Annotated in this window: 49 protein-coding genes (1 of these 49 only partly in view); 23 read left to right on the top strand and 26 right to left on the bottom strand. The window is 65.5% G+C overall.

Going from position 1 to position 49,513, the window contains the following annotated elements; translation table 11 throughout:
- Window positions 1-298: 298 nt before the first annotated feature.
- Window positions 299-1,312 carry an aldo/keto reductase gene (locus tag ACUCV3_RS22990; protein WP_279731982.1) on the bottom strand — a complete coding sequence of 338 codons (1,014 nt, stop codon included), beginning with the start codon at window positions 1,310-1,312 and terminating at the stop codon, window positions 299-301.
- A 191-nt stretch (window positions 1,313-1,503) separates the two neighbouring features.
- Between ACUCV3_RS22990 and cysD (ACUCV3_RS22985) the strand changes: the two genes are divergently transcribed.
- From cysD (ACUCV3_RS22985) to ACUCV3_RS22975, 3 genes are read left to right on the top strand one after another with little or no spacing between them, the layout of a single operon-like run.
- Window positions 1,504-2,436, top strand: a complete 933-nt coding sequence (gene cysD / locus ACUCV3_RS22985; protein WP_482241176.1) for a sulfate adenylyltransferase subunit CysD — start codon at window positions 1,504-1,506, stop codon at window positions 2,434-2,436.
- On the top strand, window positions 2,436-4,394 hold the full coding sequence (gene cysN / locus ACUCV3_RS22980; protein ID WP_482241175.1) for a sulfate adenylyltransferase subunit CysN: 1,959 nt from the start codon (window positions 2,436-2,438) through the stop codon (window positions 4,392-4,394). The genes cysD (ACUCV3_RS22985) and cysN (ACUCV3_RS22980) overlap by 1 nt, the downstream gene beginning before the upstream one ends.
- 8 nt (window positions 4,395-4,402) lie before the next feature.
- Window positions 4,403-5,134 carry a 3'(2'),5'-bisphosphate nucleotidase CysQ gene (locus tag ACUCV3_RS22975; protein WP_482241174.1) on the top strand — a complete coding sequence of 244 codons (732 nt, stop codon included), beginning with the start codon at window positions 4,403-4,405 and terminating at the stop codon, window positions 5,132-5,134.
- On the opposite strand, the gene ACUCV3_RS22970 is transcribed toward ACUCV3_RS22975, so the two are convergent.
- Together ACUCV3_RS22970 and ACUCV3_RS22965 are read right to left on the bottom strand one after the other, a co-directional pair.
- Entirely contained in the window at window positions 5,131-6,582 is a 1,452-nt protein-coding gene (locus ACUCV3_RS22970; protein ID WP_279730736.1) for a carboxylesterase/lipase family protein, read from the bottom strand. The genes ACUCV3_RS22975 and ACUCV3_RS22970 overlap by 4 nt on opposite strands.
- A 97-nt stretch (window positions 6,583-6,679) precedes the next feature.
- Entirely contained in the window at window positions 6,680-7,240 is a 561-nt protein-coding gene (locus ACUCV3_RS22965; RefSeq protein WP_017501869.1) for a TetR/AcrR family transcriptional regulator, read from the bottom strand.
- Window positions 7,241-7,364: 124 nt separating this feature from the next.
- Between ACUCV3_RS22965 and ACUCV3_RS22960 the strand changes: the two genes are divergently transcribed.
- From ACUCV3_RS22960 to ACUCV3_RS22935, 6 genes are all read left to right on the top strand, one after another.
- Complete coding sequence (locus ACUCV3_RS22960) at window positions 7,365-7,877, top strand: nuclear transport factor 2 family protein (protein ID WP_279730734.1); 513 nt, start codon at window positions 7,365-7,367, stop codon at window positions 7,875-7,877.
- Between the two features lie 104 nt (window positions 7,878-7,981).
- Entirely contained in the window at window positions 7,982-8,803 is an 822-nt protein-coding gene (locus ACUCV3_RS22955) for a TauD/TfdA dioxygenase family protein (RefSeq protein ID WP_482241173.1), read from the top strand.
- Window positions 8,804-8,840: 37 nt separating this feature from the next.
- Window positions 8,841-9,593, top strand: coding sequence for an SDR family NAD(P)-dependent oxidoreductase (locus ACUCV3_RS22950; protein WP_159367351.1), 753 nt, complete (start codon window positions 8,841-8,843; stop codon window positions 9,591-9,593).
- Between the two features lie 67 nt (window positions 9,594-9,660).
- Window positions 9,661-10,245, top strand: coding sequence for a TetR/AcrR family transcriptional regulator (locus ACUCV3_RS22945; RefSeq protein WP_230588698.1), 585 nt, complete (start codon window positions 9,661-9,663; stop codon window positions 10,243-10,245).
- A gap of 73 nt (window positions 10,246-10,318) precedes the next feature.
- On the top strand, window positions 10,319-11,158 hold the full coding sequence (locus ACUCV3_RS22940) for a TauD/TfdA dioxygenase family protein (RefSeq protein WP_037512962.1): 840 nt from the start codon (window positions 10,319-10,321) through the stop codon (window positions 11,156-11,158).
- A gap of 78 nt (window positions 11,159-11,236) precedes the next feature.
- Window positions 11,237-12,244, top strand: coding sequence for an LLM class flavin-dependent oxidoreductase (locus ACUCV3_RS22935; RefSeq protein ID WP_279730732.1), 1,008 nt, complete (start codon window positions 11,237-11,239; stop codon window positions 12,242-12,244).
- 9 nt (window positions 12,245-12,253) lie between these two features.
- On the opposite strand, the gene ACUCV3_RS22930 is transcribed toward ACUCV3_RS22935, so the two are convergent.
- From ACUCV3_RS22930 to ACUCV3_RS22910, 5 genes are read right to left on the bottom strand one after another with little or no spacing between them, the layout of a single operon-like run.
- A complete protein-coding gene (locus tag ACUCV3_RS22930) occupies window positions 12,254-13,222 on the bottom strand; it encodes an alpha/beta hydrolase (protein ID WP_279730730.1) in 969 nt (322 codons plus the stop codon).
- 13 nt (window positions 13,223-13,235) lie between these two features.
- Window positions 13,236-13,982 carry a hypothetical protein gene (locus ACUCV3_RS22925; protein ID WP_313737661.1) on the bottom strand — a complete coding sequence of 249 codons (747 nt, stop codon included), beginning with the start codon at window positions 13,980-13,982 and terminating at the stop codon, window positions 13,236-13,238.
- Window positions 13,983-13,987: 5 nt separating this feature from the next.
- Entirely contained in the window at window positions 13,988-15,154 is a 1,167-nt protein-coding gene (locus ACUCV3_RS22920; protein WP_279730728.1) for a thiolase family protein, read from the bottom strand.
- A complete protein-coding gene (locus ACUCV3_RS22915) occupies window positions 15,151-15,555 on the bottom strand; it encodes a Zn-ribbon domain-containing OB-fold protein (RefSeq protein WP_069338567.1) in 405 nt (134 codons plus the stop codon). Before ACUCV3_RS22915 ends, ACUCV3_RS22920 begins: the two co-directional genes overlap by 4 nt.
- Window positions 15,555-16,808, bottom strand: coding sequence for a cytochrome P450 (locus ACUCV3_RS22910; RefSeq protein WP_279730726.1), 1,254 nt, complete (start codon window positions 16,806-16,808; stop codon window positions 15,555-15,557). The genes ACUCV3_RS22915 and ACUCV3_RS22910 overlap by 1 nt, the downstream gene beginning before the upstream one ends.
- A gap of 234 nt (window positions 16,809-17,042) precedes the next feature.
- On the opposite strand from ACUCV3_RS22910, the gene ACUCV3_RS22905 reads away from it, so the two are divergent.
- The 4 genes from ACUCV3_RS22905 to ACUCV3_RS22890 are packed head-to-tail and all read left to right on the top strand — an operon-like array spanning window position 17,043 to window position 21,162.
- Window positions 17,043-17,273 carry a ferredoxin gene (locus ACUCV3_RS22905; protein WP_313737659.1) on the top strand — a complete coding sequence of 77 codons (231 nt, stop codon included), beginning with the start codon at window positions 17,043-17,045 and terminating at the stop codon, window positions 17,271-17,273.
- A 22-nt stretch (window positions 17,274-17,295) separates the two neighbouring features.
- Complete coding sequence (locus tag ACUCV3_RS22900; protein WP_010336461.1) at window positions 17,296-18,129, top strand: coniferyl-alcohol dehydrogenase; 834 nt, start codon at window positions 17,296-17,298, stop codon at window positions 18,127-18,129.
- A gap of 5 nt (window positions 18,130-18,134) precedes the next feature.
- Window positions 18,135-20,345, top strand: coding sequence for an acyl-CoA dehydrogenase family protein (locus ACUCV3_RS22895; protein WP_279730723.1), 2,211 nt, complete (start codon window positions 18,135-18,137; stop codon window positions 20,343-20,345).
- A 10-nt stretch (window positions 20,346-20,355) separates the two neighbouring features.
- Window positions 20,356-21,162 carry an enoyl-CoA hydratase/isomerase family protein gene (locus tag ACUCV3_RS22890; protein ID WP_097384832.1) on the top strand — a complete coding sequence of 269 codons (807 nt, stop codon included), beginning with the start codon at window positions 20,356-20,358 and terminating at the stop codon, window positions 21,160-21,162.
- A 115-nt stretch (window positions 21,163-21,277) separates the two neighbouring features.
- On the opposite strand, the gene ACUCV3_RS22885 is transcribed toward ACUCV3_RS22890, so the two are convergent.
- The 4 genes from ACUCV3_RS22885 to ACUCV3_RS22870 form a co-directional block, all read right to left on the bottom strand.
- Window positions 21,278-22,012 (bottom strand): TetR/AcrR family transcriptional regulator, encoded by a 735-nt coding sequence (locus ACUCV3_RS22885; RefSeq protein ID WP_279730720.1) that lies wholly within the window; start codon window positions 22,010-22,012, stop codon window positions 21,278-21,280.
- A gap of 31 nt (window positions 22,013-22,043) precedes the next feature.
- Complete coding sequence (locus tag ACUCV3_RS22880; RefSeq protein WP_279730719.1) at window positions 22,044-23,513, bottom strand: aldehyde dehydrogenase family protein; 1,470 nt, start codon at window positions 23,511-23,513, stop codon at window positions 22,044-22,046.
- Between the two features lie 51 nt (window positions 23,514-23,564).
- Entirely contained in the window at window positions 23,565-24,302 is a 738-nt protein-coding gene (locus tag ACUCV3_RS22875; RefSeq protein WP_279730717.1) for an SDR family oxidoreductase, read from the bottom strand.
- Between the two features lie 100 nt (window positions 24,303-24,402).
- The gene (locus ACUCV3_RS22870; protein WP_279730715.1) at window positions 24,403-25,185 is read right to left on the bottom strand and encodes a hypothetical protein; all 783 of its coding nucleotides are present in this window, start codon (window positions 25,183-25,185) and stop codon (window positions 24,403-24,405) included.
- 185 nt (window positions 25,186-25,370) lie between these two features.
- Here ACUCV3_RS22870 and ACUCV3_RS22865 point away from each other — a divergent pair, with 185 nt between their 5' ends.
- Window positions 25,371-25,910: a cupin domain-containing protein gene (locus ACUCV3_RS22865; protein WP_279730714.1), complete on the top strand. Its 540-nt coding sequence runs from the start codon at window positions 25,371-25,373 to the stop codon at window positions 25,908-25,910.
- A gap of 6 nt (window positions 25,911-25,916) precedes the next feature.
- Here the strand turns inward: ACUCV3_RS22865 and ACUCV3_RS22860 are convergent, their stop codons facing one another.
- From ACUCV3_RS22860 to ACUCV3_RS22825, 8 genes are all read right to left on the bottom strand, one after another.
- Window positions 25,917-26,609, bottom strand: coding sequence for a CDP-alcohol phosphatidyltransferase family protein (locus ACUCV3_RS22860; RefSeq protein ID WP_279730712.1), 693 nt, complete (start codon window positions 26,607-26,609; stop codon window positions 25,917-25,919).
- Window positions 26,610-26,687: 78 nt separating this feature from the next.
- Window positions 26,688-27,110, bottom strand: coding sequence for a nuclear transport factor 2 family protein (locus ACUCV3_RS22855; protein WP_279730711.1), 423 nt, complete (start codon window positions 27,108-27,110; stop codon window positions 26,688-26,690).
- Window positions 27,110-27,871, bottom strand: a complete 762-nt coding sequence (locus tag ACUCV3_RS22850; protein WP_482241172.1) for an SDR family NAD(P)-dependent oxidoreductase — start codon at window positions 27,869-27,871, stop codon at window positions 27,110-27,112. The genes ACUCV3_RS22855 and ACUCV3_RS22850 overlap by 1 nt, the downstream gene beginning before the upstream one ends.
- Before the next feature lie 27 nt (window positions 27,872-27,898).
- Window positions 27,899-28,798, bottom strand: coding sequence for a sugar phosphate isomerase/epimerase family protein (locus ACUCV3_RS22845; protein WP_482241171.1), 900 nt, complete (start codon window positions 28,796-28,798; stop codon window positions 27,899-27,901).
- Window positions 28,795-30,471, bottom strand: a complete 1,677-nt coding sequence (locus ACUCV3_RS22840; RefSeq protein WP_279731459.1) for a class I adenylate-forming enzyme family protein — start codon at window positions 30,469-30,471, stop codon at window positions 28,795-28,797. The genes ACUCV3_RS22845 and ACUCV3_RS22840 overlap by 4 nt, the downstream gene beginning before the upstream one ends.
- Window positions 30,472-30,475: 4 nt before the next feature.
- Window positions 30,476-31,459 (bottom strand): acrylyl-CoA reductase (NADPH), encoded by a 984-nt coding sequence (acuI, locus tag ACUCV3_RS22835; RefSeq protein ID WP_279731458.1) that lies wholly within the window; start codon window positions 31,457-31,459, stop codon window positions 30,476-30,478.
- 42 nt (window positions 31,460-31,501) lie between these two features.
- Window positions 31,502-32,182, bottom strand: coding sequence for a TetR/AcrR family transcriptional regulator (locus ACUCV3_RS22830; protein ID WP_279731456.1), 681 nt, complete (start codon window positions 32,180-32,182; stop codon window positions 31,502-31,504).
- 210 nt (window positions 32,183-32,392) lie between these two features.
- Window positions 32,393-34,822, bottom strand: coding sequence for a TonB-dependent receptor (locus tag ACUCV3_RS22825; RefSeq protein ID WP_279731455.1), 2,430 nt, complete (start codon window positions 34,820-34,822; stop codon window positions 32,393-32,395).
- Window positions 34,823-35,080: 258 nt separating this feature from the next.
- On the opposite strand from ACUCV3_RS22825, the gene ACUCV3_RS22820 reads away from it, so the two are divergent.
- Window positions 35,081-35,881 (top strand): SDR family NAD(P)-dependent oxidoreductase, encoded by an 801-nt coding sequence (locus tag ACUCV3_RS22820; RefSeq protein ID WP_279731453.1) that lies wholly within the window; start codon window positions 35,081-35,083, stop codon window positions 35,879-35,881.
- Between the two features lies 1 nt (window position 35,882).
- Here ACUCV3_RS22820 and ACUCV3_RS22815 read toward each other — a convergent pair whose 3' ends face one another.
- The 4 genes from ACUCV3_RS22815 to ACUCV3_RS22800 form a co-directional block, all read right to left on the bottom strand.
- Window positions 35,883-36,266 (bottom strand): VOC family protein, encoded by a 384-nt coding sequence (locus ACUCV3_RS22815; protein WP_010336478.1) that lies wholly within the window; start codon window positions 36,264-36,266, stop codon window positions 35,883-35,885.
- Between the two features lie 13 nt (window positions 36,267-36,279).
- The gene (locus ACUCV3_RS22810; RefSeq protein WP_279731451.1) at window positions 36,280-36,747 is read right to left on the bottom strand and encodes a VOC family protein; all 468 of its coding nucleotides are present in this window, start codon (window positions 36,745-36,747) and stop codon (window positions 36,280-36,282) included.
- Between the two features lie 3 nt (window positions 36,748-36,750).
- The gene (locus ACUCV3_RS22805; RefSeq protein ID WP_279731450.1) at window positions 36,751-37,902 is read right to left on the bottom strand and encodes a sulfotransferase family protein; all 1,152 of its coding nucleotides are present in this window, start codon (window positions 37,900-37,902) and stop codon (window positions 36,751-36,753) included.
- Between the two features lie 127 nt (window positions 37,903-38,029).
- Entirely contained in the window at window positions 38,030-38,896 is an 867-nt protein-coding gene (locus ACUCV3_RS22800; RefSeq protein WP_279731449.1) for a helix-turn-helix domain-containing protein, read from the bottom strand.
- Between the two features lie 151 nt (window positions 38,897-39,047).
- Here ACUCV3_RS22800 and ACUCV3_RS22795 point away from each other — a divergent pair, with 151 nt between their 5' ends.
- Genes ACUCV3_RS22795 through ACUCV3_RS22760 form a run of 8 tightly spaced genes read left to right on the top strand, consistent with a single transcriptional unit; the run spans window position 39,048 to window position 47,401 of the window.
- Complete coding sequence (locus ACUCV3_RS22795) at window positions 39,048-39,869, top strand: SDR family NAD(P)-dependent oxidoreductase (RefSeq protein WP_279731448.1); 822 nt, start codon at window positions 39,048-39,050, stop codon at window positions 39,867-39,869.
- A gap of 21 nt (window positions 39,870-39,890) precedes the next feature.
- The gene (locus ACUCV3_RS22790; protein WP_482241170.1) at window positions 39,891-40,904 is read left to right on the top strand and encodes a zinc-dependent alcohol dehydrogenase; all 1,014 of its coding nucleotides are present in this window, start codon (window positions 39,891-39,893) and stop codon (window positions 40,902-40,904) included.
- Window positions 40,901-42,157 (top strand): alkyl sulfatase dimerization domain-containing protein, encoded by a 1,257-nt coding sequence (locus ACUCV3_RS22785; protein ID WP_279731445.1) that lies wholly within the window; start codon window positions 40,901-40,903, stop codon window positions 42,155-42,157. The genes ACUCV3_RS22790 and ACUCV3_RS22785 overlap by 4 nt, the downstream gene beginning before the upstream one ends.
- A 23-nt stretch (window positions 42,158-42,180) precedes the next feature.
- Window positions 42,181-43,086 carry a sulfate adenylyltransferase subunit CysD gene (cysD, locus tag ACUCV3_RS22780; protein WP_482241169.1) on the top strand — a complete coding sequence of 302 codons (906 nt, stop codon included), beginning with the start codon at window positions 42,181-42,183 and terminating at the stop codon, window positions 43,084-43,086.
- Window positions 43,086-45,044: a sulfate adenylyltransferase subunit CysN gene (gene cysN, locus ACUCV3_RS22775; protein ID WP_482241168.1), complete on the top strand. Its 1,959-nt coding sequence runs from the start codon at window positions 43,086-43,088 to the stop codon at window positions 45,042-45,044. The genes cysD (ACUCV3_RS22780) and cysN (ACUCV3_RS22775) overlap by 1 nt, the downstream gene beginning before the upstream one ends.
- Window positions 45,045-45,055: 11 nt before the next feature.
- On the top strand, window positions 45,056-45,805 hold the full coding sequence (locus tag ACUCV3_RS22770) for a 3'(2'),5'-bisphosphate nucleotidase CysQ (RefSeq protein WP_482241167.1): 750 nt from the start codon (window positions 45,056-45,058) through the stop codon (window positions 45,803-45,805).
- 20 nt (window positions 45,806-45,825) lie between these two features.
- On the top strand, window positions 45,826-46,989 hold the full coding sequence (locus tag ACUCV3_RS22765) for a sulfotransferase family protein (RefSeq protein WP_279728854.1): 1,164 nt from the start codon (window positions 45,826-45,828) through the stop codon (window positions 46,987-46,989).
- A gap of 4 nt (window positions 46,990-46,993) precedes the next feature.
- Entirely contained in the window at window positions 46,994-47,401 is a 408-nt protein-coding gene (locus ACUCV3_RS22760; RefSeq protein WP_482241166.1) for a nuclear transport factor 2 family protein, read from the top strand.
- Window positions 47,402-47,405: 4 nt separating this feature from the next.
- Here ACUCV3_RS22760 and ACUCV3_RS22755 read toward each other — a convergent pair whose 3' ends face one another.
- Window positions 47,406-48,323: an SDR family NAD(P)-dependent oxidoreductase gene (locus ACUCV3_RS22755; RefSeq protein ID WP_279728853.1), complete on the bottom strand. Its 918-nt coding sequence runs from the start codon at window positions 48,321-48,323 to the stop codon at window positions 47,406-47,408.
- Window positions 48,324-48,406: 83 nt separating this feature from the next.
- Window positions 48,407-49,513 carry the 3' portion of a CaiB/BaiF CoA transferase family protein gene (locus ACUCV3_RS22750; protein ID WP_279728852.1) on the bottom strand. Its footprint extends 111 nt past the window's final position, so only the last 1,107 of its 1,218 coding nucleotides appear in the window; its start codon lies off the right edge, out of view — the gene reads right to left on this strand; its stop codon occupies window positions 48,407-48,409.

The following is a 49,513-nucleotide window of genomic DNA, read 5'->3' as shown; positions in this document are numbered from 1 at the left end:
GGTCAGTCAAGCGCCTCAGCAGCGCCGCCCCGTCCGGTGAAAAGCCCTCTAGGCGGGGCATTTGATTCGGTCAACCGCGAAATTCCGCCCTTTTTGAATTTCCCCTCCGAAAGTTGAGAATGCGGCCCCTCCCGATCGCGTGAAAAGCCCGGTCTTTCGGGCATTTCGTAGATTTCACGCGCTTGTAATAAAAATGCGTTTCCGGAACCGGATTGGGCGCCGAGTTCCGCGCTTCTCCATCCGAATCCCGATCCTGTTGCGGCAAGAATCGGGAATCAGGGGAGAATCGGTACGAGAATCAGGCCAGCGGCTCGCCTTCCCACAATTCGGTATCGATCTGCGCCTGCGCATCGCGCGGGTAACGCGGACCCGACACCGCCCTGAAATCGAACAGACTGTCGACGCGGTCGAGCAGCGGACGCGGCAGATCGAGCCTGGCCGCCGCCAGATCTTCGTCGAGATGGGCCATGTTGGTCGTGCCGGGAATCGGCACGATGAAATCGCGACGGGACAGCAGCCAGGCCAGGCAGAGCTGCGCCATGGTGCAGCCCGCTTCGTCGGCGAGCCCCTTGAGCTTCGTTGCCAGATCCAGATTATGGGCAAGGTGGGGCGGCTGGAAACGCGGCATGGCGCCGCGAATATCCCCCTCGGGCACGCCCTGTGGCCCGACCCCGCCGGCGAGCAGGCCGCGGCCGACCGGCGAAAAGGCGACGAAGCCGATGTCGAGTTCCGCGCAGGCATCGAGCACGGCGACCTCCGGGTTGCGACTCCAGGGCGAATATTCGGTCTGCACTGCGGTGATCGGATGGACCGCATGGGCGCGGCGAATCGTCGCTGCCGACATTTCGGACAGGCCGATCGCGCCGATCTTGCCATCCTCCACGCCGCGCACCAGTGCGCCGACCGATTCCTCGATCGGCACCTTCGGGTCGAGGCGATGGAGATAATAGAGATCGATATGGTCGGTCCTGAGCCGGCGCAGCGAATCCTCCAGCACGCGGGTGATCGCCTGGGGCGAGCCGTCGAGGCCGCGCTTGCCGTCAATCTCCGCCAGCACGCATTTGCTGGCGAGGGTGAAGTCGGCGCGCCGGTCCATGATGGTGCGGCCAAGCAATTCCTCATTGGCGCCGAAGCCATAGAGGGCGGCGGTGTCGAAGAAGGTCACGCCGACATCGAGCGCATGGCGCAGCAGCCGTTCGGCCTCATCCGCCGACGGGCGCGGCAGATAGGCATGGGAGAGGTTCATGCAGCCAAGGCCGATGGCGGAAACGGTGAGCGCGCCCAGGCGGCGGGTGGGAAGAGCGGTCGTCATGGGGTGGGAAACATCCTGTCGGTTGGGGCCGTGCATGGCGCAAGAGATAGGTCCGCCTCTCCGCTCTGTCATGCCCTTGGTCATGCCTTCACCCAGCAGGACGAAAGAAGATGGGGTTTACCCGGCTTAATAAAGCCAATCTTGCCCGGCGGGCGCAGCGGGGTCATTTCGACGGCACATTATAGACCCTTATGCCGCCCTGCGGCGCGAGCGAGCCCATGACCCGGAACCTTACCCATCTTCAGCGCCTAGAGGCAGAGAGCATACATATATTGCGGGAGGTAGTGTCGGAGGCGGAGCGGCCTGTGATGCTGTACTCGGTGGGCAAGGACAGCGCGGTGATGCTGCATCTGGCGAAGAAGGCCTTCTATCCCTCGCCGCCGCCCTTCCCGCTGCTGCATGTCGACACCACCTGGAAGTTCCGCGCCATGTACGACCTGCGCGACAAGGCGGCGCGCGACGCGGGGATGGAACTGCTGGTCCATCATAATCCCGAGGCCCAGGCGCGCGGCATCAACCCGTTCGACCATGGCGCCCTCCACACCGACATGTGGAAGACGGAAGGGTTGAAGCAGGCGCTCGACAAGTTCGGCTTCGACGCGGCATTCGGCGGCGCGCGCCGCGACGAGGAGAAGAGCCGCGCCAAGGAGCGCATCTTCTCCTTCCGCACCGCCTCGCATGGCTGGGATCCCAAGAACCAGCGGCCCGAACTGTGGAACCTCTATAATGCCCGGAAGGCCAAGGGCGAGAGCATCCGCGTCTTCCCGATCAGCAACTGGACCGAGCTCGACATCTGGCAATATATCCAGCTGGAAGGCATCGAGATCGTGCCGCTCTATTTCGCCGCCCCCCGCCCCACCGTCGAGCGCGACGGCATGCTGCTGATGGTCGATGATGACCGCTTCCCGCTTGAACCGGGCGAAGTGCCGGTCGAGCGCTCGATCCGCTTCCGCACTTTGGGCTGCTATCCGCTCACCGGCGCGGTCGAGAGCGAGGCCAGCACCCTGTCGGAGGTGATCCAGGAGATGCTGCTCACCACCACATCCGAGCGCCAGGGTCGCGCCATCGACAAGGATGCCGGCGGCGCCGGCATGGAGAAGAAGAAGCAGGAGGGTTACTTCTGATGTCCGACGTGATCACACAGGACCCCGTCTACCAGACCGATGCCCTCATCGCGCAGGACATCGACGCCTATCTCGACGTCCATCAGCACAAGACCATGCTGCGCTTCATCACCTGCGGCTCGGTCGACGATGGCAAGTCCACCCTGATCGGGCGGCTGCTCTATGATTCGAAGATGATCTTCGAGGATCAGCTCGAAGCGCTGCAGGCGGATAGCAAGCGCGTCGGCACGCAAGGCGGCGAGATCGACTTCGCCCTGCTGGTCGATGGCCTCGCCGCAGAGCGCGAACAGGGCATCACCATCGACGTCGCCTATCGCTTCTTCGCTACCGAAAAGCGCAAGTTCATCGTCGCCGATACGCCCGGCCATGAACAATATACCCGCAACATGGTCACCGGTGCCTCCACCGCCGACCTGGCCGTCATCCTGATCGACGCGCGCAAGGGCATCCTCACCCAGACGCGGCGCCACAGCTATCTCGCCCACCTGATCGGCATCCGCAACATCGTGCTGGCCGTCAACAAGATGGACCTGGTCGGCTATGACCAGGCCGTGTTCGACAAGATCGTCGCCGATTATGCCGCGTTCGCGCAGAGCATCGGCATCAGCGCCTTCACGCCGATCCCCATCTCCGGCTTCAAGGGCGACAATATCACCGCCCGGTCGGAGAACACCCCCTGGTATCAGGGGCCCACGCTGATGGCCCATCTCGAAAGCGTCGAGGTCGATGCCACCACTGCGGCGGCCAAGCCGTTCCGCATGCCGGTCCAGTGGGTCAACCGTCCGAACCTCGACTTTCGCGGCTTTGCCGGCCTGATCGCCAGCGGATCGGTCAAGCCGGGCGACGCCGTGCGGGTGCTGCCTTCGGGCAAGACCAGCACCATCAGCCGTATCGTTACGATGCCGGGTGGAACCGGCCCGGCAAGCGGGACCGGTGGTGACGGCGACCTCGACGAAGCGATCGCCGGCCAGTCGGTCACGCTCTGCTTTGCCGACGAGATCGACTGTTCGCGCGGCGACGTCATCGCGGTGGCCGACAATCCGCCCGAGGTCTCCAGCCAGTTCGAGGCGACCATCGTGTGGATGGATGACGAGGCGATGCTGCCGGGCCGGCCCTATTGGCTCAAGATCGGCACGCAGAGCGTCTCGGCCACCGTCCAGGCGCCCAAATATGTCGTCAACGTCAACACGATGGAGCATCTGGCGGCCAAGACGCTGGACTTGAATGCCATTGGCGTTGCCGAACTGGCGACCGACAAGCCGATCACGTTCGAGCCCTATGCCGACAACCGGACCTTGGGCGGCTTCATCCTGATCGACAAGATCAGCAACCGCACCGTGGCGGCGGGCATGCTCCACTTCTCGCTGCGCCGGGCCCAGAATGTCCATTGGCAGGCGACCGACATCGGCCGCGAGGCTCATGCCGCGCTCAAGAACCAGGTTCCCCGCATCCTCTGGTTCACCGGTCTCTCCGGCTCGGGCAAGTCGACCATCGCCAATGAGGTGGAAAAGCGGCTCGCGCTGATGAACCGCCACACCTTCCTGCTCGATGGCGACAATATCCGCCATGGCCTCAACAAGGATCTGGGCTTTACCGAGGCCGACCGGATCGAGAATATCCGCCGGGTCGGCGAGGTCGCCAAGCTGATGGCGGATGCGGGCCTGATCGTGCTGACCGCCTTCATCTCCCCCTTCCGCGCCGAGCGCGAGATGGTGCGCGAGATGCTGCCGGACGGCGAGTTCATCGAGATCTTCGTCGATACGCCGCTGGAGGTTGCCGAGGCGCGCGACGTCAAGGGTCTCTACAAGAAGGCCCGATCGGGCAGCCTCAAGAACTTCACCGGCATCGACAGTCCCTATGAGGCGCCCACCAGCCCCGAGATACGGGTCAACACCGTCGAGATGACGCCACAGGAAGCCGCCGAGCATATCATCCGCAAGATCATGCCGCTCAAATGAGCAATGTCATGACAGACGCGGACCTCGCCGCCCATCTCGCCGACACCGCCGGCCGCCTGCTGCTGGAGGTCCGCGCCTCGGGCCTGTTCAGCGCCAAGGCGCTCGGCAAGGCCGGCGACCAGACCGCCAACCAGTTCCTCGTCCATGCGCTGCGCGAACAGCGGGCCGAGGATGGGTTGCTCTCCGAGGAGATGGCCTGTGACGGGGCGCGGCTCCAGCACAGCCGCGTGTGGATCGTCGATCCGGTCGACGGCACCCGCGAATATGGCGAGGAACGTGCCGACTGGGCCGTCCATGTCGGCCTCGCCATAAACGGCGTTGCCACCATCGGCGCGGTTGCGCTGCCGGGCCATGAAGACGGCATCGTCCTGCGCACCGACCAGCCGCGTGTAGTCCCGCCCGCGCCCGAGAAACTGCGCATGGTCGTATCCCGCACCCGGCCGGCACCCCAGGCGGTCGCGGTGGCAGAGGCGCTGGGCGCCGAACTCGTCCCCATGGGTTCAGCCGGCGCCAAGGCCATGGCGGTGATCCTGGGACAGGCCGACATCTATCTCCACGCCGGCGGCCAATATGAATGGGACAGCTGCGCACCCGCCGCCGTCGCTCTCGCCCACGGCCTCCACGCCTCCCGCATCGATGGATCGCCACTCATCTACAACCAAGAAGACACATACATGCCCGACCTCCTCATCTGCAGGCATGAGCATGCCGATGCAGTGCTGGGGGCACTGAAGGGCTAGGCGCGGGTCGCCAGTCCGGCACCGACATCGGCGCCCGCCCAGGCGCGCCAACGGTCACCGTCGGGGTCGATGTCCACCCGGTCGGTCAGGTCGAAAATCTTCACCGCCGGCCGATCCACCGTATAGGCGGGCCAGTCCGGCTCGGGCGCGCCATGGCGGACGAAATGGGCGATATGATCGGTCATCCGCCGGCCGAGCGCCGCGCGGCGCCCGCGCATCGGCCCGCCCCGCGCAAAGGCGGCACGCAGGCCGCGCATCGGCCAGGTCAGGGTCAGGTCCAGCCCATGGGCCGCGCCGGCGATCGGATGGCGATAGTCGAAGCGATAGAACCAGGTTGGCGCCTGCCCCGACTGGCGATCGGCGAAATGGCGCGTCGGCATCAGGAAGGTGAGATCGGTGGCGAGCGCGCGGCGCCCCGCCTTGTCGCGCGGATAGGTACCGAGGATGCGCGCGGCATGATCCGCCGGCAATTGGGCATGGAGCAAGGCGTCGAGTGCCGGCCAGTCGGTCGGCAGGATATCACCGGGCATCAGTTCGAACAGGCGGATTTCCTCATGCGTGGCACCGGCGAGCAACGGCACCGGTGCGGCCGGCTCGGCCACCGCATCCGCCAGCGAGGCGGGCAGCAGGTCGCCGTCGAACCAGGGGGCGGCAGGAATAGTGCCGGGATTGGCGGCACCGGCCGCGCCCTGCGCCTCGAACAGACGGATGAGGTCCATGCCGCGCAGCGCGGCGAGATCGGGGTTGCCGAGCGCCGCCATATAATCGCGCGCCACCTGTTCGCTGCGGTCGCGGCCATGGATCAGGCTGACCGCGCCGCTCTGCATGATCGCCCCGGCAAAGAGACCGCGCGCGGCCGGGGCGTGGAGCAATAGCGAGACCGACATGGAACCGGCCGACTGGCCGCCGACCGTCACCCGCGCCGGATCGCCGCCGAAGGCCGCAATATTGTCGCGCACCCAGGCGAGCGCCGCAATCTGGTCGCGCAGGCCGAGATTGGAGGGGATGCCCGGCACGACCGCGCCGAAATTGACGAAGCCGAGTACGCCCAGCCGATAGTTGATGCTGACGACGATGATGTCGCCATCGCGCGCCAGGTCGCTGCCGTCATAGCTATGGCCGCCACCCGCGACGAAGGCGCCGCCGTGAATCCAGACATAGACCGGCAGCGGGCCGGTCGCGCCATCGGGCACATGGATGTTGAGCGACAGGCAATCCTCGGCAAAGTCGGGCAAGGACAGCCGCGCTCGCTTCGCCTGATTGCCATACATTTGCGAGCATTGCGGACCTGGACGCGCAGCATCGCGCACATCATTCCAGGGCGTCGGCGCCTCCGGCGCGGCAAAGCGGTCGGCCCACGCATAGGGAATGCCGCGCCAGCATCGCACGCCGTTCGCCCGGATGCCGCGCACCGGCCCGGCCGTCGTCGCCACCGTCAATCCGTCCATGCCGCCCCTCCCGTCTTGCGGCAAAGATGCTAGGCGGCGCCGGATGAGGCGCCAACGCGCGGGGCGGAGATAGCGGCGGGGCGATGCCCCTATCCGATCAGGGCTGCATCGACGGGGTGACGACCAGCCGGTCGAGAATCTCCGCCATGCGATCGAGCGGATAGTCCGGTTCCTGCTGCAGCCACCAGGCGAGAATCTCGACCGTGGCGCTGACCGCGAAAACGATGCGCAGTTCGTCGGGCAGCCAACCGGCATCATGCGGCCTCTGCTGCGCCAACTGGCGCGCCTGGTCGGTAAATTCCTGCTTGAGCATGGTCGCCGCGCCGCCGGTCAGGAAGGCGGACCAGAGCGCGCGCCGTTCACCGACATAAGCGAACAGGGTCATGCAGGACTGGCGGGCATCATCGGCGAACAGGATCGGCAGCGCGCGCTGCAGCAGATCGGCGATCTGTCCGGCAGCGAGATCGTGCAGCAGCGCATCCTTGGACGGATAATGGCGGAAGAAGGTGGCGTAGCCGACCTCCGCCTCGCGCGCGACCTCGCGGATCGTCACCTGATCATAGGGGCGGGTTTCCAGCAGGTGGAGCATCGCGTCGAGCAGCTGGCGGCGGGAGCGCAGCTGGCGCGCGTCGGTCGGCAGATTATCCATCGGGGCCATGGCTTAGGGCCTTCGCACCCGCCTGAACAGAGGGGAGGATCGCCGGGCCGATGATCCGCCCCCGCCCCATTGCCCGGCGCCCCTGCCCGACTAGGGTCCGGCCCGACAGGAGAGGAAGCACGCCATGGACAACCGGATCGAGACGCTGATCGCCAGGGAAGAGATCAGGGAACTGGCCCAGCTCTATTCGCGCGGGGTCGACCGGCAGGATTTCGCGCTGATCCGGTCGCTCTATACCGCCGACGCGACCGACAGCCATGGCGCCTATTATGACGGGCCGGTCGACGGCTATGTCGCCTTTCTCGAAGCGTCGCTGCCGCACATGCATATCGGCAATCATTTCGTCTGCAACCATCTGGTCAATGTCGATGGCGATACCGGCGAGGGCGAGGTTTATGCCATTGCCTGGCACCTGATCCCCGACGGCAAGGGCGGGCTGCTGCATGATATCCAGGGGGTGCGCTATATCGACAGCTATCGCCGCGTCGATGGCCAGTGGCGCTTTGCCAAGCGGGTGGTGAGTTTCGACATGAAGCTGCTGCAACCCGCCGCCGACCATGGCGAGAAGCCGGTGCCGGTGAATGATCCCAGCTATGCGCTGCTGGCACCGCTGTTTGCGCGCGGGGCCGGCCGCTAGCCGCTTCGCCGCAGCGATGTCGCCGCCGCTTCCTTGACAGTCAAATCAACAATCCTGTTGATGATAGCCAAGAAGAGCGGCGCGACAGGCGCCCGCTGGAGCGGATGATGGCCTTTTCGACGATCGACCTGACCGCCCGCATCGGCACCGAGATCCGGACCGACGCGGCAACCCTGGTGTCGGGCAAGCATGCCGACACGATCCTGGCGCTGTTGCAGCAGCGCGGCGTGCTGATCGTGCGCGGGCTGTACATGAGTCGCGAGGATCAGCTGGCCTTTTCCCATACGCTGGGCCGGGTCCAGCCGCAGGGCGAAGGCGGCATTTTCAAGGTGACGATCGATCCCAAGGAAAATCCGGGCGCCGAATATATCAAGGGCGCCTTCTTCTGGCATATCGACGGGGCGAGCGACGACGTACCCAATTTCGCCGCGACATTGAACGCCAAGTCGCTGTCCAGGACCGGCGGCAGCACCTATTTCGCCAATACCTATGCCGCCTGGGACGACCTGCCCGACGAAGAGAAGGCGGCCTATGACGGGCTGCGCGTGGGCCACAGCTTCGAGACGTCGCAGCGCTATGTGAACCCCGAACCCACCGTGGCGGAACTGAATTTCTGGCAGATGCGCACGCCCAAGGTCCATCCTTTGGTCTGGACCCATGAGACCGGCCGCAAGTCGCTGGTGCTGGGGTCGACCGCCGACCATATCGAGGGGATGGACCCGGCGCAGGGCCGCGTGCTGCTGTCCAGGCTGCGCGAATGGGCGGTCCAGCCGCAATTCGTCTATCGCCATGACTGGACGGAGGGCGACCTGCTGATCTGGGACAATAGCGGCACGATGCACCGGGTCGATCCCTATCCGCTGGAAGAAAATCGGATGATGCACCGCACGACGATCGAGGCGATCGAACAATTGGTCGGCGCCTGAAAGCGACACCGAAATTGACACATAGGAAGGAATTGCGATGACGAGGTCTCTCAACGGCCGCACGGCCGTGGTCACGGGCGCGGGTTCGGGCATTGGCCGCGCGATCGCGCTGCGCCTGGCCGAGGATACGGCCAAGATCGCGGTGTGGGACATTAATGGCGACGGCGCGGCCGAAACCGTCAGGCTGATCGAGGCGGCCGGCGGCACCGCCATCGCCATCGCCGCCGACTGTTCGGACAAGGCGGCGATCCATGCGGCGGCGGAAGAGACGCGCGCCAAGCTGGGGCCGATCGCGATCCTGGTGAACAATGCCGGCATCGCCCCCTTCACCCCCTTCATGGACATCGACGACGACCTGTTCGACAAGGTGATCCACATCAACCTGCGCGGCCCCTATCTGCTGACCAAGGAAGTGCTGCCCGACATGCTGGCCGCCGGCTGGGGCCGGGTGATCAACATCACCTCCTCCTCGGTCCAGTCGGGTTCCTTCGCCCAGGGCCATTATGTCTCGTCCAAGGGCGGCCTGATGGGCATGACCAAGGCGCTGGCGCTGGAATTCGCGCCGAGCGGCGTGACCTTCAACATGGTGCCCCCCGGCTTCATCGACACGCCGATGCTGCGCGCCGCGCCGATCGACGCCGACGCCTTTGCCCAGACGCTGCCGATGAAGCGGATCGGCAAGCCCGAGGATATCGCCGCTGCCTGCGCCTATCTGGCGTCGGAAGAGGCCAGCTACATCACCGGCCAGACGATCAGCACCAATGGCGGTCGCTATATGGGGTCGCATTAACAGGACCGCATCTGGCGATGAGAGCCGGGACGCTTGCATGGGCGGCCCGGCCATTTATGCTCCAGCCATGGTCCAGAAACGTCGCGTCGGCGCCGAAAGCTCCGAAACCCGCGCCCGGATCGTGGAGGCCACCGAACAGGTGATCCGCGACGAAGGCTATGCCGCCGCCAGTTCGCGCCGGGTGGCGCTGCGCGCCGAGCTGCCGCCATCGCTGGTCCATTATTATTTTCCGACCACCGACGACCTGCTGCTGGCGGTGTTCCGCCGCGGCGCCGAACAGAGCGACGCGATGATCGAGGCGGCGCTGACCAGCGCCGATCCGGTGCGGGCACTGTGGCGCTTCTTCTCCGACCCCAGCCGCAACGCGCTGGCGATGGAATTTGTCGCCATGGCCAATCATCGCAAGGCGATCCGTGCCGAGATCGCCCGCCACAGCGAGGCGATGCGGGATCGCCAGGCGCAGTTGATGGAGCAGCTGCTGGGCGATCGACTCGCCGATCACAAGGTGACGGCGGCGGGCCTCAGCCTGTTGCTGGCCGCCGTCGGCCGCACCCTGGTGATGGAAGCCGACATGGGGGTCGCGAGCGGACATGCCGACGCGCGCGCTTCGGTCGAGGCGCTATTGGACGAATTGCTGCCGCCCGAAAAATGAGAGGCATTGACTTTTCCATGCAAGCATGTTGAACATGTGTTCAAACGCGCAGGGATGCATAGGAGAGCAAGGCATGTCCGCCACCACCATTACCCGTTTCGTGCATGAAGATATCAAGCCGAGCATCGGCAGCCGCATCCTCAACAGCAAGGAGGAACTGCTGGCCGGCGAACTGGCGCCGCAGATCCGCGAGCTGCTGGAGCAGCGCGGCGTGCTGGTCTTCCCGAAGATCGACTTCACCGACGAGGAACAGATCGCCTTCACCAAGACGCTGGGCGCCTTTGCCCCCGAGCATCGCGGTGGCGAGGAAATCCACAAGATCACCCTCGACGTGAAGGAAAATCCGCAGAGCGCCGAATATCTCAAGGGCTCGCTCTACTGGCATATCGACGGCACGATGAACGATGTGCCGATCCTCGCCTCCTTGCTGTCGTGCAAGGTGCCCGCGACCTGGGGCGGCAATACCGGCTTCTGCAACACCTATGCCGCCTATGAGGCGCTGACCGACGAGCAGAAGGCCGAATATGAGACGCTGCGCGTGATCCACTCGGTTTGGGCGACGGTCTTCTATTATGAACCCGAACCCAGCCTCGCCAAGCTGAAGGGCATGCGCCAGGTCGGCGAGAATGAGCTGCCGCTGGTGTGGAACCACAAGTCGGGCCGCAAGTCGCTGGTGCTGGGCTGTACCGCCCAGCGGGTCAAGGATCTCGATCCCTATGACAGCGCCGAAATCCTGGTTGGGCTGCGCGAATGGGCGACCCGCGAGGAATTCAGCTACAGCCATGAATGGAGCGTCGGCGACCTGGTCATCTGGGACAATACCGGCACCATGCACCGGGCCGAGAAATATGATCCCGACTGCAATCGCATGATGCACCGCACCAAGCTGCAGGGCGAAGAACCCTTCGAATAAGGATCGGCCCCACGGCCTTTCCACGCCCGCCGCCCAACCGGGTTGGCGGGCGTTTTGCCCTGCCCCCGGAGCATCGTCATGAGCAATCCGCTGACCTTCGGCTATCTTTATGATTTCCGGAACCCGCCCCAATGGGAAAAGCGCCCGGCCGATCTCTATGCCGAGATACTGGATTTCGTCGCCTGGAGCGAGACGGCGGGCTTTGCCGGTGCCTGGGTGCCCGAACATCATGGCGCGCAGGATGGCTATATGCCCGCGCCCAATGTCGCGCTGGCGGCGATCGCGGCGCGCACCAGCCGGATCAAATTGGGGTCGGCGATCGCGCTCGCCCCGCTCTATCATCCGGTCCGCTTTGCCGAGGAATGCACGGTGCTGGATATCCTGTCCGATGGCCGGCTGGAGATGGCGCTGGCGATCGGCTACCGCCGCCGCGAGACCCAGGCCTATGGCGTCGATTTCGGCAAGCGCGGCGCGCGCTTCGACGAGTTTCTGGAAATCGTCCAGCGGCTATGGGCGGGCGAGACGGTCAATTTTGCCGGGCAGCATTACAGCATCGCCGGCGCGTCCCTGCGCCCGGCCGCGCCGCGCGGCCGCATCCCCCTCTATATTGGCGGCTTTGCCGAGAAGGCGCTGGCGCGGGTGGCGAAATATGCCGACGGCTATTTCGGCAATGAGGAGGTGTGCGGCCTTTATGCCGACAAGCTGCACGCCGAGGGGAAAGACCCGGCCGCCGCGCGAATCCGCATCCAGAGCCTGTTCACCCTGGTCGCCGAAGACCCCGAGGCGGCAATGGCGGAGATGGCCCCCTATTTCCACCATGTGAACGAGACCTATGGCGCCTGGCTGGCCGAGGATCAGGCGTCCGGCATCGACAAGGTGGCGCTGAAACCCATGTCGCTCGACGCCTTCAAGCGCAGCGGCATCCTGCAGATCCTGACACCCGACGCCGCGATCGATCATTTCCGCGCAATGCAGCAGCGCATCAATGTCGAACATATCATGATGATGATGCCCCCCGGCCTGCCCCCGGCAAAATTCCAGCCCTATGCCCAGCTGTTCGCCGACAGGGTGATGCCCGCATTCTGAAGGGCGGCGTCAGTTCCCCTGCAAGGCGCGGCGCAGCGCCGCGAGGCGCAGCGCCTGGAGCGCCTGCATCTGCGGCGTATCGGCGCCGGCCAGGCCGAAGCCATGATAGGCGCCGGGCGTGACATGCAGCTCGACCGCGATGCCGAGGGCCAGCAGCCGCCGGGCGAAGTCGATATCCTCCTCCAGGAACAGGTCGAGCGCGCCGACGCTGATGAAGGCAGGCGGCAGGCCGGACAGGTCGGGGCAGCGGGCCGGCACGGCGTCGCTCGGGACATGGTCGGTGCCGGCTTCCTGCCCGAGCAGTGCCCCCCAGCCATAGCGGTTCTGCGCCGGGGTCCAGACGAACCGGCCGGTGACGGGGTGGAGCGGTGCGCTGCTGCCGGTGCGATCGTCCAGCATCGGCGCGTCGAGCAGCATGAAGCAGATCGGATAGACGCCAAGGTCGCGGGCATGGATCGCCAGCGCCACGGCATGGCCGCCGCCCGCGCTCTCACCGCCGATGGCGATGCGGGTCGGATCGATACCCAGCGCATGGGCCCGGTCATGCAGCCAGGCGAGCGCGACATAGCAATCGTCCCGCGCGCCAGGAAACGGCGTCTCGGGCGCCAGCCGATAATCGACCGACAGGACGACACAGCCCAGCTGCGCCGCCCACGCCCGGTTGGACAGATCGCTCATATCGGCCATGCCAAGCACGAAGCCCCCGCCATGGATATGGAGATAGGCCGACCGCCGCGCATCGCCTTCCCCCTCGGCCGGGCGATAGAGCAGGCAGCGCACATCGGGCGATCCGGGCGCGCCGGGCAGGAAGACTTCTTCCCGCTGCACGGCGGCCAGCGCTTCGGGCATCGGTTCGGCCGCGCGGGTGGCAAAAGGCTGGCGGAAGGCGGCGATAGTCTGATCGCTGAGATCGAGCGGCGGGAAGAGGTCGAGCGCCGCGCGCAATTCGGGGGCCACCAGTTGCCGCGCCTCGTCCATCGTCCCGTTTCCTCTATCTTGCGTCGCGCGGCCGGTCATAGGCGGCACCATCAAAATGGTCGAGCGGCACCAGGGGTTCGGCGGTGAAGTCGATCACCCGGCCGACGCGGATCGCATGGACCGCATTTTCCGGCTGGAAGGTGAAGCAGTTGGGCGGCACGCGGGTCGCGGTCGATTGCCGCTCCATCGGGATCAGCCGGCCATTGGCGAGGATCGTGCCCCATTGCAGCAGCCGGGCGGCCTCACGCCGGGGCTCATCTAGCGCGTCGATCCACGGGCGCAGCTTCATCAGCGACTGGCCGGCAATGTCGGCTGGCGCGGTCATGACATGGCTGCGATGCGCGACCTGTAGCAGCGGCATGCCATCGCGCCTGATTTCCGCCACGGCCTCGCCCTCTATCGGGTCGCAGGCGAGAATCTCATAGCGGGTCGGCGCCTCGTCACCGGCATGGGCCGCCGCCAGCACGGCCAGGTCGTGCAAATGGGTGCAGTTCGCCTTCTTCTCGCCGCGCGCCGCCGCCTCAGCCAGCGCGACACCGGTGAAGGTCGCCTGCAGCACCGTCGGCGCACCCGGACAGGTGGTCCAGGGCACCCGCTCCATGATCGCGTCGACGCCGCTGATGCGCGCGCCGTCATGATGCAGGATGACGGCCATGCTGTGATAATCATCCTCGACCGCGGCGGTCACCCGGCCGGGCAGCGGCGTCACCAGGAAACGACGGCGAAAGCCGGGCAGCATGTCCAGCATGCCGCTGTCCATCGCGATCAGTCCTTCGCCAGCAGCAGCGCCGCCGCCATGGGGCCGCCACCCGATGTCGCCACAGCCACCTTCGGGTCGCCGGCGATCTGTCTTTCGCCGCCCTCGCCGCGCAACTGCACCACCGATTCATAGGCGAATCCAAAGCCGTGCAGCCGTCCCCAGCCAAGCTGGCCGCCGCCGGTGTTCATCGGCAATTCGCCGTCGAGCGCGATGCGCTTGCCGCCTTCGAGGAACTGGCCGCCCTCGCCGACATCGCAGAAGCCCAGCCCTTCGAGCCAGGTGATCGGCTGGAAAGCGAAGCCGTCATAAAATTGGACGGTATCGACATCCTTGGCCGTGTAGTCCGTGTTCTTCCACAGGTCGCGCCCGGTCGGATAGGCGCTCGCCCATTCGGCTTGGTCCCAGCTGTAGCGTTCGACCGATCCGGCGCTGGCGGCGATGCGGATCGGGGTCGTCTTCACCTCGTCCAGCGCATCGCCCGCCGACACGATCAGCACGGTCGAGGCATCGGTGAAACGATCGCAATCATAGAGGCAGAAGGGCGAACTGATCATCCGCGCCGCCATATACTCGTCCATGGTCAGCGGTTTCTTGACGATCGCGCGCGGGTTGCGCGCGGCATTGGCATGATCGTTCAGCGCCACCTGGGCGAGCTGTTCGCGGGTCAGGCCATAGCGCTTCATGTGGCGCATCGCGAATTGCGCGGTCCAGTTGGCGGCCGAGAAGGCGCCGAAGGGCGAGACCCATTGCGAATTGCCCGACACATCCTTGCGCCGTTCCATCGGCGGAAATTCTTCGGGGCGGGCCAGCGCCGCCGCTTCATAGACGGTGCGGAAGCACAGGACATGGCGGGCAAGGCCGGCCTTCACCGCCATTGCCGCCTCGGCGATCGCGCCCAGTTGCGCCGTCGCCTCCGCCGCGCCGATATGCCAGCGTGTGTTGAGCCCCAATATCTCGATCACATCGTCCGAACTCACCGGCGAGAAGCCGAGGAAGGTCGACATCTTGCCGGGATAGGTGGCGACACCGTCAATCTGGTCGAGCGTCAGGCCGGCGTCGGCAATCGCCTCGCGCACGGCGTCCAGTGTCAGGCCCAGCGGCGACCGGGTCAACCGCACGCCGACCTCCGACATGCCGATGCCGGTGATATAGGCTTCGCGCGCCATGCTCATGCGACCTTCTCGAACAGGGGGAACCAGATGCCGTCCTGCTCCTCGAAGGTGACGCGGACGCGGTCATCCATGTCGACGGCATCGACCGGGCAGTTGACGATATTGGTGGTCAGATAGACGCCGGGTACGTCGTCGAGCCGGACACGGGCGATGACGAAGGGCACCTCCATATCCTTGGCCCAGGCCTGATAGTTGATCGTATAGGTATCGACCGCGCCGGTGCCGGCGACCGCATACGGGCCGACATTTTCCGACTGGCAATGGCGGCAGATCTCGCGCGGGGGATGGGTGAACTGGCCGCAATCGTCGCAGCGGGTGATGTTGAGCTTCCCCTCCGCCCCGCCGGTCCAGAAGGCGCGATTTTCCCGATCGAGGCGCGGGCGCGAACGTTGCCAGACCATCAGACGTCCCAGACCAGGTTCAGGCTTTCGATGCCGATCACATGGCCGCCATGGAACACCGTGGGCTTATCGGGATCGAGCCGGAATTCGGGCAAGCGCGCCAGCATCTCCTCATAAAGAACCTGCAACTCCACGCGCGCCAGGTGGGAACCCAGGCAGCGATGCGGGCCAACGCCAAAGGCGATGTGAACATTGTTCTCGCGGTCAAGATCATAGCTGTCGGGCTGCGGGAATTCCTTCGCATCGAGATCGGCAGCGGGCAGGAACAGCTTGAGCATGTCGCCGGGCATCAGCTTGGCCCCGGCCAGTTCGGCCGGCTTCTTGATGACCCGCATCGGCACGGTGAAGGTATAGCGGCGCAGCATTTCCTCGGCCGCTTCGGCCACCAGCTTGGGCTCGGCCCGTAACTTGGCCTGCAATGGCAGGTCGAGCGCCAGGCCGCGCATGGCAAGGCCCATGCCGTTCATCACCGTGTCGAGGCCCGCGATGAACAGCAGCACGCCATAATTTTCCATGTCGGCAAGCGTGCTCGGCTGGCCGTCCACCTCCAGCTTCCACAGCATGGAGATGATATCGTCCTTCGGATTATCCCTGCGCTCCAGCACGGTGTCGCGCATCGCTGCGGCAATGCGCTGCAAGCGGCGCATGGAGCCTTCGCGATCGGTATCGATCGCCTCCATATGCTCCTTCACGATCTGGCGATATTCCGGCAACCGTTCGAGCGGCAGGCCCAGCATCTTGAGGAAGACCTGCACCGGCAGCGGCTCGGCCACCGTGCTCATGAATTCGCACTGGCCATCGGCCTTGATCGCGTCGATCAGTTCGCCGGCCAGCTCGCGGATGCTGTCCTTCAGGGCCGCGATCGTCTTGGGCGAGAAGACCTTCTGCAGCGGCTGGCGATATTTGGTGTGCTCGGGCGGATCGAGCGTGATCGGGATCGGCTGCGGAATATGCGGCGCGCCCGGCGGCAGCGAGGCGAGCAGCGCCTTCATCTTGTCGGCCGGCACGAACTCGCTGGAGAAGGTCTCGGTATCGCGCGACGCCTCATAATTGGCGGCGTGGGTCAGCGCGACCCAGCCACCGCCATTGCGCGGCGTCCAGAAGACCGGCGGCGCCGTCTTCAGCAGGTTAAGGATGCGCGCATGCGGATCGGCCAGCAGGCCCGGATCGGCATGGACATCGAAATCATAGACGAGCGCGTCGGGCACATGGGCCGGCTGTGGCGCGGCGGGGCTCAAGGTGGCGTGGGCCATGATTCTCTCCGTCTTCCCTGCTGGGGCGGGCGCGTGCAGGCCGCGTCCCTTCTTGTCGGACCCGTTTTGCCCGGCGGCCCGGCAAAGGCAAAGGGGCTGGGTGCGGCGGCGCCAGATAACGCACCGACGATCCGCGTCGCGGCTCCGTATCGCGATGGCGATTGTGCCGGGGACCACGTTGATCGGGGCCGCAATCTCCTTTCTAAGGAAGGTCAGAATAGCCGGAGAGGGCAGATGAGAATCCGCATCGAAAAGTCAGGCTGCGTGGGCAATGCCCGCTGCGCCGCCGTGTCCGAGGACATGTATCCGCTGGACGAGGACGGCTATATCGCGACCGAGGGTTTCGACGTAGCGGACGGCGATCAGCAGACCGCCAAGCGCGGCGCGCGCGCCTGCCCCGAACGCATCATCGTCGTCGAGGAAGATGATGGCAGCATCAGTTGGCCGCCCAAGGCCAAGGGATAATCAGAGAATCCGGGAGAGCGAGATGAGCGACATTTTGGGCTATAAGGGCAAGCGCGTGATCGTGAGCGGCTGCTTCTCCGGCATGGGGGAGGCGACCGCCAAGCTGCTGCTGGAGCTGGGCGCCGAGGTTCATGGCCTGGACTTCAGGGACAGCAGCCTGCCGCTCGCCTCCTTCACCAATGTCGACCTGCGCGATCCGGCTTCGATCGAGGCGGCGGTCGCCGGCATCGGCGGCAAGGTGGATGCGCTGTTCAACTGCGCCGGCCTGCCCCAGTCCTTCCCACCGCTCGACGTCATGAAGGTGAACTTCATCGGCCTGCGCCACCTGACCGAACAGGTGCTGCCGCTGATGGGACCGGGTGGCGCGATCGCCAGCATCGCCTCCACCGGCGGCCTGGGCTGGAGCCGCCGCATCCCGACCAACATGGAGTTCGTCACCACCAAGGGTTATGACGCCGCCGTCGCCTGGTGCGAGGCGCATCTCGATGATGTGGTCAAGGAAGGCTACAGCTTCTCCAAGGAGAATGTGATCGTCTGGACCCAGTATATGGGCGCGCATCTCATCAAGAAGGGCATCCGCATCAACTGCACCCTGCCCTCGCCCACCCAGACGCCGATGATGGCAACGTTCGAGGCCGCGTCCGGCAAGGATGTGGTCGCCGCCGCCGCCGAACCGATGGGCCGTTACTCGACCCCGGCCGAACAGGCGGGCGGCATCGTGCTGCTGAACAGCGATCTGGCCGGCATCGTCAATGGCGTGGTCTTCCCGGTCGATGGCGGCTTCATGGGCGGCGTCGCCACCGGTCAGGTGGACCTCAGCGTCATGATGCGGCGTTCGGCGCCCGCCGAGGCCTGAACCCCATGAATTTCGACCTGACCGACGATCAGGACATGATGCGCGACATGTTCGCGCGCTTCCTGGACGAACATAGCAGCATGGCGCGGGTCCGCGCCGCCGCGCCGACCGGCTTCGACCCCGCTTTGTGGCAGGGGCTGGCGGAACTGGGCGCGCTGTCGATCCGCGTGCCCGAAGAGGCCGGCGGGCTTGGCCTTGGCCTGTTCGACGCGACCATCCTGATGGAGGAAGCGGGCCGGACACTGGCATCGGGGCCTCTGGCCGAAGCGCTGGTGGCGGCGCGCTTGCTGGCGCAACTGGGCGGCGAGGCGACGGCCGACCTGCTCGGCCGGGTGCTGGCGGGCGATGCGGTCGCCAGCTTCGCCTTCGAGGATGTCGCGGACACGCCCGTCCAGTGGATCGGCGGTGGCCTGGTGGCCGAAGCCGTGCTGGCCCGGTCGGGCGAAGACATCATCCTCGTCACCGTGCCCGCAGAGGCACGCAAGGCGGAGGACAATCTCGCCTCCACCCCGATCGCGCAGATCGACCTGTCGGCGCATCCGCGCACGGTGCTGGCATCGGGGGCCGAGGCGCTGGCGACCTTCGCCGCCGGCATCGAGGAATGGAAGCTGCTGATCGCCGCCGGTCTGGCCGGCATCGGTCGCGAGGCGCTCAAGCTCGCCGCTGCCTATGCCTGCGAGCGCAAGCAGTTCGACCAATATATCGGCCAGTTCCAGGCCATTTCCCATCCGCTTGCCGATATTCTCTGCGAGATCGACGGCGGCAAGTTCCTGGTGTGGAAGGCGATCCGCGACCTGGCCGATGGCGCACCCGAAGCCGGCGGCGCGATCTCGATCGCCGCCTGGTGGAACGCCAACAGCGCGGCCAAGGCAGTGGCGCAATCGCTCCACACCTTCGGCGGCTATGGCCTCACCACCGAATATGACATCTTCCTCTATAATCTTCGCGCCAAGGCCTGGCCGCTGATCGGCGGCGATCCGCAGCGCTGGCTCGACGAGGCCGGCCGCCGGCTCTACGCCGATGAGGCCGCCGCCCTGCCCGACGCCGGGCCGATGCCGGTCGATTTCGACCTGGGCGAAGCCGCGCAGACGATCAAGGACGAGATCAACGCCTTCTTCGCCGCCAATGTGACGCCGGAGATGCGGGCGACCTTCCACTATAGCTGGGAGGGCTATAACCCCACCCTCAACCGCAAGCTGGCGGCGCAGAATCTCCTCTATCTCGGCCTGCCCAAGGATGTCGGCGGGCGTGGCCTGTCCGCCTATGAAAAGACGGCGGCGATGGATGCATTCGAGGAGCAGGGATATAACAACCCCGCCGCCAATGTGACGCAGATGGTGTCGCTCATCATTCACCGCTTCGGCACCGAGGAGCTGAAGCAGGCGGTGCTGCCCGAAATCATGCGCGGCGAGGTGATCTGCTCGCTCGGCTATTCCGAACCCGGCTCGGGCTCCGACGTGTTCGCCGCGCAATGCCGCGCGACGCAGGAGGGTGATGGCAGCTGGCGGATCGATGGCACCAAGATGTTCACGTCCGGTGCCAACCTGTCCACCTATGTGCTGATGCTCTGCCGCACCAATCCGGACGTGGCCAAGCATAAGGGCCTCACCATGTTCATCGTGCCGCTGAAGGCCGATGGCGTGACGGTGCAGCCGGTCCACACCTTCCAGGACGAGCGTACCAATATCACCTTCTATGATGGCGTGCGCATCCCCGATAGCTGGCGACTGGGCGAGATCGACGGCGGCGTGCGCACCATGAGTGCCAGCCTGGAGTTGGAACATGGCGGCGGCTTCGCCAAATATCAGCGCAAGATGTTGCAGGCCGGCGAAGCCCTTTGTCGCGAACTTATCCACAGGGGCAAGCCGCTGATCGAGGATGGCGGCGCACAGGCGCGGCTGGCCCGCACCGCCGCCAATCTGTGGGCGTCGGAGCTGATCACCTATCGCGCCCAATGGGTGATGTCGGAAAAGAAGCCGAACCATGCCTATGGCCCGATGGCCAAGATGTTCAGTTCGGAGAAATTCCTGACCGATGCGCGCGACCTGCTCGATCTCACCGCCCCGGCCTCGCTGTCCAAGCGCAAGGGGCCGGCGGAAGAGATCAACATGTTCTATCGCCACGCGCAGGGATCGACCATCTATGGCGGCACCAGCGAGGTTCATCGCAGCATGATCGCGGAAAAGGGCCTCGGCCTGCCGCGCACCCGCGCCTGAGGAAGATCGCATGACGGACGACGCCCCCCATCTGCTGACGCAGGAACAGGATGGCATCCTCATCGCCACGCTGAACCGGCCGGACAAGCTCAATGCGCTATCGGCGGAGACGATGGCGCTGTTCGAGGCGGCGCTGATCCGCTTTCGCGACACGCCGGACCTGAAGGTGATGCTGGTCCGGTCGACCGGCCGCTATTTCTGTTCCGGCGCGGACATGAAGAGCGGCGGGTCGCCCAGGGAATATCCCCGCACGCCCAGCGGCATCCGCGAGAACCACCGGCTCCAGCTCAACGGGATGCAGCGCATCTATGACGAGATGGAGCATGTGGAAAAGCCGATCGTCTGCGCCATCCACGCCACCTGTGTCGGCGGGGGGCTGGAAATGGCGCTGTCCTGCGACTTCCGCCTGGCGGCCAAGTCGGCCGCCTTCTCATTCCCCGAAGGGCTGTTCGGCGTGCTGCCGGCCTCCAACGGGGTCAGCCGCCTGACCCGCATCTGCGGTCCGCACTGGGCGCGCTGGCTGATCATGGGCAACCAGAAGGCCGATGCCGACCGGGCGCTGATCATGGGCCTGGTGCATGACGTGATGCCGGACGAAGGGTTCGAGGACGCGGCCCTGGCCTTCTGCCGTCACCTCACCAAGCAGAATGGCGAGCAGATGGGCGCCGCCAAGATCGCGATCGAGCTGGCCGCCGAAGTCGGCCCGTCCATGGGGCGCCATGTCGAACGCATGGCCAACAGCGCACTGATGCTGAACCCCGCCTATCTGGAGGGGATGGAACGCTATCTGAAGGGCATTGGCGGCAAGAAGGATTGAGTTGTCCTTCTCCCATCCACACACTTATCCACAGCTTTTTCCACAGATAGGCGTGGGAAAAGCTGTGGATAACTTCTGTCGATAAGCCTGTGGATAAGTCGAACGCGCGCCGGTCTCAGGCGCGCGCGTCGCGCAGCATCGCGCGATAGTCGCGGATACCCAATTCCATCAGCCGCGCCTCGGCCCGCAGCAAATGGGTGCGCGCCAGCGGATGGGGGGAATGGAGGATATTCTGCAGCGCCATGTCGGTGGTGACGGTGACGACACGCTCCAGCCCGGTCATCAGCGCGGTGCCCATGCTGAACACCGGCGATCCGGCCTCTTCGCTGCCGCCATCCATCTGGTCGACCAGCAGCCGCATCACCGGCTGGGCGGCATGGACGCGATGCAGCATCATCCGCTCATTCTGGCGATCGGCCATATTGTTGCGCAGGTGGAGCAGCCGGGAATGCTTGACCCAGAAGCCATGATAGGCGGTGACGAAGGCCAGCGCCTTCTCGCCCAGTTCCTCCTCGCTCCATCGGGTCCGCAGCAGGCCGACATAGTCGGCCTCGGCCGTCGCCATCACCGGCTCCAGCACGGCGAGCAGCAATTCGGTGAGGTCGGAGAAATAATTATAGAGCGACGTCATGCCGAGCGAGGCCTGGCGCGCGACCGCGCTCAGCGAGATTTCGACATCCACCGGCCCCGCCAGCAGTTCGTTGGTCGCCGCCAGGATGCGTTCGCGCGTGTCGCGCCCCTTGCGACCCAGGCGCTGGCCATTGAGATTATGACTCAGCACCTTGGTGGCCCGTCCCCGGCCCTTGGGTTCCGACGGCCCGTCCGCCGCAATCGATGCCTTTGCCGTCAAAACCCGTCCTATCCATGCCCCGTCGCGCGCCTCAGGCGGCGCGCCAGGCGATCAGCTTGGTTTCCAGGAACTCCTCGATCCCTTCGAGGCCCCATTCGCGGCCTACACCACTGGCCTTGTAGCCACCGAAAGGCAAGTCGCCGGCGATGCACATGCCGCCATTGACGCTGATCGATCCGCTGCGGATCTGCTTGGCGACATTGATCGCCCGGTCAAGATTGCCCGAACTGACGCCGCCCGACAGGCCATAGCTGCTTTCATTGGCGATGCGCACGGCATCGGCATCATCCTCGAACGGGATGACCACCAGCACCGGTCCGAAAATCTCTTCCTGGGCGATGCGCATGTCGTTGGTGACGTCGACGAAACAGGTCGGCTCGATGAAATAGCCGCCGCCCTTGTCCGGCCGCGCCTTGCCGCCGGCCAGCAGGGTCGCGCCCTCGGCCTGGCCGATATCGACATAGGACAGCACCCGCTCCATCTGCCGCTTGGAAATGACCGGCCCCATGATGTGCTGGGGATTGTCGAAAACGCCCCAATTGTCGCCAAAGCTGGCATAGGCATGCTTCAGGATCGCCTTCGCTTCCTCATAGCGGCTGCGCGGCACCAGCAGGCGCGAATGGACGGCGCAGCCCTGGCCGGCATGGAAGACCAGCATGGTCTGGGCGACGTCCATCGCAAAATTGGCGGAATCGTCGAGCACGATCTTGGCCGACTTGCCGCCCAGTTCCAGGAAGACGCGCTTCAGCGTGGCGGCGCCCTGTTCCATGATGCGCTTGCCCACGCCCGTGGATCCGGTGAAGGAGACAAGGTCGACGCGCGGATCGGTGACCAGCATCTCGCCAGCCAGCGCCGGGTCGCTGCCGAACACGACGTTGATGACGCCGGCGGGGAAGCCCGCCTCCGCCGCCAGTTCGCCGAAGATCGCGCCCATGCCCGGCGTGTTGGGCGCGGGCTTCAGGATCACGGTGCAGCCAGCCAGCAGCGCGGCCACGACCTTGCCGACATTCACATAGAGCGGCACGTTCCACGGCGTGATCGCCGCAACCACGCCGACCGGCTCATAGATCGCCTTGCGCAGGCTTTCGAAGCCATAGCCGGTGCGGCCGCCATAATCCTTTTCCCATTCCAGCTTGGGAAAGACGGCGAGATAATCGTCCCAGCCGTCGAGCGCCATGTCGACATGGGCACGGCCGACCGCGCCCATGGCGGCGCCGGCCTCATGCCGGGCCAGATCCGACAGCCGTTCCTTGTTCGCCTGGAACAGGTCGCGCAGCTTCGTCACCAGCGCGACGCGCAGGTCTACATTGGTCGACCAGTCGGTTTCGTCAAAGGCGCGGCGGGCAGCGACGATCGCGGCCTCGACATCGGCGGGCGAGGCATCGGCGGCGGTGCCGACCGGTTCGCCGGTCCAGGGACCGATCACGTCAAAGGTCTTGCCGCCTTCGGCACCGCGCAGCACGCCGTCGATATAGAGCTTGGCTTCGGGAAGAGTGGCCATGATCGCCTTCCTGTGGATAACTTCTGTGGATGTTGTGGATAAGTCGCCCGGTCAGCGCTTGCGCGCGCTCAGGGCGACCGATCCGATGTGCAGGTCCGCCGGCATGTCGAGCACGGCGCGGAAGACGTCGGTGACCGAATTATAATGGCTGATGCCGCGCTCGCGCAGGTTGAGGCCGACCTTGGCATTTTCCTGGGCGAAGCGGATCGCGACATCCATCGGCCAGCTGCTGCCGGTCTTGGTCTCGTCCATCATCATGCCGGCCTGGACCACGCTGACGCGCACGCCCTCGGGCTCCAGTTCGCGCGCCCACATGTCGGACATCAGTTCCAGCCCCGCCTTGCCGCCGGCATAAAGCCACAGCATCGGCATTTTCAGCGGCACGGATTCGCTGGTGACATTGATGATATGGCCGCCCCCGCGCAGCAGCGGCAGCGCCTCGCGCGCGCAATGGATCGGGCCGGCAACATTGGTGGCGAGCGATGCTGCGATCTGCTCGTCGCGCACCTCGGCCAGGGTGAAGGGTTCGTAGATCGCAGCGTTGTTGATCAGCACGTCGATCCTGGGATGACGCTGCGCGATCGTGGCAAAGGCGGCGCGGACGGAATCGGGATTGCCGACATCGCATGCCACCGCGAAATGGGATTCGCCCAGTTCCTGCGCGACCGCCTCGACCTTCGACAGGGTGCGGCCCAGCAGGATGACGGTTTCGCCATCGCGCGCGAACCGCCGCGCCAATGCGCGTCCCAGCCCGTCGCCCGCACCGGTAATGACGATGACCTTGCTCACCTCTCGCTCCACCTGTTCTTGTGCTGTTGGCATTTACTTGCGCATGTCGTCCGCGGCGCGGCAAGATGGCGCCGCATCGCGCGCGCGATAGTTGGGAAATTCAGCCCGCCGGCCGCGCGAAATCGGCCGGATAGACGGACAGGTCGCCATCATAGGCGATGCCGCCGGGCCAGAATTTGTCACCGCTGACCCTGGCGAAATAATGGACCGTGCGGGCGAAGGAGCCAGCCGAGGAGCGCGGCTGGAAGGCGACGCCGCTGGGGCTGACGCCGCGCGCGCGGGCGCTGAAATCCTTGACCGTGAACAGCAAGTCGTCGGTCTGCTGGGCGCAGAAGACCAGGTCGCTGCCGGGACAATAGCGGCGCGGTTCGACCTGCAGTGGCGACAGCCGGCCACGCTTCATCGCTACCTTGCCCGGCACGCGCGTCACTTCGGGACCATGAACCGTGTCATACCAGTGATGATATTCCGCCTCCCGCCCAGCGACGAAATTGGCGAGGATGATCGAGACCCCAGAAAAGGGCTGATCGGCCTGGTGGTTGGGGCTGGAAACCCAATCGGAATACATGGCGTAGCTGTGGATGCGCTCGCTCTCGTCGCTGTCGTCGATCAGCCCCGCGTCGCGCACATCGGCCAGCAGCGGCGCGAGCGCGGGCAGGTCGATCTCCGGCGCGGCATAGTCGAACTCATAGACCGACAGGAAGCGCCAGGGCTGGGGAATGTCGGGCATGATCTGCTGCGGCGTGACTTCATAGCGATCGGCCGACCGAAAGCCGCGCAGCCGGGCCAGATCCTGCTGATGCGCGCCGTCGAACCAGCGGGCATAATCCTCCGCGCGGCCGGCCGCGACATTGTGCAGATGGATGGTGGTATACAGGCTCATTCCTCGTCCCCGGCTGCCCGGCCGGCTGGTCCCGACCCTGTGTGCGGCGGCAATCCAGCATGGATGCCCCGCACATGCCAGAGCGGCCGGCCAATGATCGCCGGGGCATTGAGAAGCGGGCGCGAATTGACCCTGTCGGCAGCGCTCCCCATCCTGGCGCGGCAATCATGCCGGAAGGACGCGTGATGACCGACCCCGTAGCCGCGCCCCGCTTCGCCCTGTTCCGCGCGAAGGATGCGACCGATTTCGAGGAAAGCGGGCTGATGGCGACGGTGCCGCCGACGCCGATCGAGATGGCAGGATCGATCGCCGCGGTCGAGGCCGGCATGCTGGAAGGCACGCGGGTGAAGCTGCTCTTTTCCATGCCGGGCCTCAGCCTCACCCATGCCTGGTTCCGCAGCGGCTTCCCGCTGCCCCGCCACAGCCATGATGTCGACTGCCTCTATTTCATCCTCGCCGGATCATTGCGCATCGGCACGGAGGAACTGGGCGCCGGCGACGGCTTCTTCGTCGGCGCCAACGTCCCCTACACCTATGTGCCCGGCGACCAGGGCGTCGAGGTGCTGGAATTTCGCGGCTCCGACAGCTTCGACATCAGGATGCTCGCCAACAACCGCGCCTATTGGGACCGGGCGGTGGCGCAGGTCGCGGCGCAGCGCGCGCATTGGACAGGCGAGACGCCGCCGTCGGGCCTGTCCTTCGGACCCGAGCCCGGCGGCGGATAGGGGCGATCAGCCCCGGCCGTTTGCCGCCTCATGCGCGGCCAGGCGTCGCCCGGTCACCAGCGTCTGGCCGACGAACAGGATGATCAGGATCACCCCGACCGTGCCGACGAAGATGTCGAAGCCGGACCAGCGCCCGAACAGGCCGGGCTTGTCGCCCAGCACCATCATCATCACCGTCAGCGCGATCAGCATCAGCCGCAATTCGGTCGGGCCGGCCGACAGATAGGAGAGCTTGAACTCCCCCAGCACGCGGGCGGAGAGATAGGCGTGGATCGACAGCAGCAGATAGCCGGCAAGCGCCACAAGGGCGACATCCATGGTGACATAGGGGCTGAAGCCGATGCCGGCGAGGATCAGCAAGGTCACCAGTCCATCGCAGCTATGGTCGATGAAATAGCCATAGGAGGGCCGTTCGATCCGGCGGTAGCGCGCCAGGCTGCCATCCATGGAATCGCCGAACCACTGGATGACATAGCCCAGGATCGCGAGCAGCAGCCAGGATGCACCGACATTGCTGGCGGTATAACCGATGAAGGTCATCAGCGCGCCGATCAGCCCCAGCAGGGTCAAAAGGTCCGGCGTGACCTGTCGCGGCATATGCGCGCACAGCCAGGTGAGAAGCTGACGTTCGGAGCGTGCCAGGAAATTTTGCTGGATGCGGTCCAGCGTCGTGGCCGCATCATGTCTTTGATCTGTCATGATCCCTTATCGAGGAGATATGTGGCGCGGACAAGGCAACATCCCCCACGCATGACGACAGGGTGCCCGCCTTCCCGTTCAGGCCGGCGGCGCCTTCATGTCGATCGCCAGCCGGGTGAGACGGGATCGGGCGATCCGCCAGCCGCCGTCTTCCCGGCGATATTGCTCATGATAATGGCCGTGGCCGATCAGGCTGCGGCCATCGGGCCAGACCAGATGGTCCTGCATCGCCCAGATGGCGGTCGCGGTATCGCCGTCGATGGCGATTTCGGGCGAATGGACATGATGGACCGTGCGCGCGGCGTCGATCGACGCGCGGACGCTGGCGATCGCGACATCGCGTCCCTCCAGCAGCGGCCCGCCCGATCCGGTCGCGTCGAGCCGGAAGTCGGGCGTGAACAGCGCGGCAAAGCCGTCCCAATCCTTGGTATCGAGCAGGCGACAATAGCGCGCCTTCACATTGGCGATGGCCAGCCAGCCGGCGAAATCGGGCGCGGTCATCAGAAACGGAACCCGCGCATCTGGTTGCCGCCGTCGCACAATATCACCTGATTGTTGATGAAGCTGCCCTCGTCGGAGGCGAGGAACAGGCCGAGATTGGCGATATCCTCGGCCGTGCCCTGGCGCTTGACCGACTGCATGCCCTTTAGCCGTTCCCAATTGTCGGCGGCAACGCCGTCCTGCGCCGCCTCGGTCGCCATCAGGCCCGGCGCGATGCCGACGCAGCGTATCTCGTCCTGGCCGAACTGCATCGCCATCGCATGGGTGAAGATGTTGAGCGCGGCCTTGGTGATGCCATAGGCGGTGGCCGGGTTGTAGCTGGCCATCGACGACTTGTTGATGATGACGCCCTTCGCCTTCGCCAATGCCGGCCGCAATGCTTCGGCCAGCAGCAGCGGTCCGATGGTGTTGACCGCGAAATAATACTGCCACTTGGCCTGGCCCAGGCCGAAGAAGCCGCGCGCAATCTCGCCCAGATGCAGGCCGGCATTGTTGATCAGCACGTCGAGCCGGTCATGGACGGCCAGCACATCGGCGGCGAAGGCCTGGATATCGGCTTCATCGCTCATGTCGACGCGGTGGACGGCGGCGGTGGCGCCAAGCTGTTCGACCAGCGCCTTGCTCTCGGCCAGCCCCGCTTCGTTGATGTCGGCCAGGATCAGATGCGCTCCCTCGCCGCCAAAGGCGAGCGCATAGGCGCGCCCCAGCCCCGCCGCGCCGCCCGTCACCAGCACGGTCTTGCCCGCGAAACGTCCCGCCATCCTCTGCCTCCTATTCTGGTTGAAACCCTATCGCCCGCGCAGATAGGCCATGGCGGCGCGTGCAGCCGCCAACCCATCCTCGGGATTATCGACCTCGACATAGCCGGTCGCGCGGGTCAGCCGGGCGATACGCGGCATCAGCGCGGCATAGCCCATCTCGCCACTGCCGGGCGTGACCGCATGGTCGGTGATCGCCGTGCCACGGTTCCAGTCGATGTCCTTGAGATGCATCGACACCACGCGCGGTCCCAGCGTCGCCAGCAGATCGAGCGGTGCCACGCCAGCATACCAGGCCCAGGCCAGGTCGATTTCGAACGAGAGCAGGTCCGGCGCGATCCGGCTGGCCATCAGGTCGAGCGGCCGGTCGCCGTCGATCGGCATCAGGTCATACCAGTGATTATGATAGGCGAGCGTCAGGCCGGCCGCCTTCGCCTTTTCCCCCAGCGCCGCAAGCTGCGGGATATAGGCGTCGAGCGCGGCGCGCGTCGTCTGGCCGAGGGTACGACTGGCGATGAAGATCGGCGCGGTGGTCAGCGCGACGATGTTCGCGCCGATCGCCACCGCCTGATCGAACTGCCGGTCATAGTCCGCACCGCGCACGCCGAGCCGGACCACGCCCACCGCCATGCCGGCATCGCGCACCATGCGGGCCTTGTCCTGCGGCGTGGGTTCGGACGGGTCGTTGGCGACATAGGAGGCAAGGCGAAAGCCGAACCGGCCATAGCCCATCGCCGCCACGGCGCGCAGCGTGCCGGCATAGTCGCGCGCCAGTTCCTTGCGCACGGTCGTGTCGGCCAGGCCCAGCGTCGATGTCCGGCGCTTCGCCGCCGCCTGGCGCGGCAGCAACAAGGCCGCGCCACCGCCCAGCAGCAGCGACCGGCGACCAAGGCATTGCGGCGCCCGCAAGTGCCCGGCCGGTTCGGTCACGCCGCCTCGACCTCCAACCGCTTGACCACCAATGCCTTGAGATCGGCGGTCTTGATCTTGGCACTGCCGGTCAGTTCCAGATCGCTTTCGGCAAAGAAGAGGACGCGGCGGGGCACCTTGAAGCTGGCCAGTTGCTCCCTGGCAAAGCCGCGAATGCCATCCTCGTCCAGCGTGGCATCTTCATGCGGGACGATGCAGGTGACCACCAGTTCGCCCAGCGTCTCATGCGGCACGCCCACGGTCTGGGTCACCTTCACGCCCGGACAGGTCTTGATGACGCTGTCGATCTCGATCGGCGAGACATTGGCGCCGCCGGTTTTGATGATGTCGTTGAGCCGCCCTTCCCAGTGCAGCCGTCCTTCCGTGTCGAACCAGCCGCCATCGCCGGTGCGGAAGAAGCCCTCGCCATCGACCGAGTCATCGAGCGGGATGCCGACATAGCCCAGCATCAAGGTCGGTCCCTTGACCGCGATCTCGCCCCGTTCGCCGAGCGGCACGACCGCGCCGGTGAGCGGATCGACGATCTTGAAGATATTGCCGGGCAGCGGCGCGCCATGGCTGCCGGCGATCCGTTCTTCGGGCATGCCGGACGGGAAGATCGAGCTGATGGTGAAGGTTTCGGTATTGCCATAGGCGGCCATCGGTTCCTGCCAGTCGGTGCTGACGGTCGGATGGCGGCCGAGCGGATTGGCCGGATTGACATAATATAGCGAGGACAGGTCGACATCCCCCCAATTGGGTGCGGCTTCCAGCTGCGCCCATTGATGCGGCCAGGCGAAGGCCATGGTCGCCTTTTCCGCTTCCATCAGGCTCAGCGCTTCCGCCGGCTGGAAGGTCTGTTGCAGGATCAGGCTGCCGCCGCCGGTCAGCGCGCCGCCGATCGCCATGCAGAAATTGCCCGACCAGAAGAAGCCATTGGCCGACCAGGCGCGGGCGTCGGGCTTCGCCTGCAGGAAGCGTTTCCAGCGCCAGAGCTGCAAGGTCGGGCCGCGATGTGCGCTGATGATGCCCTTGGGCTTGGCGGTGGAGCCGGAGGAGAAGAAGAGCACGCCCGGATCGGCCGGCATGACGGTGGCGGCAGCGGCTTCGACCAGCGCCTGATCGACCGCGTCACCGCGCGCAAGGAAGTCGCGCCAGCCCTCGATCCGGCCCATCGCCCCGTCGACGGCGGCGAGATGGCGCAGGAAAGGGAAGCGGGTGGAGACCAGTCGGCCGTCGCCCGCGACGCCGATCGCCGGTTCCAGATCGGCGAGGATCGCGCCGAAATCCTTCTTGAGGACATTACGCTCCAGCAGCAGCACGGAGCAGGCCGAGGACTGGACCAGATGGTCGAGTTCGGCCGGGGTCGAGAAAGTGCTGAGCGTGGCGGCGACGCCGCCCGCCAGCGCCACGCCGAACACGGCCGAAAGGAATTCCGGCCGGTTGGTCATCAGCACGCCGACGCGCGTGCCCTTGCCGACGCCACAGGCGACCAGCGACCGGGCGACCGCATTGGCCTGCGCCCACAGATCGTCATGGCTCCAGCGGACCACGCCATCGGGCCCGTGGAAGACCAGCGCCTCCCGCCCGGCATGGGCCTGCGTGACTTCACGCAGCCAGCCGCCGAGCGTCAGCGTGCCAAGGCCCTCCTCTTCAGCCAGAGGCGGGCCGGCGACGATCGAGAGCGCAGCCATCGGCTTAGCGGTTGACGTCGACGATGACGCGGCCGCGCACTTTGCCGGCGAGCAGGTCCGCCGCGACGCCGATCGCGTCGCCCAGGCTGATTTCCTGCGCGATCACCTCCAGCAGTGCCGGATCGAGATCCCGCGCCAGCCGGTCCCAGGCGGCGAGGCGCACGGGCTTGGGCGCCATCACGCTGTCGACGCCGAGCAGGCGCACGCCGCGCAGGATGAAGGGCATGACGGTCGCCGGGAAATCGGCACCCTGAGCAAGGCCACAGGCCGCCACCGCGCCGCCATAGCGGGTCTGGGCGCAGGCATTGGCGAGGGTGAAGCTGCCGACCGAGTCGACCACGCCGGCCCAGCGTTCCTTCTGCAGCGGCTTGCCCTTTTCCGACAGTTCGGCGCGGTCGATCACGCCGTCGGCACCCAGCGTCTTGAGATAGTCGCCCTCGGCCGACTTGCCGGTGGAGCCGATCACGGTGAAGCCCGCCTTCTTGAGCAGGGCAACCGCAACGCTGCCGACGCCGCCGGTCGCGCCGGTGACCAGGATTTCGCCCTGGTCCGGGGTCACGCTGGCCTTCACCAGCGCCTCGACGCAGAGCGCGGCCGTGTAGCCGGCCGTGCCGATCGCCATCGCTTGGCTGGGCGTAAAGGCGGTGGGCAGCGGCACCAGCCAGTCACCCTTCAGCCGGGCGACCTGGGAGAGGCCGCCCCAATGGCCCTCACCCACGCCCCAGCCATTCAGCACCACCTTGTCGCCGGCCTTCCAGTCGCCATGGTCGGAACTGCGGACGGTGCCGACCAGATCGATGCCAGGCACCATCGGGAACTTACGCACAACCGGCGATGCGCCGGTGATCGCCAGGCCATCCTTGTAGTTCAGGGTCGAATAATCGACGTCGACGGTCACATCGCCCTCGGGCAGCTGCGCCTCATCGACCTGGGCGAGCGACACGCTCTGCTTGTCGTCGGTCTTTTCGATCAGGATGGCGGAAAACATGCGGTCGGTCCTTCTTGAAGAGAGAAAGGGAAATCGGGCTGCCTATCCCTGGGCAACCCTGGGGAGCGGCGCGAGCGGACGGCCGAGCCGCTCGGCAATGTCGGGGAATTTGTCGCTGCGCATCGATCCGAACATGCACAGGCGCAGGCATTCCTGGGCGAGGCGACGACCGAGTGCCCGCCGTTCCCCCTCTTCGCGGGCATGGCTGCGCGCCCAGATCGGCCAGAGAAAGGCGCCGGCCAGCATCAGCACCGACAGGACTTCGGCATCGACGCCGTCTTCGGCGAGATCGCTGTTGGCGAAGCGCTGGAGCGAACCTTCATATTCGCGCCAGAAGGGATCCCCCATCGGATCGGGCGAGGCCAGCAATTGCAGCAGCCAGATGCGGCACAACTCGGGATTGTCCATCGCGAACAGGGCCAGCCGGTCGGTGGTGTCGGCAATGTCGACTTCCTCGACCCGGCGCTCGCCGATCGTCTCGGGATCGCCGAAGACCGAACGGAACATGCGCTCCGACACCCAGTCCGCAGTCGCCTCGATCAGCTTCTCGCGGGTTTCGAAATGCTGATAGGCGGTGCCGCGATTGACACCGGCGAGATGGGCGACTTCCGACAGGCTGACGCCATCCGGCCCATCCTTGGCCAGCAGCGCACGGGCGGCTTCCAATATGGCCTCACGGGTCGCCACGGGATCGCGGGCGCGCCTTTTCCGAATGTCCGTCATGCTGCCTCACCTAGGTTGATCGTTCAGAGCCTATAATGATCAGCCCTGTTGATCGGCTCCATCCCTGCCCGCTCCGGGGCCAGAGTCAATCGCTGCGGCCCGGCGGCCGCACCCTCATCGCTCCCGCGAAGGCCATGGCCCCAAACGCCGATCGGCCGGACAACCCCCTGGGGCTGCACGGCCGATCGTCTGGCCCTTGGCGCGGATGGATCAGCGCGAACCGAAGGCGAAGCGCAGATTGACGCCAAATTCGCGCGGCGGGGTGACCGTGGCACCGGTATAGGTGCTGGTATAGCTCGCCGCGGCGGTGGTTGCGCCGGTCGCGGTGAAGCCGGTGATCTGCTGATAGCCGGTGAAGAGCGGGGTGGTCCGCGTCAGCACCTTGGTCGTGTCGAACAGATTCTTGGCGAACAGCGAGATTTCCCAGCCGCCATCGGGATCGCGGATACCGGCATAGAGATTGACCAGCGCATAGGCGCTGACATCGTCATAATTATTGCCCGGATCGCCCTTCGACTTGCCGTTATAATTGACGAGGCCACGGATGAAGCCGTCGGTCTTGCCCGAAATGCTGGTGTGGAACTCGCTCTGCAGCGTGGCGGTGATCGGCGGCAGGAAGGCCGCGCGCTGGTTCACCTGACAAGCCGAGAGATTGTCGGCGCCGACCGCCCCCTGCAGTTCCGCCAGGCTGGGCGCATTGCCGACCGGATCGGGGATGCCATCGCCGTTCAGATCGTTGCACGGGATGGTGCCGTTCTTGATCTTGCCGAGCGAATAGCTGCCGGTCAGGTTGACGTTCCAGCTGCGGGTGATGTCGAAGCCCAGTTCGCTTTCCACGCCGTTCACCTCGACCGGGACGGCGCCCACGAAGTTGAACGAGCCGACCTGCTGCGCGGTGCCGGTCACCTGGCCGGCCGCATTGCGGACGGCGACGGTGTTCACATAGTAAACGCCGTTGTTGGGCACGCGATAGGGGAAGTTCTTGTACTTCTGGTGATAGGCGGTGACGTTGAAGCGCATCCGCCCGCCCATCAGCGTGCTCTTGAAGCCCAGCTCATAGGATTTGGAGGTTTCGGGCGGCAGGTCGAGGAAGGACCGCTCCAGCGCCGACGGCGCGATGTTGAAGTCGCCGACCACGTTGATGCCCGGACGGAAGGAGCTGCCGGTGGCGGCATAGACCAGGAAGTCCGGCGTGAAATTATGCTTGATCGACGCGCTGTAGATCAGCTTGTCGGTATCCTGCGAGTCCGCGGCGATGGTGTTGCCGTTGACCGCCAGATAGTTGTTCGACTTGTACTTGATCTGGCGCAGGCCGCCCGACAATTCGGTTGCCTCGCCGAAATGGGCGGTCAGGTTGCCGAAGAAGGACTGTTCGTGCGACTTGCCGGTGCGGTCGATCTCGGTCTGCACCACCGAGGCGATACCGCCGCCAAGCGCGGCAGGCAGGCGCACGATGGTAGGCGAGGTCAGGTGCGTCGGCGGGTTGAGCCGGTCGTCGAAGAAGCCGATGACATAGTCGAACATGTCGAAGACACGCTCTTCATTCTGCAACCGGATTTCATGCGAGGTTTCCTTGGCCACCGTGTCGGTGACCTGGTTGACGTCGCGGCCGATGAAGAAATTGCCATCGTCGACATTGTCGGTCGAATGGAATTTCTGCTTGGTATACATGCCCTGATAGATCAGGCGCTGGCCGGCAAAGGCCAGTTCCGACCGCCAGTTGAAGATGTCGAAGCGCTGGTTGATGATGCGCGGCTGTTCCTGGATCGACAGGCGATCCTTGGCCGTGATCAGCACCGGGCTGGGCGTGGCGTCGGGATTGGCCTCGCTGAAGGAAATCGCCTGGTCATAGGTCCGCGCATCGCGGTCCATATATTGATAGGTGCCTTCCAGCTTCAGCCAGTCGGTCGGCTCGATCGTACCGACGATACGCGTGCTCTTGGTGCGCGACCAGGGGCTCGGTCCGCCGCTGAGCGGCCGCACGCGATCGGCATCATCCTCGTTCCAGACGCCCGACACGCGGATGCCGGCGATCCCTTCGATGATCGGCAGGTTGAGCCCGCCCTTGAAGTTGAGCGTGCCGATATCGTTGCCGGTCCAGTCGATGAAACCGCCAAACTGGTTGAGGTCGGGCTTGCGCGTGGTGATGGTGATCGAACCCGACGGCGAGGCGCGGCCGCGCAGCGTGCCCTGCGGACCGCGCTGCACTTCGATCTGGCCGATGTCGTACATCTGCTGCAGCACGGCGCCCGGCGAGAGCGGTGCGTCGTTGAAGTAGAATTGGATGGTGCCGCTGTTGCCGCTGGCATTGGCGTCGAAATTCACGCCGCGCAGGCGCGCATTGCCGCCGATGCCATTGGCATTGTTGGTCAGTTCAAGGCCCGGCGCCAGCGCCTGAACCTCGTTGAAGGTGCGGATGTTGAGGTTGCCGATCGCCTGTTCGGTGACCGCGTTGACCACGGCAGGCACGTCCTGAATGTCTTCGCCGCGACGACGCGCCTCGACGATGATGATCTGGGCGTCGAAACCAGTGTTGCTGGTTGCAGCCTGCTCCTCGGGCGCCTGGGCAAGAGCCGGCGTCGCGATGGTGAGTGCCGCGACACTCGCGCCGATCAAATAATAGGCCGACATGCGATTCATAAGTGAAGCCTCCCCAAATAAACATCATGTTGACTATTGAGTCACCATTGATGCAGTGATCTTTTTTGCTTTGGTTGATTCTCGTTATGCCTGATATTGGCGGCCCGAGAAGCCCGGCCGCCTTGCAGATGGCGACATATCGCCATCGCGATTCCACCAGATCGTCACTGATCCCCCAGGCGATTTGCGCCTGCCCTTTCCCCCTGCATGATCGCCAGCCGATGGCGCATGAGAGGGGAGAGCGCAATGGACATGCAAATGACGGGCAGGGTCGCGATCGTGACCGGGGCGACCGCCAATATCGGCCGCGCCATCAGCCTGGGGCTGGCGGCCGAAGGGGTGAAGCTGGTCGCGGTGGGGCGCGACCAGGCGGCTGGCGCCCGGCTGGTGGAGCAGGCGATCGCCACCGGCGCGCAGGACGCCCGTTTCGTGGCGGCCGACCTCAGCGATCCGGCCGCGCCGGGACAGATCCTGGCGGCGGCCTCCGCGCTGGGCGAGGTCGCGATCCTGGTCAACAATGTCGGCGGCAATATCGGCGCGGGATTCTTCGTCGATTCCGATCCGGCAAGCTGGGCTGGCGACATCGACCTCAACCTCGGCACGCTGCTGCGCATGACCCATGCGGTGTTGCCGGGCATGATCGCGCGCAAGGCGGGCGCGATCGTCAATATCGGCTCCACCGCGGGCATCGTCGGCGACTATATGCTGCCGGTCTATTCTGCGGCCAAGGCGGCAGTCCACGGCTTTACCAAAGTGCTGGCGAAGGAAGTCGGGCCGCACGGCATCCGCGTCAATTGCGTCGCCCCCTATGGCACGGTCTCGCGCGATCCCGCCGCCTTCTCGAAGGGCAGCCGATTCCACCCCGATCGCAACTTCTTCGGCCGGGCCTTTGCCAGCACCAGCCCGAAGGACATGGAGAAGCGGTCGCGCCAGACGGTGCTGGGCCGCCCGGTCGCCTTTGCCGAGGAAGTCGCCTCGCTCGCCGTCTACCTGGCGTCGGACCAGGCCGGCTTCATCACCGGCCAGGTCTATCCGGTCGACGGCGGCAGCCTGCTGTGAATCAGGCGTCGGGCGGGCCGAAGCGGAAGATCGTCATCTTGTTGCCGTCCAGATCGCGGAAATAGGCACCGTAGAAGCCGTTGGGATCATCACCGCGAATGCCGGGCTTGCCCTCGCACTTGCCGCCCAATTCGAGCGCGCGGGCATGGACCGCATCGACCTGTGCCCGGCTGTCCGCCTGGATGCCGACCTGATTGCCATTGCCCGGCGTTGCATCCCCCTCGAACGGAATGCCGATCAGCAGCATACCGCCCTCGGCCGTCTTGTAGGCGACCAGATCGGGCCGGTCATAGGCGCGCACCGCGCCCAGCAGTCCGGCAATGCCGTCATAGAAACGCTTCGCGCCGTCGAGGTCGCGGGTACCGAAACGGGCCATACTGATCATATTGCTCTCTCCCTTATAACCCGCCCATGCCTTTCCAGCGATCGGCGCCCATCCACACATATTCGACATAATGGCCCAGCCATTCGCGCGTATCGAGATAGACGAACTCCAACATGCCCGGCGTCCCGCCCTTGAGCACCACCGGATAGGGCTGCGCCTCGACCCGCGCCATGAAGGCGGCCCAGTCATCGACCCGGTTGCAGATATGGTGGAAGACCAGCCGATCATCGGCGGGCAGCGCATCGCGATAGAGCGCCAGCACATCGCCCGAGATCGGCTGGATCAGTTCGAACTGCATGTCGTCGACCCAGACGAAGGCGAGCCTCTGCACGCCCTGCCCCTCGCCCTGCGGCGTCCAGAGCTGCACCGGCACCTCGATCTCCGACAGGGTGCGGACATCGGCCTGGTCGCGGAACTGGGCGACGGCCTTGTCGACATTGCGGGTGACATAGGCGTTCTGGAAATGATGACCGGTCAGCATGGCTCAGCCCTCCCGCGCGACGTCATAGCGCGACAGATAGCGCTCGAAATGCGGCGTCAGTTGTTCGACCGACAGGCCATATTGGGCGAGCTTATAGTCGTGGCGACCGAATTTGCCCTGCGGATTGTCGTTTAGCCAGGCCTGCATCGCCGCCTCCGCCTCCGGCGTGAAATCATCGCCCAGCGCGGCATAGAGCCGGCGCATCGTGCCGATCGGATCGCTGGTGAGGTCGGCATAATGGACGTCAACCATGCTGTCCTCGCCCAGCTGCTCGCGCGCATCCATGATGCGGTCGGCATGCAGCTTTGCCTGATAGGTGCAATTTTCCGCCAGCCATTCGGGATCGACCCGGCCGGTAAAGGCCATCTGCCCCAGGCTGATGATCGAGCAGAAGCTGCCCATGGCGGTATAGGGATCGCGATGGGTCCAGATGAAGCGGGCGTCGGGATAGATTTTGCGGATCGTCTCGATCCACAGGCTGTGGCTCGGCATTTTGAGGTTCCACACGCCCGGCGCATCGGCCTGCAGCAATTGCAGGAAGCGCTTGTGATATGCATAGGCCGACGTCATGTCGGTCGAGAACAGCCAGTCGCGATAATTGGGCAGCTTCCCCCGCGATTCCAGCGCCAGCGCCTTGAAATCATGCGCCATGAAGAAGATACATTCATTGGGATAGACGGCCGAATTGCGATAATATTTGCCCATTTCCGGCCGGGCGGCGAGCATCGCCTTTTCCTGTTCCAGCCGGGCGATGGCACGCGGATCGCTCTTGAGCGTCGCGCTGGTCGCCGGCGGCACCGGCTCGTCAATCTCCCAGGTCAGTGGCGAGCGCCGGGCCGGGTCGCAGGCCAGCAGATTGCTGAGCAGGGTCGTGCCGGTGCGGGGAATGCCGAAGACGAAGACCGGTCGTTCGACCGACCGTTCCAGCAGTTCGGGCCGCTGCGCCAGATAATCGGTGGTCCTGAGGCGATTGGACAGGAGGTCGACGACATTGGCCTCCATCCGCGCGTGGCCGCTGTCCGACAGGCCGGCCTGGTTCGCGTCGGCCAGCAATATGTCGAGCCCTTCGCGATAGCTGTCGGAATCGAAGCGATCGAGGCCGGTGGCCTTGATCGCGCGGTCGATCAGCGCGTCGGCAACCAAAGCAGCGCCCATGGCATGTCTCTCCTGATGTCTTTTGCCACCATCATGGGCAGCCGGGCGAGGCGCGCCAATGCCACCCGATGAAGCGGCCCGGCCGCACTATCGATATCGGGCCATATCAGAAGCGCGCGGCCAGCCGCTATCGCGGGCGCGATGTCAGATGCTGGCGAAACTGGCGCGGCGTCGCCCCGGTCGCGCGGCGAAAGGCGAAGGCGAAGCTGGAGGGCGAAGCGAATCCGAGCGCGAAGGCAATCTCCTTGATGCTCTCGCTCGACCCCAGATAGCGTTTGGCGACATCGATCCGGCACTGGACGATATAGTCGCCGATCGAACAGCCCCGGCTGGCGCGAAAGCCACGCGTCAATTGCCGCACCGACAGGTTGCACAGGACCGCCAGCTCCTCCAGCGAGGGCGCTGCGCCGCCCAGTTGCAGCCGCTCGTCGATCCGCCGCAACCGCCAGGTGGCAAGCCCCCCGGTCGCCGGTCCCTCGGCGATCGCCTGGCAATAGCGCGCCACCTCGATCGCCAGTTGCCCGGCGATCAGCTCGGTCAGGACGATGCTGCCCGGCCCCGGCCGGTTCACCTCCTCCGCCAGGCGGAACAGGCAGGCGCGCATATGCGGATGGGCGATGTCGAGGCAGGCGGCGAGGCGACTGTCGGTCCATTCGATCGGCCCGTCGAGCCAGCGGTCAATCGCCTCCGCCTTGATCTCGCACACGACCGAAGACTGGCTGCCCTGTCCTTCGGTCCGCAACCGCAAGGCCTGCCCCGGCGGCACCAGGAAAATCTCGCCCAGCCGCTCATAGCGATGCGGCCCCCAATGGTCGGCATAGCAGCCGCGCACCCGCTCGGGTCGGGGGGTCAGGCACATGTCGAGCCAATAATGGCGTTCGCGCCGGAAAATGCGGTCGGTCGGCCCTGCCAGATCGAGCCGCATGATCCGCGCCTGCGCCTGCGGCACCGCAATCTCGGCCTCGAAAACCGACCTGGCATAGGATTCCGCCATCGCTCCCCCGCTCTCTGGCCATGTTTGGCCCTATCGCTGCACTATGGCTCATTCTCGATAGTCTGGTCAATTGCGTCGGCGCCGGAGTCGCCCCCATCCTTGGACCATCAGGCAAGCCGCCAACGATGCGGCACCCTATGGAGAGAGATGAATGGCTAAGGGTCTTTTCGACTGCACGGGCAAGGTCACGCTGGTCACCGGCGGCAATGGCGGCATTGGCCTGGGCTTCGCCATGGGCGTTGCCAAGATGGGCGGCGACATCGCCATCTGGGCCCGCAATGCGGACAAGAACGAAGCGGCCGCCGCCGCCCTGCGCGAAGCCGGCGCCGGCCGGGTCGAAACCTATCAGGTCGATGTCGCATCGGAAGAGGCGATCATCGACGGCTATGCCAAATTGCTCGCCGATTTCGGCCGGATCGACTGCGTCTTTGCCAATTCGGGTCGCGCCTCGCGCTCGCGTTCGGTGCTGACGCTGGATGCGGCGGAATGGCATGATCTGCTGGCGGTCAACCTGCACGGCGCCTTCTTCACCCTGCGCGAAGGGGCCAAGGCGATGGTCGCCCGCGCCGAGGCCGGCGAGCCGGGCGGCAGCCTGGTCTATTGCGGCAGCCTGTCGATGTTCCATGGCATTGCCGGGATCAACAATTATGCCGCGTCGAAGGGCGGCATGGGCGCCGCCGTGCGCGGCATGGCGGCCGAGCTGGGCCAGTACGAGATCCGCGCCAACAGCATTGCGCCCGGCTATATCAAGACCGGCATCGGCGGGGATGGCGAGATGAGCCCGGAGATGCAGGCCCGCATGGCCGCCGTCGACGCGCATTTCTCGGCCAAGACGCCGATCCATCGCCCTGGCGCGATCGAGGATTTCGAGGGCATCGGCGCCTATCTCGCGTCCGACGCCTCGCGTTACCATAGCGGCGACACGATCGTCATCGACGGCGGCAGCCTGATCTATCCGCCCTACGCCTTCTGAGCCGATCGACGGAGCGCTCCCATGCACCTGCTCAACATCCATGATGTGAACGATGTCCGGCTCGACGCCTATCAGCGGCCCGAGCCGGGTCCGAAGGACGTCGTCGTGAAGATGAAGGCCTGCGGCATTTGCGGCAGCGACCTCAGCTATATCAAGAATGGTGGCATTCCCGGCCCCGGCAAGCTGACCGCGCTCGGCCATGAGGGCGCAGGCGAGATCATGATCGTCGGTGAGGAAGTGGCAGGCGTCAGTGTCGGCCAGAGCGTCATCATCAACCCGATGATGACCCCCAGCTTCATCGGCAGCGGCGGACCGGAGGGCGCCTTTACCGAGGAATTGCTGGTCCGCGACGCGCGGCTGGGCGACAGCCTGCTGCCGATCCCGGACGGCATCCCTTATGACGTCGCCGCCATGTGCGAGCCGCTGTCGGTGGCGATGCATGGCGTCAACCGGGCGCAGGCCAAGGCGGGCGACAAGGTGGTGATCTTCGGCTGCGGCCCGATCGGCCTTGGCATGGTGCTGTGGGCGATCGACCGGGGTTGCCAGGATGTGATCGCGCTCGACCTGGCCGAGGAACGGCTGGAGCGCGCCCGCGCGCTCGGCGCCCACACGATCAATCCGGCCAAGGAAGATGTGATCGCCCGGATCAAGGCGATCCATGGCACCACCACCGTGTTCGGCCGCGAAAAGTCGCAGACCGACGCCTATATCGATGCGGCCGGCGCGCCCTCCATCCTGTCCGACGTGATCGCCATGGCCAAGACCCATGCCCGCCATGTCATCACCGCCGCCTATATGAAGCCGATCGAGCTGCCCGCAGGCCCGATGCTGACGACGGAAATGACGATCACCACGGCGGTCGGCTATCCGACCGAAATGCCCGACGTGATCGCCGCCATGCCGCGCCTGAAGGACAAGATCGCGGCGCTGATCAGCCATAAATTGCCCTTCGCGCAGGTGATCGAGGGGCTGGAGATCGCCGCCCGTCCGCAATCCGCCAAGGTCATGATCGAGTTCGAGGGAGCCGACGCATGAGCACGCAATCAGCCGAGAAACCGCAGACGCCTTTGGGCGCGCTTGTCATGGCCGGACAGGGCCAGACCGAGGCGGAGGCGATCACAGATAGCATCTTCATGGTGAAGGATATTTCCAACGCCTATCTGGTGACGACAGGCGATGGCGACCTGCTGGTCAATACCGGCTTCCTCGGCAATGGCGCGCGCAACAAGGGGCTGTTCGCCCCCCACCGCACCGGCGCGCTGAAGCGCATCATCGTCACCCAGGCCCATCCCGACCATTATGGCGCCCTGCCCGACCAGCAGGAGCCGGGTACGGAGGTGATCACGGGTGTCAATTTCGTTGACACCGAAGACTATTTCGACCGGCTCGGCCCGTTCCTCGGCATCCGATCGGGCAAGCTCTGGGCGTCGATGACCCGGCGCGACGGCCCACCGCCCAAGCCGCCGCGCATCGTCCCCGACCGCATGGTCGAGACCGTCCATGCCTTTGAACAGGGCGGCCGCAAGTTCGAGGTGGTGAAGACGCCCGGCGGCGAGACGCTCTGCTCGGTGTTCGTCTGGATGCCCGAGGAAAAGATCATTTTCACCGGCAATCTGTTCGGCCCGGTGTGGCGCTCCATGCCCAATCTGGTGACGATGCGCGGCGACCGCCCCCGGCTGGTGCGCGCCTATCTCCAGTCGCTGGAGCATGTCCGGTCGCTGGCGCCCGAACTGGTCATCACCGGCCATGGCGATCCGATCCGTGGCGCAGACACGATCCGCGCCGATCTCGACCGGATGCATGCCGCCGTCACCTATATCGAGCGCGAGACGATCGCCGGCATGAATGCCGGCCGGCATGTCCAGGATCTGATGCGCGAGATCGTCCTGCCCGAGGAGATCCGCATCGGCGAATTCCATGGCAAGACCAGTTGGGTGGTGCGCGCCATCTGGGAGGAAAATGCCGGCTGGTTCCATTATGAGGATGGCACCACTGCCCTTTATGGCGTGCCGCGCCCGACCGTCTATCCCGACCTTGTGGAACTGGCCGGCGGCGCCGGGGCGCTCGCCGCCCGCGCCCATGTCCATGCCGCGGCGGGGCGCCCGCTCGAGGCGCTGCACCTGCTTGACATCGCGCTGGGCGTCGCGCCCGACCATGAGGCAGCGCTGACCGTCAAGAAGGCGGCGCTCGAACAATTGCTCGCCCGCAGCGGCGGCACCAACCTGTCCGAAACCATGTGGCTGAAGGCGGAAATCGCCGACGCCGAAAAGCGGCTCCCGGCCGCCTGACCCCCATTTCAGGAAGCATAATCATGGCACGCAGTCTTACGCACCTCGAACGCCTTGAGGCGGAGAGTATCCATATATTGCGGGAGGTTGTTTCGGAGGCGGATCGGCCTGTGATGCTGTACTCGGTGGGCAAGGATTCGGCGGTGATGCTGCATCTGGCGAAGAAGGCCTTCTATCCCTCGCCGCCGCCCTTCCCGCTGCTCCATGTCGACACCACCTGGAAGTTCCGCGCGATGTATGATCTGCGCGACAAGGCGGCGCGCGACGCGGGCATGGAACTGCTGGTCCATCATAATCCCGAGGCCCAGGCGCGCGGCATCAACCCGTTCGACCATGGCGCCCTCCACACCGACATGTGGAAGACGGAAGGGTTGAAGCAGGCGCTCGACAAGTTCGGCTTCGACGCGGCATTCGGCGGCGCGCGCCGCGACGAGGAGAAGAGCCGCGCCAAGGAGCGCATCTTCTCCTTCCGCACCGCCTCGCATGGCTGGGATCCCAAGAACCAGCGGCCCGAACTGTGGAACCTCTATAATGCCCGGAAGGCCAAGGGCGAGAGCATCCGCGTCTTCCCGATCAGCAACTGGACCGAGCTCGACATCTGGCAATATATCCAGCTGGAAGGCATCGAGATCGTGCCGCTCTATTTCGCCGCCCCCCGCCCCACCGTCGAGCGCGACGGCATGCTGCTGATGGTCGATGATGACCGCTTCCCGCTTGAACCGGGCGAAGTGCCGGTCGAGCGCTCGATCCGCTTCCGCACTTTGGGCTGCTATCCGCTCACCGGCGCGGTCGAGAGCGAGGCCAGCACCCTGTCGGAGGTGATCCAGGAGATGCTGCTCACCACCACATCCGAGCGCCAGGGTCGCGCCATCGACAAGGATGCCGGCGGCGCCGGCATGGAGAAGAAGAAGCAGGAGGGTTACTTCTGATGTCCGACGTGATCACACAGGACCCCGTCTACCAGACCGATGCCCTCATCGCGCAGGACATCGACGCCTATCTCGACGTCCATCAGCACAAGACCATGCTGCGCTTCATCACCTGCGGCTCGGTCGACGATGGCAAGTCCACCCTGATCGGGCGGCTGCTCTATGATTCGAAGATGATCTTCGAGGATCAGCTCGAAGCGCTGCAGGCGGATAGCAAGCGCGTCGGCACGCAAGGCGGCGAGATCGACTTCGCCCTGCTGGTCGATGGCCTCGCCGCAGAGCGCGAACAGGGCATCACCATCGACGTCGCCTATCGCTTCTTCGCTACCGAAAAGCGCAAGTTCATCGTCGCCGATACGCCCGGCCATGAACAATATACCCGCAACATGGTCACCGGTGCCTCCACCGCCGACCTGGCCGTCATCCTGATCGACGCGCGCAAGGGCATCCTCACCCAGACGCGGCGCCACAGCTATCTCGCCCACCTGATCGGCATCCGCAACATCGTGCTGGCCGTCAACAAGATGGACCTGGTCGGCTATGACCAGGCCGTGTTCGACAAGATCGTCGCCGATTATGCCGCGTTCGCGCAGAGCATCGGCATCAGCGCCTTCACGCCGATCCCCATCTCCGGCTTCAAGGGCGACAATATCACCGCCCGGTCGGAGAACACCCCCTGGTATCAGGGGCCCACGCTGATGGCCCATCTCGAAAGCGTCGAGGTCGATGCCACCACTGCGGCGGCCAAGCCGTTCCGCATGCCGGTCCAGTGGGTCAACCGTCCGAACCTCGACTTTCGCGGCTTTGCCGGCCTGATCGCCAGCGGATCGGTCAAGCCGGGCGACGCCGTGCGGGTGCTGCCTTCGGGCAAGACCAGCACCATCAGCCGTATCGTTACGATGCCGGGTGGAACCGGCCCGGCAAGCGGGACCGGTGGTGACGGCGACCTCGACGAAGCGATCGCCGGCCAGTCGGTCACGCTCTGCTTTGCCGACGAGATCGACTGTTCGCGCGGCGACGTCATCGCGGTGGCCGACAATCCGCCCGAGGTCTCCAGCCAGTTCGAGGCGACCATCGTGTGGATGGATGACGAGGCGATGCTGCCGGGCCGGCCCTATTGGCTCAAGATCGGCACGCAGAGCGTCTCGGCCACCGTCCAGGCGCCCAAATATGTCGTCAACGTCAACACGATGGAGCATCTGGCGGCCAAGACGCTGGACTTGAATGCCATTGGCGTTGCCGAACTGGCGACCGACAAGCCGATCACGTTCGAGCCCTATGCCGACAACCGGACCTTGGGCGGCTTCATCCTGATCGACAAGATCAGCAACCGCACCGTGGCGGCGGGCATGCTCCACTTCTCGCTGCGCCGGGCCCAGAATGTCCATTGGCAGGCGACCGACATCGGCCGCGAGGCTCATGCCGCGCTCAAGAACCAGGTTCCCCGCATCCTCTGGTTCACCGGTCTCTCCGGCTCGGGCAAGTCGACCATCGCCAATGAGGTGGAAAAGCGGCTCGCGCTGATGAACCGCCACACCTTCCTGCTCGATGGCGACAATATCCGCCATGGCCTCAACAAGGATCTGGGCTTTACCGAGGCCGACCGGATCGAGAATATCCGCCGGGTCGGCGAGGTCGCCAAGCTGATGGCGGATGCGGGCCTGATCGTGCTGACCGCCTTCATCTCCCCCTTCCGCGCCGAGCGCGAGATGCTGCGCGAGATGCTGCCGGACGGCGAGTTCATCGAGATCTTCGTCGACACGCCGCTTGAGGTTGCCGAGGCGCGCGACGTCAAGGGCCTCTACAAGAAGGCGCGATCGGGCAGCCTCAAGAACTTCACCGGCATCGACAGTCCCTATGAGGCGCCCACCAGCCCCGAGATACGGGTCAACACCGTCGAGATGACGCCGGAAGAGGCCGCCGAGCACATCATCCGCAAGATCATGCCGCTCAAATGAGGGAGGGCAGCATGACTGACGCGGACCTCGCCGCCCATCTCGCCGAAACCGCCGGCCGCCTGTTGCTGGAGGTCCGCGCCTCGGGCCTGTTCAGCGCCAAGGCGCTCGGCAAGGCCGGCGACCAGACCGCCAACCAGTTCCTCGTCCATGCGCTGCGGGAACAGCGGGCCGAGGATGGGTTGCTCTCCGAGGAGATGGCCTGTGATGGGGCGCGGCTCCAGCACAGCCGCGTGTGGATCGTCGACCCGGTCGACGGCACCCGCGAATATGGCGAGGAACGCGCCGACTGGGCCGTCCATGTCGGTCTCGCCATCGACGGCGTGCCGACCATCGGTGCGGTGGCCCTGCCGGGCCATGAAGACGGCATCGTCCTGCGCACCGACCAGCCGCGCGCCATCCCGCCCGCGCCCGAAAAGCTGCGCATGGTCGTCTCCCGCACCCGCCCCGCCCCCCAGGCGGTCGCGGTCGCCGAGGCGCTGGGCGCCGAACTGGTCCCCATGGGCTCCGCCGGCGCCAAGGCCATGGCCGTGATCCTGGGCCAGGCCGACATCTATCTCCATGCCGGCGGCCAATATGAATGGGACAGTTGCGCTCCCGCCGCCGTCGCACTCGCACACGGCCTCCACGCCTCCCGCATCGATGGATCGCCGCTGACCTACAACCAATCAGACACATACATGCCTGACCTCCTCATCTGCAGGCACGAACATGCCGACAGCGTGCTGGGGGCCTTGGCCGAGATCGCGGCGCAGGCCGCCTGAAAACAGAAGGGAAGAGGATCATGACCACCGCCACCATCGGCCTCGACGCCGACGCCCTGGTCGCCGCCGCGCGCGCACAGACCGGCCTTACCGACCTGGGCGACGACGCCATATTGGAAGGTCTGGACGTGCTGGTCGATGCAATCAATCGCGAGGCCAACCTCACTGAAGCGGCGCTAGGCCGCTGGGCGCAGCAGCTGACCGCGACGCTCGCCAACCGCTTGCAGGTCGAGGACTGGCTCGCCCGCCATCCAGACCTGCTCGACGCCCCGATCGAGAAGCCGATGTTCGTCTTCGGCCTGCCACGCACCGGCACGACCTTGACCATCAACCTCTTGAACGCCGATCCCGCCCGCCGCTCTTTCCTGCGCTGGGAGGCGTTCAATTCGGCGCCACCCGCTGCCGCCGGCACGCTCAGCAGCGATCCGCGCTATGTCGCGGAGCAGGCGCGGCTGGACATGTCGCTCAAATATGCGCCGCATATTTCGGCCATCCATCATGAGGATGCCGACAGCCCGACCGAGTGCCAGTTCGCCATGGCGCCGTCCTTCTGCGCCCAATATTATGACTCGGTTCTGCATGTGCCGAGCTATCAGAAATGGCTGTTCGCCACGAGCTACCTGCCCGCCTTCCGCTATCACAAGCGGCTGCTGCAATTGCTGCAGGCGGAAAATGGCGGCCGCTGGACGCTGAAGAATCCCTGGCATCCGCTGTTCCTGGACGACCTGACCAGCGTCTATCCCGACGCCCAGCTGGTGATGACCCATCGCGATCCGGCCGATGTCGTCGGCTCTGCCTGCTCCCTCGTCTATCAGGTGCGCAAGATGTTCAGCGCCAATGTCGACCCTGTCGAGGTCGGCCGCTCGCAGCTGCGCACCTTCGACCTGATGATCGAGCGGATGCTGGCCTATCGCGCAAAGCATGGCCAGGATGCGATCCACGACATCCAGTATGACGACCAGCTGCGCGACCCGATCGGCGAGATGCGCAAGCTTTATGCTCGCTTCGACGAGCCCTTCACGGCGGAAGCGGAAGCCGGCATGACCGCGATGCTGGCCGCCAATCCGCAGGGCAAGCATGGCAAGCATAGCTATGACCTCGCCGATTATGGCCTCGATCGCGCGCAGATCCACGCCCATTTCAAGGCCTATACCGACCGCTTCTCGATTCCCGTGAAGGCCTGATCCGATGACGCAGGCCCATCATGACCTCGCCCGCCGCTTCTTCGCCGCCCTGTCGGCGGCGGCATTGCCGGATGAATTGCTGACCGACGACATGACCGCCTGGACGACGACGTCGGGCGTCGATGCGCCGCGCGCCGCCTATCAGCGCGGCGTCGCGATGCTGGGGTCGCTGTTCCAGGGCGGGCTGAGCTTCACCGTCGATTCGCTGACGGCCGAAGCGGACCGGGTCGCGGCCGAGGTGCGATCGGCGGGCACACTGGTGAATGGCGAGCCCTTCGCCAATCGCTATGTCTTCCTGCTGCGCATCCGCGACGGCCGGATCGCGTCGGTCGCCGAGCATTTCAACCCGGCGCCGGTCGAAGCCCGGATCAAGCCGCTGATCCAGGCGATGATGGCGGCGAAACAGGGCTGAGCGATCAGCCCTGTTTCATGCCCTGGCTGGCCATCGCGAAGCTGTAGCGCAGATGGTCGAGATGGCCGGTCGGCACCGGCGGAAACAGCAACGCGTCCTGCGTGTCGCGTATCCCCTCCAGCCGATCGGCAATCTGCTCGATCGTCCAGTCGGGCTGGAACACGCCGACGGTTTCCATCGTGTAGGCCCGCGCGACGCGCCCGGCCATGGCGATCAGCATCTCGCCGCTGACCGCGCAATCCTGATGCGCGAGATAGCCGACGGCGGGCGCGACCAGTTCCGGATCCATCGGCGGATAGGCGCTGGTATCGAGACCCTCGGCCATGCGGGTGACGGCGCCGGGCAGGATGATGTTGCTCTTCACGCCATGGGCCGCCCCCTCGATCGCGGCGACGTTGGACAGGCCGATCATCCCGGCTTTGGCGACGCTGTAATTGACCACCCCGGCATTGCCGTAGAGGCCGTTGATCGATCCGGTCAGGACGATGCGGCCATAATTGGCGGCGCACATATGCGGGAAGGCGGCACGCACGACATGGAAGGCGCCGCGCAGATGGACGTCGAGCACGGTTTCGAAATCGGCATAGCTTAGCTCCGCCAGGCCGCCGCGCCGGACGATGCCGGCATTGTGGATCAGAATGTCGATGCTGCCGAAATGGTCGCGGGCAAGGTCGATCATCGCCTGCCCGCCTTCGGGCGTGGCGACGCTGTCGGTCGAGGCGATCGCCTGGCCCCCGGCGGCGCGGATTTCGTCCACCACCGACTGGGCCGGGCCAGCGTCGGTCCCCTCACCCTGCATGCTGACGCCGGGATCATTGACCACGACCTTCGCGCCGCGCGCCGCCAGCAGCAGCGCATAAGCCCGGCCAAGGCCACGCCCGGCGCCGGTGATCAGGGCGACGCGGTCGTCAAATCGCAGCATGATAGTCTCTCTCCCGGATGATGATTGGCCGGGAGCTTAGCGGCGGCGGTGCCGTCGCCCCAAGCGTGCCGCCAAATGATCGCTCAGGCGACGATCCCGGCGTCGCGCAGCCGCGCGATGGTGCCCGCGTCCATCCCCAGAAGGTCTGCGAGCACCGCATCGCTATGCTCGCCCATAACCGGCGGGGCGCTCGGCACCGGCTGCTCGGCGCCGGGGAAGCGGAAGGGACGGTTGACGATCGGGATCATGCCCAAACTCTTATGCTCGGTCTCCACCACCATGTTGCGGGCCAGCGTCTGCGGCTGGGCCAACGCCTCGCTGATGCTCAGGATCGGCGCGTGCGGCACCTGATGCGCGGCGAACAGATCGGCGAGGTCGGCCACGGTGCGGGTCTGGGTCACCGCCGACAGCAGGGCGTTCACCTCCGTCCGCCGTTCGCGCCGCTTGTCGAGCCTGTCGTAGCGCGGATCGTCGGCCAGCGCGGCCAGCCCCAGCGCGGCGCAGATCTTGCCCCAGAAATGATTGGTGAGACAGGCGATGACGATCGACCCGTCGCTGGCGGGGAAGACGCCATAGGGGACGAGATTGGGATGCTGCGATCCCTGCGGCACCGGATCCTGCCCGGTGAAGAAGCTCAATTGTGCCAGATAGCCGAGCAGGCCGATCATCCCGTCCATCAGGCTGATGTCGATCAGCCGGCCACGCCCGGTGGCATGGCGTTCGTGCAAGGCGGCGAGGATCGCGATCGGCCCGTTGATGCCGCCGACCAGATCGCCCAGCGGAATGCCGAGCTTGGTCGGCAGTCCCCCCGGCTCGCCATTGACGCTGAGCGCGCCCGACATGGCCTGCAAGACGATGTCGAAGGACGGACGATCCTTGAGCGGCCCGGTCATGCCGAAGCCGGAAATGGCGCAATAGATGAGGCCGGGGTTGATCGCCGACAGCGCCTCATAGCCAAGGCCCAGCCGGTCCATCACGCCGGGCCGGTAATTTTCGATGACGATGTCGGACTTGGCCGCCAGATCGCGGGCGATCGCCAGCCCCTCGGCGGCCTTGAGGTCGAGCACGATGCTCTTCTTGCCGCGATTGACGCTGAGGAAATAATGGCTTTCGCCTTCGCGCAGCGGCGGGAAGCTGCGGGTATCATCGCCGCTGCCGGGCGGCTCTACCTTGATCACTTCCGCGCCCAG

The organism is Sphingobium sp. VMM (assembly GCF_056790315.1).
This window is presented reverse-complemented; position numbering and strand designations above follow the sequence as displayed.

Coding starts and splice junctions, on each gene's coding strand:
- ACUCV3_RS22855 (WP_279730711.1), bottom strand. CDS start 27,110: ATGACCGCGCCCGATTTCGCCGGCTGGCTGGCCATCGCCAATGTGAAG.
- ACUCV3_RS22810 (WP_279731451.1), bottom strand. CDS start 36,747: ATGCTGACCGGTCATCATTTCCAGAACGCCTATGTCACCCGCAATGTC.
- ACUCV3_RS22900 (WP_010336461.1), top strand. CDS start 17,296: ATGAGCGACATTTTGGGCTATAAGGGCAAGCGCGTGATCGTGAGCGGC.
- ACUCV3_RS22805 (WP_279731450.1), bottom strand. CDS start 37,902: ATGGGCGCTGCTTTGGTTGCCGACGCGCTGATCGACCGCGCGATCAAG.
- ACUCV3_RS22865 (WP_279730714.1), top strand. CDS start 25,371: ATGACCGACCCCGTAGCCGCGCCCCGCTTCGCCCTGTTCCGCGCGAAG.
- ACUCV3_RS22755 (WP_279728853.1), bottom strand. CDS start 48,323: ATGCTGCGATTTGACGACCGCGTCGCCCTGATCACCGGCGCCGGGCGT.
- ACUCV3_RS22990 (WP_279731982.1), bottom strand. CDS start 1,312: ATGACGACCGCTCTTCCCACCCGCCGCCTGGGCGCGCTCACCGTTTCC.
- cysN (WP_482241175.1), top strand. CDS start 2,436: ATGTCCGACGTGATCACACAGGACCCCGTCTACCAGACCGATGCCCTC.
- ACUCV3_RS22910 (WP_279730726.1), bottom strand. CDS start 16,808: ATGGCCCACGCCACCTTGAGCCCCGCCGCGCCACAGCCGGCCCATGTG.
- ACUCV3_RS22930 (WP_279730730.1), bottom strand. CDS start 13,222: ATGGACGAGGCGCGGCAACTGGTGGCCCCCGAATTGCGCGCGGCGCTC.
- ACUCV3_RS22860 (WP_279730712.1), bottom strand. CDS start 26,609: ATGACAGATCAAAGACATGATGCGGCCACGACGCTGGACCGCATCCAG.
- ACUCV3_RS22920 (WP_279730728.1), bottom strand. CDS start 15,154: ATGAGCATGGCGCGCGAAGCCTATATCACCGGCATCGGCATGTCGGAG.
- ACUCV3_RS22965 (WP_017501869.1), bottom strand. CDS start 7,240: ATGGCCCCGATGGATAATCTGCCGACCGACGCGCGCCAGCTGCGCTCC.
- ACUCV3_RS22925 (WP_313737661.1), bottom strand. CDS start 13,982: ATGGACAGCGGCATGCTGGACATGCTGCCCGGCTTTCGCCGTCGTTTC.
- ACUCV3_RS22940 (WP_037512962.1), top strand. CDS start 10,319: ATGTCCGCCACCACCATTACCCGTTTCGTGCATGAAGATATCAAGCCG.
- ACUCV3_RS22850 (WP_482241172.1), bottom strand. CDS start 27,871: ATGGCGGGACGTTTCGCGGGCAAGACCGTGCTGGTGACGGGCGGCGCG.
- ACUCV3_RS22820 (WP_279731453.1), top strand. CDS start 35,081: ATGACGGGCAGGGTCGCGATCGTGACCGGGGCGACCGCCAATATCGGC.
- ACUCV3_RS22815 (WP_010336478.1), bottom strand. CDS start 36,266: ATGATCAGTATGGCCCGTTTCGGTACCCGCGACCTCGACGGCGCGAAG.
- ACUCV3_RS22880 (WP_279730719.1), bottom strand. CDS start 23,513: ATGGCCACTCTTCCCGAAGCCAAGCTCTATATCGACGGCGTGCTGCGC.
- ACUCV3_RS22795 (WP_279731448.1), top strand. CDS start 39,048: ATGGCTAAGGGTCTTTTCGACTGCACGGGCAAGGTCACGCTGGTCACC.
- acuI (WP_279731458.1), bottom strand. CDS start 31,459: ATGTTTTCCGCCATCCTGATCGAAAAGACCGACGACAAGCAGAGCGTG.
- ACUCV3_RS22950 (WP_159367351.1), top strand. CDS start 8,841: ATGACGAGGTCTCTCAACGGCCGCACGGCCGTGGTCACGGGCGCGGGT.
- ACUCV3_RS22830 (WP_279731456.1), bottom strand. CDS start 32,182: ATGACGGACATTCGGAAAAGGCGCGCCCGCGATCCCGTGGCGACCCGT.
- ACUCV3_RS22935 (WP_279730732.1), top strand. CDS start 11,237: ATGAGCAATCCGCTGACCTTCGGCTATCTTTATGATTTCCGGAACCCG.
- ACUCV3_RS22760 (WP_482241166.1), top strand. CDS start 46,994: ATGACGCAGGCCCATCATGACCTCGCCCGCCGCTTCTTCGCCGCCCTG.
- cysD (WP_482241169.1), top strand. CDS start 42,181: ATGGCACGCAGTCTTACGCACCTCGAACGCCTTGAGGCGGAGAGTATC.
- ACUCV3_RS22770 (WP_482241167.1), top strand. CDS start 45,056: ATGACTGACGCGGACCTCGCCGCCCATCTCGCCGAAACCGCCGGCCGC.
- ACUCV3_RS22765 (WP_279728854.1), top strand. CDS start 45,826: ATGACCACCGCCACCATCGGCCTCGACGCCGACGCCCTGGTCGCCGCC.
- cysD (WP_482241176.1), top strand. CDS start 1,504: ATGCCGCCCTGCGGCGCGAGCGAGCCCATGACCCGGAACCTTACCCAT.
- ACUCV3_RS22785 (WP_279731445.1), top strand. CDS start 40,901: ATGAGCACGCAATCAGCCGAGAAACCGCAGACGCCTTTGGGCGCGCTT.
- ACUCV3_RS22960 (WP_279730734.1), top strand. CDS start 7,365: ATGGACAACCGGATCGAGACGCTGATCGCCAGGGAAGAGATCAGGGAA.
- ACUCV3_RS22915 (WP_069338567.1), bottom strand. CDS start 15,555: ATGGTCTGGCAACGTTCGCGCCCGCGCCTCGATCGGGAAAATCGCGCC.
- ACUCV3_RS22870 (WP_279730715.1), bottom strand. CDS start 25,185: ATGAGCCTGTATACCACCATCCATCTGCACAATGTCGCGGCCGGCCGC.
- ACUCV3_RS22955 (WP_482241173.1), top strand. CDS start 7,982: ATGATGGCCTTTTCGACGATCGACCTGACCGCCCGCATCGGCACCGAG.
- ACUCV3_RS22790 (WP_482241170.1), top strand. CDS start 39,891: ATGCACCTGCTCAACATCCATGATGTGAACGATGTCCGGCTCGACGCC.
- ACUCV3_RS22970 (WP_279730736.1), bottom strand. CDS start 6,582: ATGGACGGATTGACGGTGGCGACGACGGCCGGGCCGGTGCGCGGCATC.
- ACUCV3_RS22895 (WP_279730723.1), top strand. CDS start 18,135: ATGAATTTCGACCTGACCGACGATCAGGACATGATGCGCGACATGTTC.
- ACUCV3_RS22945 (WP_230588698.1), top strand. CDS start 9,661: ATGGTCCAGAAACGTCGCGTCGGCGCCGAAAGCTCCGAAACCCGCGCC.
- ACUCV3_RS22800 (WP_279731449.1), bottom strand. CDS start 38,896: ATGGCGGAATCCTATGCCAGGTCGGTTTTCGAGGCCGAGATTGCGGTG.
- ACUCV3_RS22840 (WP_279731459.1), bottom strand. CDS start 30,471: ATGGCTGCGCTCTCGATCGTCGCCGGCCCGCCTCTGGCTGAAGAGGAG.
- ACUCV3_RS22890 (WP_097384832.1), top strand. CDS start 20,356: ATGACGGACGACGCCCCCCATCTGCTGACGCAGGAACAGGATGGCATC.
- cysN (WP_482241168.1), top strand. CDS start 43,086: ATGTCCGACGTGATCACACAGGACCCCGTCTACCAGACCGATGCCCTC.
- ACUCV3_RS22905 (WP_313737659.1), top strand. CDS start 17,043: ATGAGAATCCGCATCGAAAAGTCAGGCTGCGTGGGCAATGCCCGCTGC.
- ACUCV3_RS22825 (WP_279731455.1), bottom strand. CDS start 34,822: ATGAATCGCATGTCGGCCTATTATTTGATCGGCGCGAGTGTCGCGGCA.
- ACUCV3_RS22975 (WP_482241174.1), top strand. CDS start 4,403: ATGACAGACGCGGACCTCGCCGCCCATCTCGCCGACACCGCCGGCCGC.